A 56,351-nucleotide genomic window follows, 5' to 3' on the forward strand; every position below is an offset into this window, starting at 1 on the left:
GCCTCACAGCCGGGCACCACACACGTCGAATCGCGGTGCTCCAGCGCCCGGCGCAGCCGGCGGCTGATCTGGCGCGTCGTGCGCCCAGCGCCGATCAGCTGCCCGCGGCGTTCCAACCACACCTCACAACTGGCATCACACAACAAATATTGCCGATCGGCCTCAGAGAGCAGCGAACCTAAGTACAGCCAGCCGGCGCGCTTGTCGACATCGCAATGCACGATCACGCTGGTGTGCTGCCCGTGCGGGCGCCGCGCCACCTCAGCGTCCCAGGCCGATTCCACCATCCGCAGGAACGCATCGGTGAGCGTCGGAAACGCAGGCTGCTGATCACCGGCCGGCTCGCCGGTGTCGTGCTCGCGTTTCCACTCGGTGATCAACGCCTCCAGATGCAACTGCAACGCCGCGTCGAACGTCGCCGCCTCCACGTGCGGCAGTTTGATCCGGTAGTAGGTGTAGTGCTCATCGGTGTGCTTGCGGATCGACCGCTGCGGCTCAGGCTTGGGGTCAGGCGTAGGGCGCGGTTCGAGTTTGGTCGCGGTGCGCAGCTGGTTGACCGTGGCCACCGACGCCAGCTTCGCGTAATGCTCATCAGAACCATGGCCCGCGCGCTGGGCGATCACTCCGACCTGATCCAACGACAATCGGCCCTGCGACATTTCGGCGGTGCAGCGCGGGAACTCCTCGAACCGATCAGCGATCGCAGCCACCGTCTTGGCCGTCGCCTCGGCCATACCCAACTTCCAGGCCACCAACGCCTTGACCGACCGCGCCCCAGTGATCCCCCACAAGTTGTCGTGATCAAGCTCGGCGACGATCTCCACGATGCGCCCATCAATGGCATTGCGCTGACCCGAAAGCTCCTCCAACTGCCCAAACAACTCCTCCAAACGCTCAAGGCGACTCAAATCCACCTCAACACCAGACGGAGCGAACGAAACCATAACCGCATCATGACAGCACCCACCGACAAATCCGGCCGCCCGGACGGGGAAGCCTTAACTGTTCACGAATACCTATATATCGAAAACCGGCGAGTGGCAGGCTGATTCGTCGCGACTACCCGATCGAGGAAGGCACCGACCGAGTCGTCCGTCGCACGTCGAACTCTAAAGTCAACTGGTTCAACGTCATCGGCAGCGGCTGGTCCGGGCCCGGCTTCGGATCCGACGTCAACTCCAATCGCAAAGCACTCATCATGTGCGCCAATAGGGTGCTCGTCACGAGCAGCACCAGATTGCGGCCCGGGCACTCCGCCGGCCCGGCCGAGAACGGCACCAATTGTGGATAGCTCTGGGCGGTCCCGTCGAGCCAGATCTGGGGCACGAAGGAATGCGCGAACGGCAACAGGTCGTCGTCACGGTGAAATGCGGGCGTGACGATCATCAGCCCTGCGCCCTTGGCGATGGTCGACCCGTCCGCCCACTGAGTGTCCTCGGTGGTGTCTCGCAGGATTGTCGGCGTGGTCGGCCACAACCGCACCGACTCGAGCACGCATGCCCGCAGATACGGCCGCAGCGACACACGTTCGGGCTCTGCCGCATCGTCCGACGCCAGCGCCCGCTCGGGCGGATGGGTGGCCAGCAATGCCAGCGCACGCAGTGACGCCATGCCGGCCGCGTCGAATGCGAAGAGCCACTGCGGCATCTGTCCCACCGGATCCACCGCGCCGCTCGACGGCGTCTGCGCGACGACGCCCGCTAGACTTCCCGGCTCCGGATCCTCGACGTAACGGTGCAGACCCTCGAGGAACTTCGCGCGTGCACGGTAATGCGGCAGCGACAGAAACGACCAGTTGCCTGCCTTGCGCAGCCGCATCAGCGCATCGGTGATCAATTCGTCGTCTCGCGCACGGTCACCGAGCACCAGGCGACGCACCAGGCGCCACCACGCCGTCATGAACCGCGCCGAATCCAGACGGCCCCGCCTGGCCGCGTCGTCCACCAGTTCCCGGGCTTCCTCGGTGATCGTCCGCGCGAACGAGTCGGCCAGCCGATGGATGTCTGCGCCGCTGTCCAGCACGGCGTCGTTGTATTCGCGCCGCTGCTGACGGATGGGCCCGCGGGAGATCAACACGCCGTGCGGCTGAAACCACTGCAACGCCTTGCGTTTTTCCGTGTTGGCCGGATGAAACGGTGTCGGTGCCTGCGCCAGCACCCGGCCGACGTCCTCGGGATCCAGGATCACCACCATGCGCCTGCCGGGCACCGCCAATTCCACCGGGCCGCGGCCGAACTCGCGCCGCAGGCTCTGCATCCGCTGCACCGCGCGGGAGTCCGCTTGGACCGCTTCAAGTATTCGGACGACGGGCCGCCGTCGCGCGAGCACTCCCGCCGCGATCGACGCGGCGCCGAGGTCGACCAGAGTGGCCGCGGCACGGGCGCCGGTGAGTCGTTTCGTCACCGATCCCGGTTACCCGTCGCTTCCTCTGCCAAACTTGCAGTCATGACGCCGCCCGAGTCCGAGTCGCAGTTCGAAACCCTGCTCTACACCGCCGATCCGCCCATCGCCACCATCACCCTGAATCGCCCGGACCACCTCAACACCATCGTTCCGCCGATGCCCGACGAGATCGAGAAGGCGGTCGGGCTTGCCGAACGCGACCCGGCGGTCAAGGTGATCGTGTTGCGTGGCGCCGGGCGTGCGTTCTCCGGCGGCTACGACTTCGGCGGCGGCTTCACCCACTGGGGCGCCGCAATGACCACCGACGGCCGCTGGGACCCGGGCAAGGATTTCGCGATGGTCAGCGCCCGTGAGACCGGCCCCACGCAGAAGTTCATGGCCATCTGGCGGGCGTCCAAACCCGTCATCGCCCAGGTACACGGCTGGTGCGTCGGCGGGGCCAGTGACTACGCGCTGTGCGCCGACATCGTGATCGCCAGCGACGACGCGGTCATCGGCACGCCGTACGCCCGCATGTGGGGCGCCTACCTCACCGGAATGTGGCTCTACCGGTTGAGCCTGGCGAAGGTGAAGTGGCACTCGTTGACCGGTGAGCCGTTGACCGGAAAGGAAGCCGCCGCAGTCGAACTCATCAACGAATCCGTCCCGTTCGAGAATCTCGAGGCCCGCGTCCAGGAGATCGCTCACAAGCTCGCGCGAATCCCGCTGTCGCAGTTGCAGGCGCAGAAACTCATCGTCAACCAGGCATACGAGAACATGGGCCTGGCCTCGACCCAGACGCTCGGCGGGATACTCGACGGGCTCATGCGCAACACCCCCGACGCGTTGTCCTTCATTGAAACCGCTGCGACTCAAGGCGTTCGGAGCGCAATCGAACAACGAGATGGGCCGTGGGGCGACTACAGCCAGGCACCCCCCGAGAAGCGGCCCGACCCGTCACACGTCATCGAGCCGTGACGGCGTGGCATGACCGTATAGCCACAGACCGGTTATGCGTCACGCCGCCGCAGCCCGCCCAGCATCGAAACGAGCACGCCGAGCACCACCAACACGCCACCGGCCGCGAGGCTCAGATTCAGCCAGTGATGGAAGCTGTCTTCGGCGTGTCTGACCATCACGTCGGCCACCTCGCGAATGTCCCCGGAGAGCCGGTTGAGTGCATCGTTGATGTGACGGCGCACCACCTCCAACGCGGCCCAGCCCGCAGCGCCGACGATCAGCGCTGAAACGCCGAGCGCCGCAATGGCTTTGCCGCGGCGGCGGGCAGCCGCGACCGTCAGCAGCGCGAACACCCCGGTCAGGATCGTCGCGCCGATGCTGACCCACGGCCCCCACGTCGACACCTGCTTGAGCTGACCCGGCCGCCACGTGTCCGAGATCGACACCGGAACGGGCAGCGATTCTGGGGTCTCGACGCCGAAGTTGCCCAACGTCCGGCGGAACGACTCGTCGGCGAGCATCGGAGCCAGGTCGACGATCCACTCGTCGGTGCCCTCCACGTGTTGCGCCGAGTCGGTGAACATCCACCGGTGTCCGATGGCGTTGGCCAACCCGAATTGGCCCGGGAATGTCGGGTTGGCCGTGTAGGCCGAGGCCACCCCGCTGATGAAGGAGTTGTCGACGTCGTAGCCCTTCTCCGACAGCATCGAGGTGACCTCGGTCGTGAGGACGCCGGCCATCGCCTTCTGCAGTTGCGGGTCTTCGGCCGCCGAGGCGGCGAGCGCCGCGTAGCCGTTGGCGTCGACCACGTTTCGTTGCGCCCACATCGTCGGGACGGCCACCGCCAGCAGGACGGTGGTGACGAGCCAGAACAACACGGTCGCGAGCAGCCGCACGCGCGTCCTCCTTCACCGAAAGTACGGTTTCTGACACCAAACGCGAGTAACCGCGTCAGAAACCGTACTCCCGCCGTCGATTGAGCCGGACGTTCGTTACTTGGCGGCCCGCTTCGGGGTGATCAGCGCCAGCTTCGTCATCAGCTTGTTCATCCGCTTCAGCGCCCGGGGCGAGTTGTTGTAGTAGTTGCCGCCCGCGCCGACATTTGTGCGCGGCGCCACCACGGCCTCCTGGCGGCAGTACTTGCGGAGTCCCTCGGCCGCGCCGAACCGGGCTCCCAGGCCCGACGTCTTCCAGCCGCCCATCGGCGCCGTCGTGCACATCAGGTTCGAGATCACGTCGTTGACGTTCACCGCACCGCAGTCCAGGTGTACCGCAACGTCTTTCGCCCGATCGATGTCTTTGGAGAAGACGGCGGCACTCAACCCGTACGGGCTGTCGTTGGCCAGCCGGACCGCCTCGTCGACGCTGGCGACCTTCATGATCGGCAACGTCGGACCGAAGGTCTCCTCGGTCATGCACAGCATCGAGTGGTCCACGTCGACCAGCACGGTGGGCGGATAGAAGTTACCCGGTCCACCCTCGGGACGCTTGCCGCCGGTCAACGCCCGCGCGCCCTTCGCCAGCGCGTCTTCGACGTGCCGGGCCGTGACGGCAACCTGCGACTCGTCGATCAGCGAGCCGAAGTCGTATCCGTCGCCCGCGCCCATTTTCAGCTTCTCGACGTCGCGCACCACCGCGGCGACGAACCGGTCGTAGACCGACTCCAAGACGTAGACCCGCTCCACCGACACGCACGTCTGCCCGGCGTTGAAGAACGCGCCCCACACCGCGGCATGCGCGGCGAGATCGATGTCGGCGTCCTCGAGCACGATCATCGGATCCTTGCCGCCGAGCTCGAGGCTGACCGGGGTGAGGCGGCGGGCGGCGCGCTCCATCACCTTCGCGCCCGTGGCACTGGAGCCGGTGAACTGAATGAAGTCGCAGTTGTCGATGACGGCCTCGGAGACCTCCCGCGCGCCCTGCGCCAACGCCAGCACCTCCGGTGCTCCCGAGTCCAGCCAGCCGCGCAGGAGCAGTTCGGCCGTCAACGGCGTGCGCTCCGACGGCTTGAGCAGTACGGCGCAGCCCGCCGCCAGCGCACCGAGCGCGTCCATCAACGCGTTGGCCACCGGGTAGTTCCACGGCGCGATGATGCCGACGACCGGGCGGGGCCGGTAGTGCACCTCGATCTTCTTGATCGACAGGAACGGCAGCGACGCCGGCCTGCGCTCGGGAGCGAGCGCCTTCTCCATCGTCTTGATGTAGTAGGACGCGATCATGATCAACAGCGGCACTTCCTGCGCCGCGTCGACGGCCGACTTGCCGGTCTCCTTGATCAGCAGCGACTCGATCTCGTCGCGGTGCTCACCGAGCCACACCGCGTAGCGCGCCAACACCTTGGCGCGCCCCTTGGCGCCGCGCGCCTCCCACTGCCGTTGCGCCTCCCGCAGGCCGGCCGCGATGCGCGGCACGTCGGCGGGGTCGGTCCAGCGCACGGTGCCTGCGACGGCTCCGGTCGCGGGATTGTGGATGGTGCTGGTGTCGGGTAGGTCAACATCGGACGTCGCAGTCATGACCCCATGCTAACCATCTCGTGTGATCCAGATCGCAGGGGCGTTGACATGTGTCAAGTCGGCGGCCAGCGGGTCAGGCGATCCCCCGGATATACGCCGCCTGCCCGAGATGCTGCGCTCCGTCATCGACGATGCTCACCAGGCGCACGCTTGCGGTCACCGGGGGGTTCCACCGGTCGTCGACGATTCGGCTCAGTTCCTCGACCGTGACCGACGCGATGTATTCGAGCGTCGCCTTGTGTACGGCGTGGGAGTACCCGGCGAGCAGATCCGCCGATACGCGCACCCGGCCCACTTCCTCGGGGCTGTGCCCGTAGCCCATGTCGTCCCGGGGCAGGTCGAGGCCGAACCGGTCGACCCACCCGTCGCGCAACCACACCTGCTCGGTGCCGGCGATGTCGCTGATCTGGACGTCCTGTTGGCGGGCGCTGTGCCAGATCAACCACGCGATGCTGTTGGCCGTCGCCGTCGGGCGGAAGAACGCGGTCTCGTCGGTCAGCCCGTCGGTGAGGTTCTCGACATGTTCGATGAGCCGGGTGAACGAGTCGCGCAGAAGTTCACGGACCGCCGCCACGTCTGAGTCAGCCATGACCTCGACGTTATACGTCAGCCCTGCGGTCGCGCGCCGTGAAAGACGGCCTCGATGTTGTTGCCGTCCGGATCACGCACGAAGGCGCCGTAATAGCCGGGGTGGTATTCCGGCCACAACCTCGGAGCGTGCAGCGACTCGGCGCCGGCCTCCAATGCGGCGTCGTAGAAGGCCTGCACCGCGTCGGTGTCGGCGGCCTGGAACGCGAAGTGCACCTCGCGGTTGGGACCCGCCGCGTCACCGGCGCTCATGTCGGCGATCCAGAAGTCGGGTTTCCCCTCCGTGCCGTAACCGATGGCGACCTGATAATCCATCTGGCGGGTGAAGCCGAGCACGCCCAGGACCTTGTCGTAGAACGCCTTCGATCTGTCCCAGTCCGCGCAGTTGATTCCGAAGTGATCGATCATCGCCACATCGTAGATTCGACGTATGACATACGAACTCGTCATTCGCGGCGGCACCATCGTCGACGGCCTCGGCGGCGAACCGTACGTCGGCGACGTCGCGGTCTCCGACGGCGTGATAGCGGCGGTCGGCACCGACGGCGTTCCGGTGGGCAGCGGCGCGCGTGAGATCGACGCGACGGGGCTGCTCGTCACCCCGGGATTCGTCGACCTGCACACCCACTACGACGGCCAGGCGATCTGGTCGGACCGGCTGAACCCGTCGTCGGCGCACGGTGTCACGACCGCGGTGATGGGCAACTGCGGGGTCGGCTTCGCCCCATGCCGCGCCGAGGATCACGAGGTGCTCGTCGACGTGATGGCGGGCGTCGAGGACATCCCCGGGGTGGTGATGGTCGACGGGTTGCCGTGGGACTGGGAGACATTCCCCGAATACCTCGACGCGCTGGACTCGCGCCGCAGGGATATCGATGTGGCCGCATATCTTCCGCACTCGCCGCTGCGGGTGTATGTGATGGGTCGTCGCGGTGCCGACCGCGAACCCGCCACGCCCGAGGATCTCGCGCGGATGAAGGCGCTGGCCAAGGAGGCGGTCGAGGTCGGCGCGCTGGGCTTCGCGTCGTCGCGGTTCTCGTTCCACAAGACCGCCAGCGGTGAGCTCATCCCGACCTACGACGCCGCGCAGGCCGAGATCGACGCGATCGCGGCAGGTGTCGCCGAGGGCGGCGGCGGGCTGATCCAATTCGTCCCCGACATCGCCGCCGGCGGTTACGCAGGAGTGCTGCAGTCGGTTTTCGAGGCCGCGCAGGACCACGGGTTGCCGGTGACGTTCACGCTGGCGACGGGCAACTCCGGCGATCCGATCTGGCCGGACGCGATCACGATGGTCGAGAAGTTCAACTCCGCCGCCACCCCGGACTCGGCAATCACCGCCCAGATGTTCCCGCGCCCAATCGGTTTGGTGATCGGACTGGAGCTGACCGGGAATCCGTTCGTGTTCTACCCCAGCTATCAGGAGATCGCGGACCTGCCGCTGGCCGAACGCGTTGCCGAAATGCGCAAGCCGGACGTGCGCGCCCGCATCCTCGCCGACAAGCCCGCCGAGGGCGGACATCCGCTGCTGTACCTGGCCCAGGCATGGAACTGGATCTTCCCGCTGACGGAGAACCCGAACTACGAGCCCGATCCGTCGACGTCGATCGCGGCGCGGGCCGCCGCTCGCGGCGTCACCCCGATGGAAGAGGCCTACGACCGCCTACTAGACGACGACGGCCACGCAATGCTGCTGGTGGCGATGGCCAACTTCGAGAACAACTCGCTCGACACCGTCGGTGAACTGATGCGCCGCGACGACGTCGTGCTGGGTCTCGGCGACGGCGGTGCCCACTACGGAATGATCTGCGACGCAAGCTATCCGACGTTTTTGCTGGCGCACTGGGCGCGGGACCGCGCGAAGAGCAGGCTCGGTGTCGCCGAGGCGGTCCGCGAGTTGACCTCGGTGCCGGCCCGGGTGGCCGGCCTGGCCGACCGCGGCCGAATAGCGGTGGGCTACAAGGCCGATCTGAACGTGATCGACCATGACGCGCTGCGGTTGCACAAGCCCGTCATCACCAACGATCTGCCCGCCGGCGGCCGCCGCCTGGACCAGAGCGCCGACGGCTATGTCGCGACCGTCGTGTCGGGCGAGATCATCGCCGAGAACGGGGTGCCCACCGCCGCCCGACCCGGCAGGTTGATCCGCGGCCGGCAACCGGCGCCCGCTGCATGACGCGGGTCGCACCGCTGCCACCGCCGTGGAGCACGCAGGACGCCGCAGGCATCAACGGGTGGGGGCACCCCGATCGCACCTACGAGCCCTTACTGCTGGTCCGTTGTCTTCAACGTCATCCGAATCTGGCAGCGCGGCTGCGGAAGCTGGGCGAGTCGCTCTACGTCGACGCGCGCCTTCCGCCGCGGCTGCGCACCATTGCGATCCTGCGGATCTGCGCTCTCCTGCGTTGCGAGTACGAGTGGGGTGGTCAGGCTGCGTTCTGGGGTCCGATCGCCGGTGTCAGCGACGACGAGTGTGATGCGCTGGTCACCGGCGCCGATCCGGGCTGGGGTGCGTTCGAGGAGGTGCTGATCGCCGCGGTCGACGAACTGGAGGACACCGGCTCGTGGTCGGACGACACGTGGAAAGCGTTGGGCGACAGCCTCAATGACGAGCAGCGGATGGAGTTGCTGGTCGCAGTCGGGTGGTACCGCACCATCTGCACGCTGTGCAACGGGATGGCGCTGCCGGTCGAGGGTTGGATGCGGCGCTGGCCGTCAGACGGCTGACCGGTCGCGCCGCAGCGCCGGGTGTTGGCCGGCGAGCGTTTTGAGCAGCACCGGCCGCGGAAGCAGTTGCAGCAGACGGGTACTGAGTCGGCTGGGCAGCCCCGCGATCACCGTGCCCTTGTCGCGCTCGAGCGCCTCGACACCGACGCGCGCGACGTCGCGCGAGGGCATCCACATGAACTTGGGGAACGCCGCGGCGAACTTGCGCTCGTCCATCCCGGCGGACTGCAGGAACTCGGTGCGCACCGGTCCAGGCGCCAGCATCGCGACGGTCACGCCGGTGCCCGCGAGTTCGGCTCGCACCCCTTCGGTGTAGGCCTTCACAAACGCCTTGGTGCCCGCGTAGCCGGACTGCCCGGGGAACGGGTGGAAGCCCGCGGTGGATCCGACGTTGAGGATCGCGCCGCGACCACGCGGCACCATCTGCTGCACGGCGCGGGTGGTCAGGTCGATGACGGCCTCGACGTTGACACGTACCTGGGCAATCTCATCGGCCACCTCGGATTTCACCACCCACCCGAGCGTGCCGACGCCGGCGTTGTTGACGAGGATGTCGACCGTCAACCCGCGGGCCTCGATCTCGTCGAACAGGCGGGCGCGGGCGGCGGGGTCGGCGACGTCGCACGCGACGACCTCGGTGCGCACGGCCTTTCCGAGTTCGCCGGCCAGGTCGCGCAGCCGGTCCTCACGGCGGGCGACGAGCGTGACGCCGTGGCCGCGGGCGGCAAGTTCGCGGGCGATGTCGGCGCCGATGCCCGAGGAGGCGCCGGTGACGACGGCGGTGGTGGTCGGCGAGGGAGGCGGCAATGGCATACATGAACCTAACGCTTGGCCGAGCGGACGTATTCTCGGCCTATGAGCGTCAAGGTGGATCTCGACCGATTGGCCGACGTGCTGGGCGACTTCGCGTTCGCCTACCTGATCTCGGTCGGCGACGACTACCGCGCGCACACCGTCTTCGTCGAGCCCGTCTTCCGCGACGGCCGCCTCGACGTCGGCACGGTCGGCAGGCACACGCGCGAGAACACCGAGCGGCACGGCGACGTCACGGTCGTGTGGCCGCCGCGCGAGGCCGGCGGGTACTCGCTGATCGTCGATGGCCGCGCACAACCGTCGAACGAGACGCTGACAATCGAACCGACCCGTGCGGTGCTGCACCGCAAGGCCACCGCGGAGTCGACGTCGACCAGCCCGGACTGTCGGCACGACTGCGTGCCGCTCGACGACAAGTCACCCGCTGCCATGCGCACCACGCGCGTGATAGCTGATCTTCGGGTTGCCGACATCGAGGCCGCCAACAGCTTCTACGTCGACTTCCTGGGTTTGCGCACCGAAGAATTCAACTTGGGTTGGGTGGCCCGCTACACCTCCCCGGACACCGGAGCCAACGTCCAATTGGTCACCCGTGATGCGACCGCCCCGGAGGATCCCGTGGTGTCGGTATGCGTCGACGACGTCGGCGCCGCGTACGCAGACGCGCAGCAGCGCGGCTATGAGATCGTGCATCCGCTGACGACGGAGGCGTGGGGGGTGCAACGCTTCTTCGTCCGGGCACCGGACGGCAACGTCCTCAACATCGTCGACCACCCGGCCTGACGCCGGCGCCTCAAACGCCCGTAGCGCCGTCGATCCGCTCGCGGATGAGGTCGGCTTGCCCGCAGTGGCGGGCGTACTCGCCGATCATGTGCAGGTAGATCCACCGCAGGCTGACTTCACCGCCGTTGAAAGGGCAGGTGTCGGTCAGGTCGCGGGTGGCGCAGTTTGCGCGGGCCTGCATGATCTCGGTGCGCCAAACCGCTTGCGCCGCAGCGAAAGTCGACTGCTCTGACAGGTCGAACCCACCGTCGTGGCCGGACGCGCGAACTGTCGAGCCGTAAATCGGCGGGGCGTCTTCACCGGCCAGCACGCGGCGGAACCAGTTGCGTTCCACCTCGGCCATGTGCTGGACCAGTCCGAGCAGGGTCAGCGGCGACGGTTCGACGCTGGCGGTGCTCAGTTCGACGTCGTCCATCCCTTCGCACTTCATGGCCAGCGTCGCGCGGTAGAAGTCGAGCCATGCTTCCAGCGTCGTGCGTTCGTCGGCGTTCAGCGGCGGGGCGAGCCGTTCGATTTCCGTCACGGGGACAATACAACCGCAGTTATCCACAGGTTGGCGACAAGCGCCCTTTCGACCGCCGCGGTTGTGGGCTGCTATTGAGCGGTGGCGGATTTCGAACGCATCCTCGCTGCAAACGGCGGAGTCGTGTCCGTGGCACAGTTGCGCACAGCAGGATGGTCGTATTCGCAGATCAAGAAGCTGCCGCAGGGTTGGCGGCCGGTCCGGCGGGGTTGGTACGTCAGTCCGGCTGCCAACCCTCACGTCGTTCGAGCCGTTTCGGCCGGGGGTGTGCTTGGTTGCGTGTCGGCGCTACGCCACCGGCACATTTGGGTTTCCCGATTCCGAATTGCACATCCGCTATTCCGCCCGAGCACGCCGGTCCCGTCCCGGAGTTCGCTCCTGCCAGCCCCACCGTCTGAATCCACCCACCATCGGTGCGATCGACCCGATAGAGATCGCGGTGGCGTCGGCGGCGAACTGTCTCGATGCGGAAGGGTTGGTCATCGTGCTCGACTCGATGCTGAACAAGCGGATGATCGACATGGCAGATGCGAGATCAATTGTCGCAGCATCGCGTTTCGCACGCCTCAACCTCGCCGAGCGGTGCGACCCCAAGAGCGAATCGGGAACAGAGACGATGATCAGGTTGCGGCTGCGGGCCGCCGGAATCCACTTGCGGACTCAAGTGGTGATTGCGGGAGTGGGGCGCGTCGACTTTCTCGTGGGCAATCGTCTCATCATCGAAGCCGACAGCCGCGAGCACCACCTGCCCAAGTACCAGGTGGACCGGACACGGGACAGAGTTGCGACCGGGTTGGGGTATCTGGTGATTCGGCTGACGTATGAGGATGTCGTGCATCGCTGGGACGTGGTGTTCGCCGACATTCAATCTGTTATTCGGCGGCGATGGCATCGCCGTGCAATCACAACGTCAGTCTGAGAGCGTCGCCGTGGATATATAGCCGCGACGACGCTCTCAGCGCGACGTTGCGTCAGGCACGAAAAAGCCCGGCCTGCCGAAGCAGACCGGGCTCTTTCCAGTGGGACAGACTCAGAAGTCCATGCCGCCCATGCCACCGGTCGGGTCGGCCGGACCAGCGGCCGCCTTCTCCGGCTTGTCGGCGACGACCGCCTCGGTGGTCAGGAACAGCGCCGCGATGGACGCCGCGTTCTGCAGCGCCGAACGCGTCACCTTCACCGGGTCGGCAACGCCGGCCTTGAGCAGGTCCTCGTAATCACCGGTCGCGGCGTTGAGGCCGACGCCCTTGTCCGAGTTGCGGACCTTCTCGGCCACCACGCCCGGCTCCAGGCCACCGTTGAGGGCGATCTGCTTCAGCGGAGCCTCGAGCGCCACCCGAACGATGTTCGCGCCGGTGGCCTCGTCACCTTCGAGCTTCAGATCGTCCAGCGCCGGCGAGGACTGCAGCAGGGCCACGCCGCCACCGGCGACGATGCCCTCCTCGACGGCCGCCTTGGCGTTGCGGACCGCGTCCTCGATGCGGTGCTTGCGCTCCTTGAGCTCGACCTCGGTGGCAGCGCCGGCCTTGATCACCGCAACACCGCCGGCCAGCTTGGCCAGGCGCTCCTGCAGCTTCTCGCGGTCGTAGTCGCTGTCACTGTTCTCGATCTCGGCGCGGATCTGGGCCACGCGGCCGGCGATGGCGTCGGAATCACCGGCACCCTCGACGATCGTGGTCTCGTCCTTGGTGACGACGACCTTGCGCGCCTTGCCCAGCAGCGAGACGTCGGCGGTCTCGAGCGAGAGCCCGACCTCTTCGCTGATGACCTGACCACCGGTGAGGATGGCCATGTCCTGCAGCATCGCCTTGCGGCGGTCACCGAAGCCCGGGGCCTTGACGGCGACGGACTTGAAGGTGCCGCGGATCTTGTTCACGACGAGCGTGGACAGCGCCTCGCCCTCGACATCCTCGGCGATGATCAGCAGCGGCTTGCCGGACTGGATGACCTTCTCCAGCAGCGGCAGCAGATCCTTGACCGTCGACACCTTCGACGACACGAGCAGGATGTACGGATCCTCGAGGACCGCTTCCTGCCGCTCGGCGTCGGTGACGAAGTAACCCGAGATGTAGCCCTTGTCGAAGCGCATGCCCTCGGTGAGCTCGAGCTGCAGGCCGAAGGTGTTGGACTCCTCGACGGTGATGACACCCTCGTTGCCGACCTTGTCCATGGCCTCGGCGATCAGCTCGCCGATCTGGGTATCACCGGCGGAGATCGCGGCGGTGGCGGCGATCTGCTCCTTGGTCTCGACCTCCTTGGCCGACTTCAGCAGCGTCTCGGTGATCTTCTCGACGGCCTTCTCGATGCCGCGCTTGAGGCCGAGCGGGTTGGCGCCGGCGGCCACGTTGCGCAGACCCTCGCGCACCAGCGCCTGGGCGAGGACCGTTGCCGTCGTGGTGCCGTCGCCGGCGACGTCGTCGGTCTTCTTGGCGACTTCCTTGACCAGCTCAGCGCCGATCTTCTCGTACGGGTCCTCCAGTTCGATCTCCTTGGCGATGGAAACACCATCGTTGGTGATCGTGGGGGCGCCCCACTTCTTCTCCAGGACGACGTTGCGACCCTTGGGCCCCAACGTCACCTTTACCGCGTCGGCGAGGCTGTTCAGGCCCCGCTCGAGGCCCCGGCGGGCCTCTTCGTCGTACGCAATTGTCTTGGCCATTGCGAAGTGTTCCTCCGAAAGTGGGTAGTGCACATCAAGAGCGACCGCGTGCGGGTCGCTCCATCAAAGCTGCGGTCGGGTGCAGTGCCCGCGACGGACGGCTCGGGTGTGCTCCGCAGATGCGGCCCGTTGCCTCACCGTCCCGACCTAGCACTCACCGGTCGCGAGTGCCAATTGCATTTCTAGCACTCGGCCATGGCGAGTGCAAGGTCGTTCGGCGCCGCGTTCCCGCCGCTCGCGGCCCGTCAACGCGCGTCGGCCCGGTGTGGCAGGCTGACGCTGATGTCGCTGTGGGATCCCCGGAACGTGCCACCCTATCCGCCGGCCCGCTACACCGCGGAGGAGCCGGAGGCCAGTGCCTGGTTGCGGCGCGCCACCGAGCCCGCGGACTACGACGCATTCGGTCTGGTGAAGTACCACTATCTGGCGAACCAAAAGGCGACCGACGGCGACTACGGGCTCTACCGCGTGGAGATCGCGCCCAACGGCGGCGGACCCGGACCGCACTTCCACCGCGCCATCTCCGAGGCGTTCTTCGTGTTGTCCGGCACGGTCAGGCTCTACGACGGTAGGGACTGGATCGACGGGCACCCGCACGACTTCCTCTATGTGCCACCGGGCGGCGTCCACGGCTTCCGCAACGAGGCAGACGAGCCGACGTCGCTGCTGATGTTGTTTGCTCCGGGCGCGCCGCGCGAGGCGTACTTCGAAGGGTTGGCCCAACTCGGCGAGCTCACCGACGAGGAGCGCAGCCAGTGGTTCACCAAGCATGACAATCACTTCGTGGAGTGACACGCCGCACGACACGCTTTGAAAGGTGCGCGGCCGTAATCCGTTGCGCTAGGCTGCTGTCCGATCAGTGAGGAGTCTCTGGGTGCGGGCAGAAGCAGCGCCCGACACCCAGGCTTTGCGAGGCTGGCAGCGTCGGGCATTGGTGCGGTATCTTGGCGCCAAACCGCGCGATTTCCTTGCCGTGGCAACTCCCGGCGCGGGTAAGACGACGTTTGCCCTGCGCGTGGCCGGTGAGCTGTTGGCCGACGGCACCGTCGAGCGGATCACCGTCGTCGTGCCGACCGAACACCTCAAAATCCAGTGGGCGCTGGCCGCCGCGAGGCTCGGCCTCTCGCTGGACCCGAAGTTCTCCAACAGCGCCTCGCACACTTCCTCGGAGTACCACGGCGTCGTCGTCACCTACGCCCAGGTGGCCAGCCACCCGACCCGGCATCGGGTGCGCACCGAGAACTACCGCACGCTCGTCGTCTTCGACGAGATCCACCACGGCGGCGACGCGAAGAGCTGGGGCGAGGCGATGCGCGAGGCGTTCGGCGACGCCACCCGCCGACTGTCGCTGACCGGCACCCCGTTCCGCAGCGACGACAGCCCGATCCCGTTCGTCACCTACGAACCCGACGGTGAAGGGGTCCTGCGCTCACGCGCCGACCACATCTACGGCTACTCCGACGCGCTGGCCGACGGCGTGGTGCGGCCGGTGGTGTTCCTGGCCTACTCCGGCGAGGCACGCTGGCGCACCAGCGCCGGCGAGGAGTATGCGGCGCGGCTCGGCGAACCACTCAACGCCGAGCAGACCGCACGCGCGTGGCGCACCGTGCTCAACCCCGAGGGCGAGTGGATTCCCGCGGTTCTGCAGGCCGCCGACACCCGGCTCACGCAGTTGCGCAACGGCGGCGTGCCCGACGCGGGGGCGATGGTGATCGCGTCGGACCAGAAGGCGGCACGCGCCTACGCCAAGGTGCTCACCACGCTGACCGGGGAACCGCCGACGCTCGTGCTCTCCGACGATCCCGGGTCCTCGGAGCGCATCGCCGAGTACGCGGGGGGCAGCAGCCGCTGGCTGGTCGCCGTGCGCATGGTTTCCGAGGGTGTCGACGTGCCGCGGCTGGCCGTCGGCGTATACGCGACCAGCGCGTCGACCCCGCTGTTCTTCGCCCAGGCGATCGGCCGCTTCGTCCGATCCCGTCGTCCCGGCGAGACCGCGAGCATCTTCCTGCCGTCGGTGCCTGCGCTGCTCGACCTGGCCAGCGAGATGGAGGCGCAGCGCGACCACGTGCTCGGCAGGCCGCACCGCGAGTCGCAGGGCGAGTGGGACGACGCGGCCCTCGAGGAGGCCAACAAACAGAAAGACGAGGCGGGCGAGCTCGACAACGGTTTCGAGATGCTGGGCGCCGACGCCGAGCTCGACCAGGTCATCTTCGACGGCTCCTCGTTCGGCACCGCAACGCCTGCGGGCAGCGAGGAGGAGGCCGACTACCTCGGCATCCCCGGGCTGCTCGACGCGGATCAGATGCGAGACCTGTTGCGCCGCAGGCAGGAAGAACAGTTGACTCGCCAGACCGCCTCGGGCGAGGTGCCCCGGGTGTCCACCCACGGCCAGCTCCGCGAACTACGCAAGGAGCTCAACACGCTGGTGTCCATCGCGCACCACCGCACCGGCAAGCCACACGGCTGGATCCACAAGGAGCTGCGCCGGATCTGCGGCGGGCCGGCCGTCGCGGCGGCCACGACGGATCAGCTGCGGGCCCGCATCGAGGCGGTCCGCAGCCTCCAGCCTTAGCGGCGCGCCTCGGCCACGGATGCCAGGTTCTTGAGCGAATTGTCCAGGTGCGACGGGTCGAACGGTGGAAACGGGATGTCGCGACGGTACGACGCGGGAACATTCGACCAGTCATAGGTCAACGTGACCGCCGTGCTGCCCGGCCCCGAGGCCTCGAGGTCGTACCGCCACACCCAACCGCCGAATTCGACTTCCGCGCCGGGCATCATGTTGCCTCGGTCGTCGGGGCCCTGGCCTGGTTGCCACGCGATCGCGTTCGGGCGGTCGAGGATCTCGACGCGGTTGGACATCTCGTAGGCCTTCGCGGGATGGTTGTCGTGGTACATCGCCATCCGGAAGATCTGGCCTGGCTCGGCGAGTGTCTTTCCGTCCAGCGATTCGCGCACCCAGCCCGTGCCGTCGATGTCCTGATGTGTCGAGGGGTCGGCCAGCACGTCGAACACGGTCTCGATTCCAGCGTTGACGGTTGTTCTCGCCTGTATGCGTTCTTCAGTCATGTCGGTACTGACTGGCCCGGCCGCGAGAAGTCATCGCTAAAACACCCCGCAGCCGGCCACCCCGCATACCAGCGAGCTGACCAACAGCAGCGGCCAGAGCGCCACCGCGACCACCAGCGCCGCGATGTTGGCGAAGATCGTGAAGTCGCCGGACAACGCCGCCTCCAACTGCCCGAGCAGCTCGATGTGGAACATCGCATACCCGACGCCGATGACCGTGTAGAGCAACGCGAGCCACAACGCGAGCTCGAGGTAGGTATTGATGCCCCGCTGCAGCAGCATCTGCTGCATCCGTTGCCACATCGTCATCCCCCGAGCTCGAGCAGTTCGGGCAGATCGGCGACGGAGTCGAGTACGTGGTTCGGCTGCATCGCGAATTCGTCTGCGGCCCAACGGTCGAGCGTGTCCTGGCGGAATTTTCCGGTGCGCACGAGAACCCCGGTCATGCCGACCACCTGCGCGGCCAGCACGTCGTTGTTGAGGTCGTCACCGATCATGTACATCTCATCGGGCTCGACGCCGAGACGGCTTGCCGCAGCGAGGAACCCCTCGGGTGCGGGCTTACCGACCGCGGTGGCTTTGCGGCCGGACGTCTCCTCCATCCCGATGAGGTACATGCCGGTGTCGATGCGCAACCCGTCGGTCGTCGTCCATGCGGTGCTGCGGTGCATCGCGACCACCGGGACACCCTGAGCCATCCAGTCGTAGACCCACGACAGCGTCAGGTGGGTGTACTGCGGGCCCGCGCCGCCCAGCAGCACCACGTCCGGGGCGTCGGGGGCTTGGGGCCCGTCGAACTCGTCCGAATACACGATGTCGATACCAGGCATGTCCTCGGCGATCTGCCCGCTGTTGACCAGGAAACACCGGGCGTCGGGATAGGTGTCGCGGACGTACTGCGCGGTCAGCACCGCTGCGGTGATCACCTCGTCGGGGCGGACATGCATCCCCGCCTCGGTGAGCAACTCGGCGATCTGCCCGCGGGTCTTCGTCGTCGTGTTGGTCAGGTACGCGCAGGCAATCTGGTTGTCGGTCAACGCCCGCACGGTGTCTGCCGCACCGGCGATCGGCTGCCACGACGTCACCAGCACGCCGTCGATGTCGAACAGCACCCCACCGATCGCCATGGCCCGACAGTAAACGGCGCGCCGGTCAGCGCAACTCGGACCCCGCGCCCGCCCACCTCGTGTCGGCGACCCATGGCGACGCCTCGGCGGCGATCGACCACGCCAGATCCGCGGGTACGTCGATCACCTGATAGCGCTTGACCCCCGCGGCGGTCGCGGCCACCAACGTCGCGACCCCGGCCCGGCGCTGCATCCAGGTCTGACGCACGGTCCAGCCGATGATGCCCGACGCCTCGATGCAGTCCCGTCGGCGCTGCAGGCTGCCGGTACGTGCGACCAGCCAGCCGTCGCCCACCCGGTGTCCCAACGACCGGGCACGGTCGACGGCCAACAGCGCGCAACCCGCGGCCAGCACGGTCCACGGCGCCCACACCCAGGCCGGCGTCGGCGCGACGAGCAGCGCTACCGCCACGAGCGCGGGCAGTACCAGCGCGCGTGTCCACCGCCGGCGCGTCGCGACGGGGCCGTGCGTGCGAAGGGGACCGGTCACCGCGTCGCGGCGTTCGATCAGGTCGGTCAACATCGCCTCGGCCGTGCGTTTCGGACACGGCGGCAATAGCAGAGACGCCTCGCCCTCTCCCCCGACACCGGTCATCACCGCGTCGAGGCGGGCGCCGCCGAGCAACCGCACCAGCAACGGTTCCCGCAGCGTGCCCCCGCGCAGCCGGCGCATGTCGAAGGTGTGCTCGCGGACCCGGACCAGACCGTGCTTGAGATGCAGCACCTCGAAGTCGCGCCGCAGCTCGAGGTTTCCGTAGCTCAACAACGACTGCAGAACCGAGAGCACCACCGAGGCCGCCAGGATGGCCACCGCCGCAACGGCGATGCTGGCCGCCACCCCGAACCGTTCCGCGGCCGCCAGCCCCGACCGCGCGACCTCCGAGTCGCGGACCGCGCCCTGAGCACCCACCTGGTACACCAGACCGACCGCCGCGGCGATCATCGCGAGCCCGGTGAAGCTGAGCGGGCTGTAGCGCAGCCACGACGGCGTCCACCGGGCGAGCACCCGGCCCGGCGCGCTCGGCTGCTCCGCATCTGCCGCCAGCGAGTCGGCCAGCAGCACCGCGCGCAGCCGGCCCACCTGCTCGGAGCGCACGGCGTCGAGCGCGAACACTGCGTCGCCCCTGGCCTCCTGACCCGTGCCGACCCGCACCACCGTCAACCCCAGCAGCCGGTGCAGTAGCCGCGCCTCGGTGGACACCGATCGAATCCTGTTGCGCGGCACCGAGAGCAGCTTGCGCTGCAATACGCCGGTCCGTAGCTGGACGTCCTCGGCGCCGATGCGGTAGGTGGTGGTGAACCAGCGTGCCAAGCCGATCGCCACGGTCACCCCCAGTGCGGCGTACGCCAGCAGCGGGTTGCCCGTCGCGGTGCCGAGCACCAGCGTCCCGACGATCACCGGGATCTGGCGTATCACCTCGTGCACGGGGTGCACCAACAGCATCCGCGGGCTGAGCCGCTGCCAGTCGCCCTCGACGGGGACGGCGCTCGTCATGTGGCGTCCTCGCCGCCGAGCGCGGCGATGTCGGTGAGGCGCGCGACAACCCCGTCGGCGACGTCGGCGTCCAACGCCACGATGCGCACCGCGCCCGCCGACGACGCGGTCGTCACGGTCACGTTCGCGAGCCCGAACAGCCGATCCAGCGGTCCGCGTTCGGTGTCGACGGTCTGCACGCGCGAGATGGGCGCGATCCGGCGCTCCTGGGTCAGCCAACCGGTGCGGGTGTACACGGCCCGCGGGTCGACGTCCCACCGATGCACCCGGTACCGCCAGAGGGGCACCACCACGACGAACACGGCGATGCCCAGCAGCGTGCCCACCGCCGCGAGTGCGTGCACCCACCACACGTGCGGGTCCACCAACAACCACACGAACTGCCCGACCGCGAGCACCGACCATGGAATCGCCGCGCCGATCGCCCACACCAAGGGCGCCTTGCGGCTCGGCTTGTTCGCGGGGTCGGAGAGATTCACGAGATCGGTCATCAAGCGTCCAGCGTAGGTAACCGCGACGGCATCGGTCGCTGGGTATGTTGAGCGTCATGGGCAGCAAGTGGACCGCGGCCGACATTCCGGATCAGTCCGGGCGGACCGCCATCGTCACCGGCGCGAACAGCGGCCTGGGCTACGACACCGCGGCCGCGCTGGCCGCCAAGGGCGCCCAGGTCGTGCTGGCGGTGCGCAACCTCGACAAGGGGACCGAGGCCAGGGACCGCATCAAGGCGGCCAGCCCCAACGCCGTCATCACACTGCAGGAGCTCGACCTGTCCTCACTCGACAGCGTCCGCAGGGCCGCCGAGGAGCTGCGCGCGGCGCATCCGCGCATCGACCTGCTGATCAACAACGCCGGCGTGATGTACGTGCCGAACCGCGAGCCCACCCGAGACGGCTTCGAAATGCAGTTCGGCACAAACCACCTCGGCCACTTCGCGTTGACCGGCCTGCTGCTCGACCATCTGCTGACCGTCGACGGGTCGCGCATCGTGACGGTCAGCAGCGTCGGGCACCGGATCATGGCCCGAATCCGCTTCGAGGACCCCCACTTCGAAACCGGGTACAACCGGGTGCAGGCCTACGGGCAGTCGAAGCTGGCCAACCTCCTGTTCACCTACGAACTGCAGCGACGGCTCAAACTCAAAGGCGCGCCGACGATCGCCGCGGCCGCGCATCCCGGCTTCTCCGACACCGAGTTGATGCGCTACATCCCCGGCTTCGTTCCCGACTTCGTCTGGAAGATCGCCACCCAGCCGGCGTCGATGGGCGCGCTGTCGACGCTTCGGGCGGCCACCGACCCGGCCGTCCAGGGCGGGCAGTACTACGGTCCCGACGGCATCGGCGAGGTCAAAGGGCACCCGAAAGTCGTTGCCTCGAGCGAACAATCGCACAACGAAGACATCCAGCGCCGGTTGTGGACCATGTCCGAGGAGCTGACCGGCGTCACGTACCCCATCTGATGCGCACCGTCGAAGAGCATCAGCGCGTCGTCGCCGCGTTGATCGCCCGCCGCGCACCGGTCAGCATGCCGATCGCCGACGCGCTGGGCCTGGTGCTGGCCGACGATGTCGTCGCACCGTTGTCGCTGCCCGGCTTCGACAACTCCGCGATGGACGGATACGCCGTGGTCGCCGAGGACGTGGCGGCGGCGACGCCCGAGCATCCGGTCCGACTGCCCGTCGCCGAGGACATCCCGGCGGGCCGCACCGATGTGCTGACGCTGAAACCCGGTACGGCACACCGCATCATGACCGGCGCGATGTTGCCCGCAGGTGCGACCGCGGTGGTGCCGGTCGAGGCGACCGACGCGGCCACCGACACCGTGGAGATCCGCGCCGGCGCGAGACCGGGCAAGCACATCCGGCGGGCCGGCGAGGATGTCACCGCCGGTACGGCGGTGCTGCGCGCCGGGCAGGCGGTCACACCTGCCGCGTTGGGGCTCGCGGCCGCGCTGGGCCTCGGCGAGCTCACCGTGATCCCGCGGCAGCGGGTGCTCGTGATGTCCACCGGCACCGAACTGGTCGCACCCGGCACCCCGCTGGCGCCCGGTCAGATCTACGAGTCGAATGCGGTGATGCTGGCCGCTGCACTGCGCGACGCGGGCGCCGACGTGGTGGCTTCGCCGATGACCGGGGACGACGTCGAGTCGTTCCGCGACGCCCTGGCGCGGCATACCGGCGACGCCGACCTCATCATCACGACCGGGGGCGTGAGCGCGGGCGCCTACGAGGTCGTCAAGGACGCACTCGGCGGATCGGTGGAGTTCGTCAAGGTGGCCATGCAGCCGGGGATGCCGCAAGGCTGCGGGAGAGTGGACAACACACCGATCATCACGCTGCCCGGAAATCCGGTGAGCGCGCTGGTGTCGTTCGAGGTCTTCATCCGGCCGCCGCTGCGCGCCGCGATGGGCCTGCCCAACCCCGACCGGCCGCGACGCACCGCGCTTCTGACCGACGACATCACGTCGCCGCGCGGCAAGCGGCAGTTCCGCCGCGGCGTGCTGGACGCCGACGCCGGAACGGTGACCAGCTACGGCCCACCCGCCTCGCACCACCTGCGCTGGCTGGCGTCGGCGAACTGCCTCCTGGAGATCGCTGAGGACGTCGACGCGTTGCCGGCAGGGTCGCAGGTTCAGGTGTGGGACCTGGCCTGACCGGCTTGGCCCGTAGAATCGCTGCACGATGGCCAGACGCCCCGACCTGAAATCCGGCCCCGCGCGGCTCTTGGCGCTGGCCCGTACCACCATCCCCCCGATGCACCCTGCCGGGCTGCCGTTCGTCGGCGCCAGCCTCGCGGCCGCGGCCCTGGGACGGCGAAACCGGTGGCTGCGCGGTGCCGCGCTGACGTCGGCCGCCGCGAACGCGGCGTTCTTCCGGCACCCCCCGCGGGTGCCCCCGACGCGTCCCGGTTTGGTCGTCGCACCGGCGGACGGCTTGATCTGCCTCATCGAGGAGGCAGCGCCCCCGGCCGAACTCGGTTTACCCGCAACGCCGTTGCCGCGGATCAGCATCTTCCTGTCGATCTTCGACGCGCACGTGCAGCGGGCCCCGGTCGGCGGTGAGGTCGTCGCCGTCGAGCACCGGCCCGGATTGTTCGGCTCGGCCGAACTCGAGGCGGCCAGCGAGGACAACGAACGCAACAGCGTTCTCATCCGCACGGCCGACGGCGTCGAGGTGATCGCCGTGCAGATCGCGGGCCTGGTGGCGCGGCGCATCGTGTGCGACGCCAAAGTGGGCGACAAGTTGGCGATCGGCCAGACCTACGGTTTGATCCGCTACGGCTCACGGCTGGACACGTACCTGCCTGCGGGCTCCAACATCCTGGTGACGACGGGACAGCGCGCGCTGGCGGGCGAGACGGTATTGGCCGAACTGCCGTGATCCGGCCCCGCATCAAACGCTCCGTCGTCAGCCTGCGGATTCTGCCCAGCGCGATGACGGTCGCCGCGATCTGCCTCGGACTGAGCGCGGTCAAGATGGCGCTGGACGACCGGCCGACCGAGGCGATGGCGTTTCTGGCGGTCGCCGCGATCCTCGACGCGCTCGACGGGCGCATCGCCCGCGCCCTCGGCGCGACATCGCGCATGGGCGAGGAGATCGACTCGCTGGCCGACGCCGTGAACTTCGGTGTCGCACCGGCTTTCATCGTTTACGGCACACTGCTGTCGCAGTCGCGGATCGGCTGGATCGTGGTGCTCGTGTATGCGGTGTGCATCGTGCTGCGACTGGCGCGCTTCAACGCGATGCTCGAGGTCGACAAACCGGCTTACGAGAAGAAGTACTTCGTCGGCATGCCCGCACCCGCGGGCGCGATCGGCGCGATCGGTCCGCTGGCCGCCAAGATGCAGTTCGGCGAGGGCTGGTGGACTTCGGAACCCGCGGTCGTCATCTGGATGGTGGGCGTCTCGCTGCTCGTGGTCAGCACGATCCCGATGCGCAAGATCCACACCTTCTCGGTGCCGCCCAACATGGTCGCGCCGCTGCTGGCGCTCGTGGCGATCGGTGTCGCGGCGGCGATTCTCTACGGCTACGTCGTGATCCTGATCATCATCGGCGCCTACGTGGTCCACATCCCGTTCGCGATCCGCACCCGCCGCTTCCTGGCCGCGCATCCGGAGGTATGGGACGACAAACCGCGCCAACAGCGGGCGGCCCGACGGGCGATCCGCCGCGCCCAGCCGCACCGCCGGTCGGTGATGCGACTTGGACTGCGCAAGCCCGGTTCTCGTCATGAGTGAACTGCAGTCCGACCGCCCGGCTCCCCGGCACCAGCTCTCCTTGACCGCGCGGCTGAACACCTCGGCGCTGGACTCGCGCCGAGGGGTGGTCCGTCTACACCCGGAAGCCATTGCCGCGCTTGGTGTTCGCGAATGGGACGCCGTATCGCTCACCGGTTCCCGCACCACGTCCGCCGTGGTGGGCGAGGCACCCGCCGGGGTGCCGGCGGGCACCGCGCTGCTCGACGACGTCACGCTGTCCAACGCCGGACTGCGCGAGGACACCACCGTGCTCGTCGCACCGGTCACCGTCTACGGCGCGCGGTCGGTGACTTTGTCGGGCTCTCGGCTCGCCAGCCAGTCCATCTCCCCCGCGACGCTGCGGCAGGCATTGCTCGGCAAGGTGATGACGGTCGGTGACACCGTGTCGCTGTTGCCGCGCGAACTGGGACCCGACATCCCGAGCTCGCGCGCGACCGCGGCGCTGGCGTCGTCGGTCGGCATCACCTGGACGTCCGAGCTGTTGACGGTGACGGGCACCGATCCGGCGGGACCCGTGAGCGTACAACCGAATTCGGCGGTCGGCTGGGGCGACGCCGCGGCGAGCGGGGCTGCCGCGCCGCCTGCGAACACCACCACCGGCCGGGCCGTGGTCACCGCGCCGGAGAAGACACCGCCGGCGCTCGGCATCGACGACCTCAAAGGCGCACAAGCGCAGGCGCAGCGGCTCACCGAATGGCTCAAGCTGGCGCTCGACCAGCCGGAGCTACTCGAAACACTGGGCGCGACAGCAAATCTCGGCGTACTGGTGTCCGGACCCGCCGGTGTCGGCAAGGCCGCGATGGTGCGTGCGGTCTGCGCCGACCGTCGGCTGGTGGAACTCGACGGCCCCGAGGTGGGCTCGCTGCGCGCCGAGGACCGGCTGACGAGCGTGGCGTCGGCGGTCGCGACCGTCCGCGATGGCGGTGGCGTGCTGCTGATCACCGACATCGACGCGCTGCTGCCGTCCACCGCCGAACCGGTGGCCACGCTGATCCTCACTGAACTTCGCAACGCGGTCGCCACCCCCGGGGTGGCATTCGTCGCGACCTCACAGCAACCCGACAACGTCGACCCGCGGCTACGCGCCCCCGACCTGTGCGACCGCGAGCTCGGATTGAGCCTGCCCGACGGCGCGATCCGCAAGCAGCTGCTGGAAGTGCTGCTGCGCGATGTTCCGGCCAAAGACCTCGACCTCGAGCAGATCGCCGGGCGCACACCGGGATTCGTCGTCGCCGATCTGTCCGCACTGGTGCGTGAGGCGGCGCTGCGGGCCGCCGCGCGAGCCAGCGCCGACGGCGAGCCACCGGCCCTGACCCAGGAGGACCTGCTGGGCGCTACGACCGTCATCCGCCCGCTGTCGCGGTCGGCCACCGAAGAGGTGTCGGTCGGCTCGGTGACGCTCGACGACGTCGGCGACATGGCGGCCACCAAACAGGCGCTGACGGAAGCGGTGCTGTGGCCGCTGCAGCATCCCGACACGTTTCAACGCCTCGGCGTCGCTCCGCCGCGCGGCGTGCTGCTCTACGGGCCACCCGGCTGCGGCAAGACGTTCGTGGTGCGGGCGCTGGCCAGCTCGGGCCGGCTGTCGGTGCACGCGGTCAAGGGCGCCGAGCTGATGGACAAGTGGGTCGGCTCGTCGGAGAAGGCGGTGCGCGAGCTGTTCCGGCGGGCCCGCGACTCGGCGCCGTCGCTGGTGTTCCTCGACGAGATCGACGCGCTGGCGCCGCGGCGCGGCCAGAGCTTCGACTCCGGGGTCACCGATCGCGTGGTGGCCGCACTGCTCACCGAACTCGACGGCATCGAACCGCTGCGCGATGTGGTGGTGCTCGGTGCGACGAACCGGCCCGACCTGATCGACCCCGCGCTGCTGCGCCCGGGCCGGCTGGAGAAGCTGGTGTTCGTCGAACCCCCCGACGCCGAAGCCCGTCGCGAGATCCTGCGCACCGCCGGCAAGTCGATACCGCTGGCTTCCGAGGGTGAGCAGGCCGTCGACCTCGATGCGCTGGCCGGCGAACTCGACGGCTACAGCGCCGCCGATTGCGTGGCACTGCTGCGCGAAGCCGCGCTGACCGCGATGCGACGCTCGATCGACGCCGCCGACGTCACCGCGGCGGACGTCGCCCAGGCCCGCAAGAACGTGCGGCCGTCGCTGGATGCGGCGCAAGTCGAGTCGCTGCGCGCCTTTTCCGCCGCCCGCTGAGTCACCGTCGCGAACAAACGCAAAAGGCCTCAGAAAGGCGGGTTTTGCGAGCAGTTTACGGCTGCTCGGCAAGCGGTATCTTGACAATGGCTAGTTCGCGCGGCATAGTCGACACCCAAGAACTTGTCATTGTCAAGATCGAGGAGGTCGCCATGCCCGCCACCGCACCCGCCGTCCGCGCCGGAGACCCCGATCGGGAGAAGACCGCGGACCTGCTCGGCCAGGCGCTCGCCCAGGGCTACCTCGAAATGCCGGAGTACGAAACGCGACTGCAGGCCGCGTTCGCCGCGACGACCCGCCCCCAACTGCGCGAACTCACCGCCGATTTGCCCGTCGAGCGGCTCAAGCGCAATGACCCGCGGCGGCACGAGGCCCGCAGGCGGTTGGCCCGGCGCGGCGTCCAGATCCATCTGGCCGGCTACCTGACGATGGTCGCGATCGTGCTGACCGTGTGGTTGGCGGTCGGACTGACCGCGGGCGCCTGGTACTTCTGGCCGATCTGGCCGATCCTCGGCGCAGGCATCGGCCTGCTCGGTCACGCGCTGCCCGTCCGGTACGCGCTACCGGCGACGCCCTGCCAGCGCCGTCACGGCTCGATCAATCCGGCGCGAATCGCGTAGCGGGTCAACGCCACTCGATCCTGCAAGCCGAGTTTGGCGAGCAGGTTCGTCCGATGCCGGTCGACGGTCTTGACGCTGATTCCCAACGTGTTCGCGATGTCTCGCGACGAGTACCCCTCGGCGATCAGCTTGAGCACCTCCTCTTCGCGCGGCGTGAGGATGGTCTCGGGCAGCCCGTCGCCCTGCCGCGCGCGGTGCAGATAGTCGCGGATCAACGCCGTCACCGCACCCGCGTACAGAAACGGCTCGCCACGCAGCGTGGCCCGACACGCTTCGAGCAGGTCGCGGTCGGCGACGGACTTCAGCACATAGCCCGACGCACCGGCCTTCAGCGCCTCGAAGAAGTACTGCTCGTTGTCGTACATCGACAGGATTAGGATCCGGACGTGCGGATGGACCCGGTTCATCTCCCTGGCCGCCTGCAGGCCCGTCATTCTGGGCATCGCGATGTCGAGGATCGCCAGATCGACCGGGGTGTTCTCGAGCACCGCGAGTGCCTCATGCCCGTCGGCCGCCTCGGCGACCACCCGCAGATCGGGCTCGGCGTCGAGGATCATCCGCAACCCGCTGCGCACCAGCGCATGATCGTCGGCGAGCAGGATGCGCGCCGGCTGGGCGAACATCACCAACACCGCCGCGACGGAATCGACAGCCGCACCTCGGTGCCGTCACCGGCCGGGGAGGCGATCGTGAGGTCGGCGTCCACCAGCAACGCGCGCTCGCGCATCCCGTTGATCCCGGCGCCCTCGCTGACCACACCGCCGACGCCATCGTCGGCGATGCGCATCGTCAACCGATCGTCGGTGGTGTGCAGATCGAGCCACGCCTTGGTGGCCCCGGCATGTCTGGCGATGTTGGTCAGGCTCTCCTGCGCGACGCGGTAGCACACCAGCTCGACGTCCGGCTTCAGCCGTTCCGATTGCAGGACAATGTGTTTGACGACGGGCAAGCCGGTTGCGTTGGTGAACTCGGTGCACAGCGCGTTGAGCGCACTGTGCAGCCCCAGGTCCTCCAACGCCTCGGGACGCAACCGCCGCGCGATGCTGCGAACCTCGTCGAGGCTCGCGCGGACCGCTTCCTGGGTGTCGGCGAGCTCACCGCGGATCTCGGCGGGTGCACGGTCCACGGCCCGCTTGAGGATGAGCAGCGCCACGGTCAACGTCTGCCCGATCTCGTCGTGCAACTCGCGCGCGATGCGCCGGCGCTCGTTCTCCTGCGCGGCCAGGGCCGACGCGCTGGCCGTGGTGCGTTCGGTCTCGAGGCGGTCCAGCATCGTGTTGAACGACGCGATGAGGTGGCGCAGGTCGCCGTTGCCACGGTCATCGACGCGGTCACTGCGGCGGGGCGGATCGACGCGCCGCATCGATGCGGCGAGCCGGTCGAGCGGCGCCAGGCTCGATCGCAGCAACAGCGCGTTCGCGGACAGGATCACGGCGAGCCCGACGACGAGCACCGGAATCTCGGTGAGCTTGATACGGGAGGACACCGAGGCGGGCGAAACCGCCAGGATCAGCGTGCCCAGCGTGAAGATCAGGCCGTTGATCAGGAAAACCCGCCGAAACAGCGCGGTCGCCGGCGTGCGCGCCCGTTTCATGACCTCAGCGTGGACCGTTGCCTCGGCGTTTGTCCATACACTGCGCCGCCCCGGCCGAATGGGTGTCAGCCCCGATGGCGGCCCCGGTTGAAGGCATCGAAACTGTCCTCACCATGCATATCTCGCCTGGATGGGAGGTCGAGATGCTGACAGGTCGACCCGTTCCGAACGGTTCGTGCAGGGTCGACGAACCGATCGGAGAGCGAGGACGATGACACTTACCGCCGACACCCCCGGGACCGGATGGAACGAGGTCATGCAAGCACACGAGATCGCCGTGACCCCTCCGACGGTCCGGATGGACGATCCGGTGTCCAAGGCCGTGCAACTGATGGTGGTCAACCGGCTGCCGGGGCTCGTCGTGGTCGACGACTCGGACCATCCCGTCGCGGTGCTGCCGGGCACCCAGGTGCTGAGGCTGACCATTCCGGAGTCCTATCGCGAGGACCCGGCACTGGTGCGCACCGTCGACGAGATTCACGCCGACCTGTTCTGGCACGGGCCCGGCCGGCTCACCGTCGGGGACTGCCTACCCACTCCGGTGGCCAAACCGGTCACGGTCGCGCCGGACGCCACGCTGCTGGAGATCGCCACCGTGATGGCCACCAAGCGGAGCCCGCTGATCGCCGTCGTCGACCCGGGCGGCAAGCTCGTCGGCGCGGTGACGTTGGAAAGGCTTTTGACGAGCCTTGCCGTGGCCGGCCCCAACGACTGAGCCACCGGTTCCGTGCTGGCTCCGCTTCTGGCGCTGGCGATTTTCGTTGTCGCCTTTTGGTTTCTGGCGACTGAGCGCGCTAACAAGGTCACGACGGTTCTGGTCGCCGCGGGGCTGATGACCCTGTTGGGTCTGGCGCCCGGGGAGAAGGTGTTCTACTCCGAGCACGAGGGCATCGACTGGAACGTCATCTTCCTCCTGCTCGGCATGATGGTGATCGTCGGCGTCGTCAAACAGACCGGCGTCTTCGACTTCCTGGCGATCTGGGCCGCAAAACGCGCCAAGGGCAGGCCTTTTCGCCTCATGGTCATGCTGATGCTGATCACCGCGGTGGCCTCGCCGGTGCTGGACAACGTCACGATCATCATGCTCGTCGCGCCGGTGACGCTGGTCATCTGCGATCGGCTGGAGATCGCAGCCCAGCCGTTCCTCATCGCGGAGGTGCTCGCGTCGAACATCGGCGGCGCGGCCACCCTCATCGGCGATCCACCCAACATCATCATCGGCAGCCGCGCCGGCCTGACCTTCAACGACTTCCTGGTCAACATGGCGCCCGTGGTGGTGGTGATCTTCGCGCTGTTCGTGGTGTTCACCAAGTGGCTGTTCCGTCACGACCTGCGCGCCCATGAGATGCGCGTCGACAAGGTGATGGTGCTGCAGGAGCGGCGGGCGATCAGAGACACCCGCCTGCTGGTGCGGTCGATGTCCGTGCTCGCACTGGTCATCGTCGGGTTCGGCCTTCACTCGGTGCTGCACGTCGCGCCCTCGATCGTCGCGCTTCTCGGTGCGGGAACGATGCTGCTGGTCACCAACGTCGACGTCGCCGAGGTCCTCCCCGAGGTGGAGTGGCCGACGCTGGTGTTCTTCATGGGTCTGTTCGTCATGGTCGCCGGACTGGTGCACACCGGGGTGATCGGCTGGCTCGGCGATGCGGCGGTCAACCTCTTCGGCGACAACTTCTTCATGGCGGCGACGGGACTGCTGTTCGGGTCCGCGGTGCTCGGCGCGTTCATCGACAACATTCCGTATACGGCGACGATGGCCCCGGTGGTCGAGGACATGGCGGCCCAGGCTCCGGATGCGGAGACCGGCCGGGCGCTGTGGTGGGCGTTCGCGCTGGGCGCCTGCTTCTCCGGCAACGGCACCGCGATCGCCGCGAGCGCGAACGTGGTCGCGATCGGCATCGCCCAGCGCGCCGGTCACCGCATCAGCTTCTGGCGCTTCACCCGCTACGGCATCGTGGTGACGCTGCTCAGCACCTTGCTGGCGTGGGTGTACGTCTGGCTGCGGTACTTCTGATGGATCTGTCGCTCGCGACGCCGGGAGGTACCCCTGATCGGCCCACGTAGAATATCCATCAACCGAAGGCCATTACTCGGCTGACACCCCGACCATCAGTTCTCCGGTTGGCGGCCGCGTGCCGTCCAACCCAACCGATCGGAGTGCCCTGCTCGCCGTTCTGCTCGCCCACGCGGTCGCCACCGCGCTGGCGCCGCTGCTTGTCTACAGGTGGGGGCGGACGGCGTTCTACCCGCTGGCGCTGGTGCCGCTCGTCTCGCTGATCTGGGTGGCGCTGAACTGGCCGGCGGCTGGTCGGTCGAGAACCGTCGACGTGCCGTGGGTGCCCGAGCTGTCGATGGACATCACGCTGCGCTTCGACGCGCTCGCGGCGATCATGAGCGTGCTGGTGCTCGGGATCGGTGCGTTGGTGCTGTTCTACTGCGCCGACTACTTCCAGCACCACGACGGCCGCGTCGAGAACCGGTTGCCCAGTTTCGCCGCCGAACTGGTCGCGTTCTCCGGCGCGATGTTCGGCCTGGTGATCAGCGACAACATGTTGATGCTCTACGTGTTCTGGGAGATCACCACGGTGCTGTCGTTCCTGCTGGTCGGCCATTACGCCGAGCGCGTCACCAGCAGGCGGGCGGCGACCCAGGCGCTGCTCGTGACGACGTTCGGCGGGCTGGCGATGCTGGTCGGCATCATCGTGCTCGGCAACATCGCCGGCACCTACCTGCTGTCTGAACTGCTCGCATCGCCCCCCGCGGGAGCGGCGGTGTCGGTCGCCGTCGTGCTCATCCTCGTCGGTGCGCTGTCGAAGTCGGCGATCGTGCCGCTGCACTTCTGGCTGCCGGGCGCGATGGCCGCCCCGACACCGGTCAGCGCCTATCTGCACGCGGCGGCCATGGTCAAGGCCGGTGTCTACCTCGTCGCACGCATGACACCCGGGTTCGCCGACGTGGCCCCGTGGCGACCGATGGTCATCTCGCTGGGGCTGCTGACCATGCTGTTGGCGGGTTGGCGCGCGGTCCGCGAGTACGACCTCAAGCTGATTCTGGCGTTCGGCACGGTCAGCCAGTTGGGGCTGATCACCGTGATGGTCGGCACGGGCGGCAGCGACATGATGCTCGGCGGGCTGGCCATGCTGGTTGCGCACGCCATGTTCAAGGCGGCGCTGTTCATGGTCGTCGGCATCATCGACCACGCCACCGGCACGCGTGACATCCGCAGGCTGGCCTGGCTCGGCGACCGCGCGCGCCCGCTGCTGATCATCGCGATCGGCGCGACCGCGAGCATGGCCGCGTTGCCGCCGTTCTTCGGTTTCGTCGCCAAGGAGGCCGACTTCGAGACCGTGCTGTACAGCCCGTATCTCGGTACCGCTTCGCCTTTCGTGCTGGCCGGCATCGTGCTCGGCTCGGTGTTCACCACCATCTACAGCTTGCGCTTCCTGTTCGGTGCGTTCGGCCGCAAAGGACAGCGACAACCGAGCAGGCGCGTCGCCGAGATGCACCGCACGAAGCTCGCGTTCATGGCCGCGCCGGCCATCCTCTCGGCGGCGGGACTGGCGTTCGGGATCTGGCCCGTCGGCATCGGCGACGTGCTGGAGGACTACGCCGACACGGTGCCCGGCGGCGAGGACTACCACCTCGCGCTGTGGCACGGGGTGAACCTGCCGCTGCTGTTGTCGGTGCTCGTGGTCGCGACGGGCATCGCCGCCTTCGTCGGGCGCGAGCGGTTGCGCAAGATCCGCACCGTGCGCGAACCGCTGGGCAACGCCGATCACATCTACGACGGCGTCGTGCGCAAGCTGGACCTGTGGTCGGTGGAGCTCACCGCGGTGACCCAGCGCGGTTCGATCCCCGCGACCCAGACGGCGATCCTGTCGACGCTCGTGTTGGTGCCGACGATGGTGCTGGCGCTCGGCGCCCGTGACCGCCCGAACTTCGCGCTGTGGGGTTCGCCGCTGCAGGTGGTGATCGGCCTGATCATCCTGGCCGCCGCACTGGGTGCGCTGGTGATGCGAAACCGGTTGGCGGCGGTGCTGCTGGTCGGCGTGACCGGCTACGGCTGCGGCGCGATCTTCGCGTTGCACGGCGCACCCGACCTCGCCCTGACCCAGTTCCTCGTCGAGACGCTGACGCTCGTGGTGTTCGTGCTGGTGCTTCGGACGTTGCCCGCCGAGGCGGACCGCGTCCACATCAAACGGAATCGCTGGCCGCGGGCCATGCTGGCGCTCGCGGTCGGTGCGACCGTGACCACGCTGACCGTGTACGCGATGGCCGCGCGCACCGGCGTCCCGATCGCGTCGTTGATCCCCGATGCGGCGTACTACCGCGGCCACGGCGCCAATGCCGTCAACGTGCTGCTGGTCGACATTCGCGCCTGGGACACCATGGGCGAGATCATGGTGCTCCTGGTCGCGGCGACCGGGGTGGCCTCAATGGTGTTCCGGCACAGGAGGTTCGGGGCACCACCGCGGGTGGCCGATGCCGGCCAGCCGGACATCGGGCGGCTTCCTGCGATCCTGAACACCAGCCCGGCGGCCGGGGAGATCACCTGGCTGCGGGGCAGCGAACTGCGCGACCCGCGGCACCGGTCGCTGATCCTGGAGGTCGCCACCCGGCTCGTCTTCCCGCTGATCATGGTGTTGTCGGCGTACTTCTTCTTCGCCGGGCACAACACCCCCGGCGGCGGATTCGCCGGCGGGTTGACCGCGGGCCTGGCGCTGGTGCTGCGCTATCTCGCGGGCGGACGTTACGAGCTCGGCGAGACGCTGCCGTTGGATGCGGGCAAGATCCTCGGCGTGGGCCTGTGCCTCTCGGCGGGCACCGCGTTCGCATCGCTGCTCGTGGGCGCGCCCGCGTTGTCGTCGGCGCTCATCGAGATCGAGGTACCGGTGCTCGGCACCGTCAAGTTCGTCACCGCGTTGTTCTTCGACCTCGGGGTGTACCTGATCGTCGTGGGCCTGGTGCTCGACGTGTTGCGCAGCCTCGGCGCCCGGATCGACGTGGAGTTGAGCCAGGAACAGAAGACGGCGGTGGCGGCCCGATGACCACCGCTTTCGTGCCACTCGTCCTGCTCGGCGGGCTCACCAGCGCCGGTGTCTACCTGCTGCTCGAGCGCAACCTGACCCGAATGTTGTTGGGACTGCTGCTGATCGGCAATGCGATCAATCTGTTGATCCTGGTGGTCGGCGGCCCGTCCGGTAATCCACCGGTGCGGGGCCGCACCAGTGAGGGCCACACCACCACCGCAGATCCGTTGGCGCAGGCGATGATCCTGACGGCCATCGTGATCACGATGGGCATCGCGGCGTTCGTACTGGCGATGGCGTACCGCAGCTACCGGTTGACCACCGAGGAGGAAGTGGGCGTCGACCCGGAGGATGCCAAGGTCTCCGAGCTGGCCGCGCTGGACACCGCCGCCGTCGAGGAGGACCGTCCCCGCCCCGATCGTTCGCGCGACACCGATGCGCCCGACGAATTGGACGCGCTGCCCGGATTCGAGGGCTCCAAATGACGGGCGGGCGCGCATGACGTTGGCGGGTACGTTGACACCGCTGCCGGTGCTGATCCCGACGCTCGGCGCGGCGGCCACGCTGATCGCCGGTCGACGGCCCCGACTGCAGCGACTCGTCACGCTTGTCGCGCTGTCGGTCGTCGTCGCGGTGTGCGGCGCGCTGCTCTACCTCGCCGACCGGGACGGCACCCTCGTGCTCTACGTCGGCGGCTGGGGCCAGTCGGTGCCCGGGATGGGACCGCTGGGCATCACGCTGGTGGTGGACCGTCTGTCGGCGATGATGCTCGTGGTGTCGTCGATCGTGTTGTTGGCCGTGGTGTTCTACGCGATCGGCCAGGGCATCCGCGACGGCGACGAACGCCAGCCCGTGTCGATCTTCATGCCGACCTATCTGGTGCTGTCGGCCGGCGTCTACATGGCGTTCCTGGCCGGCGACCTGTTCAACCTCTTCGTCGGATTCGAGGTGCTACTGGCGGCGAGCTTCGTGCTGCTGACCATCGGGGCGAGCAAAGACCGTGTCCGCGCCGGCATCTCGTACGTGATGGTGTCGATGGTCTCGTCGCTGATATTCCTGTTCGGTATCGCACTCGTCTACGCGGCCACCGGGACGCTGAACCTGGCGGAGCTCGCGGTGCGCCTCGACGACGTGTCGACCGGCACCCGCTCGGCGATGTTCGCCGTGCTGCTGGTGGCCTTCGGCATCAAGGCCGCCGTGTTCCCGCTGTCGGCGTGGCTGCCCGACTCCTACCCGACGGCGCCCGCACCCGTGACCGCCGTGTTCGCCGGGCTGCTGACCAAAGTCGGTGTGTACGCGATCATCCGGGCGCACTCGCTGCTGTTCCCCAGCGGCGGCCTCGACCCAGTGCTCTTGGTGGCCGCCCTGCTGACCATGATCATCGGCATCCTCGGCGCGATCGCGCAGAGCGACATCAAGCGACTTCTGTCGTTCACGCTGGTGAGCCACATCGGTTACATGGTGTTCGGCATCGCGCTGTCCAACCAGCTCGGCATGTCGGGCGCGATCTACTATGTGGCACACCACATTCTGGTGCAGACGACGCTGTTCCTGGTGGTCGGGCTGATCGAACGCCAGGCCGGTGCGTCGACGATGGACCGCCTCGGCGGCTTGGCGGCCGCCAGCCCGCTGCTGGCGTTCGTGTTCGTCGTGCCCGCGCTCAATCTCGGTGGCATACCGCCGTTCTCCGGCTTCATCGGCAAGATCGCGCTGCTGGAGGCGGGCGCGCAGGACGGCTCGGTGCTGGCTTGGACGCTGGTCGGCGGCGGCGTGGTGACCAGTTTGTTGACGCTCTACGTGGTGGCGCGGGTGTGGACCAAGGCGTTCTGGCGATCTCGCGAGGATGCGCCCGAGGGTCATCTGTCTGCAGCGTCACCCTCGGCGTTGCTCGATGAACCCGAGGACATCGAGTTCGTCGACCGCGACCACGTCGGTCGCATGCCGGCCGGGATGGTCGCGCCCACCGGCGCGCTGATCGCCGTCGGGCTGGCGCTGACCGTGCTCGCCGGGCCCATCTTCGGCTACAGCGAGCGGGCCGCCGGCGAGGTGTTGGACCGCGGCCAGTACATCACCGCCGTGGTGGGTCCGCGATGAGCGCGCCCGTGCGAAGTATCGCGTTGCGCCTCTGGGTGATCTGCTGGCTGGTGCTCGTCTGGGTCCTCCTGTGGGGCAACCTCTCTGCGGCCAACCTGCTTTCGGGCCTCGCTGTCGCGTTGTTGATCACGCTGCTGTTGCCGCTGCCGGCCGTGCCCGTCGAAGGCAAAGTGCACCTGCTGTCCCTGATCCGGCTGCTGCTGACCGTCGCCTACCGGTTGGTGCTGTCCTCGATGCAGGTCGCGTTGCTCGCGGTGAAGCCCCGTCCCCCGCTGTCGGCTGTGCTACGCGCGCAGCTTTCGGTGAAATCGGATCTGGTGCTGGCGCTGGCGGTCAACATCTTCAACCTGATTCCCGGCTCGATCGTGCTCGAGATCGACCAAACTCGGCGGCTGCTCTACATGCACGTCATCGACGTCGGCTCGGACCGCGCGCTGAGCGCGTTCTACCACCAGGTGGCCGTGGTGGAGCGGCTGCTGGTCGCGACGTTCGAACGTCAGGAAGACTGGCGGCCCGCGGCTGCCGAGGAGGACGACGCATGAACACCGTCTGGGTCATCGCCGCCGTGATGATCACCGCTGCGGCGGCGATCACGATGTTCCGTCTTCTGGCCGGGCCGAGCACACTGGACCGTCTGGTGGCGGTCGACACCCTCATCGCGGTGGCGATGTGCGGGATCGGTATCTGGGCCGCCTACAGCCTGGACAGCACCGTGACGTACGGCTTGACCGCGTTGGCGTTGATCAGCTTCGTCGGCACGGTGAGCGTCGCGCGTTTCCGTGTGCCCGACGTCGAGACTCCACCGGCAGCTCGGAGGAGGCGGCGATGAACGTCCTCGACATCGTCACGAGCGTGCTTGTGCTGGGCGGCTCGACACTCGCGCTGACCGCGGCGATCGGCGTGGTGCGCTTCCCCGACACGTTGACCCGGATGCACGCGGCTTCCAAACCGCAGGTGCTCGGCCTCCTGTTGGTGCTCGCCGGCGCCGCGATCCGGCTGCGCGGCCAGGCCGACGTCGGCATGCTCGTGCTGACCGGATTGTTCACGGTGATCACCGCGCCGGTGGTGGCGAACCGGGTTGGTCAGCTCGCGTACCGGGAACAGAACGTCCGAGACGATCTTTTGACCACGGACGAGATCGACGAGTTCGCCGATCACATGGAAAGCGGTGGCAATGGCCAGGACTGAGGACGACAGCTGGGACATCACCGAAAGTGTCGGCGCGACTGCGCTGGGTGTGGCTTGGTCCCGCGCGCTCGAGCAGGACAGCGATTGCCCGCTGTTCACCGACCCCTACGCGAAGATGTTCGTCGACGCTGCGGTGGAGCGAGGTTGGCAACTGCCGCCGACTTACATGGTCGAGCGGATCAAGGCCATCGGAGGGTATGCGGCCTCGCGCACCAAGTGGTTCGACGAGTTCTTCGTCGCCGCGGGCGCCAACGGGATCGACCAGGCGGTGATCCTCGCCGCCGGACTCGACGCGCGGGCCTGGCGGCTGCCGTGGATCGACGACACCGTGGTCTACGAGATCGACCAGCCGATGGTGTTGGCGTTCAAGGCCGAGACGCTGCGCAAGCACGAGGCGACACCCGCCGCCACGTATGCCCCGGTGCCGATCGACCTTCGTGACGATTGGCCGAGAGCGTTGCGCGACGCGGGGTTTGACGCCAGCGAGCCGACCGCGTGGGCTGCCGAAGGACTGCTGCCATACCTACCTGCCAGCGGTCAGGATCTGCTGTTCGAACGCATTCACGAACTCAGTGCGCTCGGCAGCCGGATCGGCGTCGAGTCGTTCGGCGCGGGCTTCTTCGACCCGGAGTATCTCGCGAGTCGACGCGAGAAGCTGCAGCAGTACCGGCAGGAGGCCGGCGTAGAGGACGACGAGAACGTGTTCGACGTCGAGCATCTGTGGTTCGTCGAAGAGCGCACCGAGGTGACCGACTGGCTGACCGACCACGGTTGGGAAGTGACCGCTATCGCTGCCGCGGATTTGATGGACCGCTACGGCCGATGCGCGGCCGGCGAAGCCGACGAGTCCACGCCCCGAACGGTTTTCATCGAGGGCCACAAGATCTGCTGATGCTCGCGTGCTGAGCCGATGGTGTCGGCCAATTGACGTCAGGTCAGGGGGGCCGGTGTCGGGTAACTTCTAGGCCATGGAGGTTGATCCTGAGATCCTGAAGGCGTTCGCCGGTCAAGTCGATACGGCGTCATCGCTGATCCGTGAAGCTGACGTCGGCAACAAGGTGTCCGATGCCGCTGACGGCTTACCCGGTTCCACTACTCAGTGGGCTGCACGACTGGTCGGTGGGCATGTGACAGAGCGGGCCGACGCGATAGCCGCGAATGTCAGCAGGATCGGCGCGGCGGTCCGCGGTGCGGGCAACACCTACGAGGTGACCGACTCCGACCTTGCGGGAAATTTCAAGGGGATCTTCTAACCGGTGCTCCCATCTCGTTCGCGCCTCGAGGGCTGGAACCCTGACTCGCTAACTTTCACGGGCTCGACGGTCATGACGAGCGGTGAATCCGTGGAACAGGCTGTCGACCGCATCAGCAACAACCTCAAGATCATGCCCGAGACCAAGGCGTGGTCCGGTGAGGCGCACGACGCGGCCTCGGGCATGTTCGACCGCGCGCACCAGACAGCCGCAGAGTTCAGCGACTACACCACCGCGATCGCTGGTGCCCTCAGAGAAGGCGCCACCACTATCGGTGCTGCCCGAAAAGCGCTGCTGGACAAAGCTGACGATATCGACCGCGGCCCACTTAGCGTGTCGGAGGGATGGGTGGTGTTGATCGATCCGGGCTCTCAAACTGCCGACCAGATCGCCCAGCTGATGAATCAAGTCGCGACCGAACAGGCCGCCGTCAACGAGTTGTTGGTGGCCGTCGGCGACGCCGACACGACCACAGCCGACAAGGTGGTGGCCGTGGCAAAGCCGTTCGGTTTCGCGCCTCCTGACACCGGCGGACTGCCTGGCATGATGGCTCCCGGCGCGCAGCGACCGGCAGACGACGTCCCGGATCCTCGCGACCCGCTTGGGCTCATGCAACAAGCGACCGTGCGCGGTGAGGAGATGGCCATGACTGTCCGCGAGACAACATCGCGGTACAACGACGAAGGCCATTTCGAAAAGACTTTGCTCATGCAGGACGGAAGCAGGCATGTCATCACCGAGTACAAGCCCGATTACAAGAACGGCGTCCCCGACATGACAACCGATGACCACTACGACGCCGACGGCAATCTGATCTCGTGGACTAGCTCGACACGCACGCCGCGGGGTTACAAGAAGACCATCATGAACTGGGCGGACGGGACACAGTACGTCATCGACGAAACGCCGGAAGGCGTGCGCAATGGAGCTTTCACCTTGCCTGACGGCCGACCTGGCGTTCTCCCGCCCGATAGCCCCCTGCTCGTGCAGACCGTCCCCGACCGCATTGGAGATGTCCTGACTGGCTTGGAAACGCACATCGATCGCGGCGGCAAGATCCCGATGCTCTCGATGGACGCAGTGGAGAAGGTCGGGGCCGGCGCCAAGTACGGCGGACCAGCCCTGGGTGTGATGTCAGCGATGTACGACTTCCTCGCGGCGCCGACTCCCGCCGACAAATGTGTTTCGGTCTTCGCAGGCACCTTCGCGCTCGCCGGCAATGCCGGTGGTGCGGCGGGCGGGGCAATTGCCGGCGGCGCAATACCCGTCATCGGTCCTGTGGCCGCTCCGGCACTTGCCGTCGGCGGGTCAGTGGCTGCCGGCGCGTGGATGAAGTCCGTCGGCACCAAGGTTGGCGAGGTGTTGTGCGGAGCATGAAGGCACTGCCCCCACCGCCAAACTGGGACAAAGGTCTGTCCGTCTTGGGGAAGCTCGGGCTTCTGATCGTCGGGGGCGGCGTTGTTTACGGCTTGGCTCAAACGGTGGTCGCGCTGCAGCGTGGCTCCGCCCTCGCTGCGCTGACTGCTGGCGGAATGACTGTGTTTTTCGCTGGATTCGCCGCCACGCTCGCGACGACCTTTTTCAGCTCACCCGCACGGTTTGCTTCCTCTGATGGTCGCGGAACGACGGTGCGTATCAATCCCTTGATCGTCTGGTGCTACGGGGTCGCCTCTGTCGGCGGTGCGGTCGGATCGGCTTGCTACGTCGCGTTTGTTTCACGAGGAGTTGCAGAGCTACCTTTCACCACGCCAGGGCCGGATACCGTCACCCGATACTTGATGATCAGCCTGCTGGTGCTCTCACTGACTGGACTGGCGGCGATACTCAGGCGCCCCGGGGCGGCCTACTTACGCATCGGACCCGACGGAGTCGAAAACGCTGACATCTTGCGAACCCGCAATGCGCGATGGGCTGACATCGTAGATATCACCGATATGGCCGACAAGCGGACCCGAAACCCAATTGTTCTCGTGCTCAACGACGCCCAGTCAATCGTCGTACCAAACGCCGACCGCTACGAGCCCGACTTCGGGCCGCTGTACTGGATGGTCCGCCACTACTGGAAGCATCCGGAAGACCGCGACGAACTCACGGACGGACGCGCGCTCGAGCGGCTGCGCAACGCGCAGTTCGTCCCCGAGTAGCCGCCGAATCTGAACATACGCGCGATAATCTGCCGAAATCGCATGTCATAACTTCAGTTTCGGCCGAGCGCCTACTCCCCCGACGAGAGCTGGAACTCGACCATCGCGGTCACGGTCTCCACGGCGTCGCTGAGCGCCGCGAGCCGCTCGGCAGCAGAAGGCGCCGCCAGCACCGCATAGCGGTCTGCCTGGCCCATCGGCAGCCGAGACGCCAACGCGTACAACCACTTACCAGCGTCATCGGAGGCATCGGCTCCTCTCACGATGTCGCGGGCGTCGACCTCGGCGCCGCGGGCGGCGGCGATGCGTTCGAACAATGCGACGATGCGGTCCTCGACATCACGGATCGCATCCACCTCGACGGGGTCGCCCGGTGCGTCCGGCCACGGCTCGACCGCGGCGCGCGGGTACGGATCGTCGGGTTGCCACTCGATCACCCGGATACGTTCGCCCATCATGCATTTCAACCGATATCGGCCATCGCCGAAGTCTGCGACCTCCGCGATGTGCGCGAGTGCACCGATGTCGCTGCGGGTGTCCCCGCCGCCGACCTCCCGGCCCGCCGCAATCAGCACCACGCCGAACGCCGGGTCCGACTCCGCCAGACAGTCCGAAACCAGCGCACTGTAACGGGGTTCGAAGATGCGCAGCGGGAGTTCCTCGCCGGGCAGCATGGCCACCTGCAGCGGGAACATCGGGATTGCCGGCACGTCAGATGTCCAGTTCGGCGACCAGGGCGTCGACCACCGCACGCAAGTCACCGTCGTGCTCCTCGGCGACGCGGCGTTGCCGTTGATACGACGCGCCGGAGGTGTAGATGTCGGCGACGCGCCTCAGTTCGTCGGCACAGTGCAGCGACGCGGCCACCGGTTCGAGCCGGTTCAGCAACTCGTCCAGATCCTCGGTCACCAGCCGCTCGTTGCTGTCGGCATCCTGGATGATGATCGCGTCCAACCCGTATCGCGCCGCGCGCCACTTGTTTTCCTGCACATGCCACGGCGGCATGGTGGGCAGCGACTCACCCGCGTCCAGGCGCCGGTCGAGGTCGACGACCAGACAATGCGTCAGCGCCACCAGCGCACTCAGCTCGCGCAGATTGGACACACCGTCGAAGACTCGCACCTCCACCGTGCCGATGTGCGGGGAAGGCCGGATATCCCAACGGATTTCGTTCATGTGGTCGATGATGCCGGTCTTCTTCTGGTCGTATACGAAGCGTTCCCACTCCGCCCATGTCTGGAAGTGGAACGGCAGCCCGGCCGTCGGCAACTGCTGGAACATCATCGCCCGGTTGGAGGCGTAACCGGTGTCCTCACCGTCCCAGAACGGCGACGACGCCGACAACGCCAGCAGGTGCGGGTAGTGGTTGAGCAGCGAGGTGTTGATCGCCATTACCTTGTGCGCCGACCGAACTCCCACGTGCACATGCACGCCCCAGATCAGCATCTGCCTGCCCCACCACTGGGTCCGTTTGATCAGTTCGGCGTAGCGCGGGGCGTCGGTGAGGCTGCCCGGCGACCATTTCGCGAACGGATGCGTGCCGGCGCAGAACAGGTCCATGCCGCGGTTGCGGACGATCTGGCGGGCGGTCCCCAGCGTCGAGCGCAGGTCGTCCATCGCCTCGGGCACCGAATCGCAGATCCCCGTGACGAACTCGACCGTGTTGCGCAGCAGCTCTTTGTGCACGCGCGGGTTGTCGCCGAGTTCTTCGATGACCGCGGCCGCCCCGTTGCTCAAATCACGCGTCGTGGCGTCGACGAGGGCGAACTCCCACTCCACCCCGACGGTCGGCCGAGGCGAGCCGGCGAAGTCGATGCGGCTGTTAGCCGGTACCGATAACACCGCATGCCACCCGCGAGCCGGCGTCACCGGTCGCCAGAGTGGCCGCGTCCGGTGGCGGATCACCGTTGACCTGCTGGTAGCGCTCCGGCGGGATGTTGGCGAAATTGTCCGCCTTCTCGTGGATGATGATCGCCGTTCCCGCGCCCCCGGTGAGTTCCTCGGCGGTGAACGCGTCGGTCGTCGTCACCAACTTCGCCGAACCGTCCTCGCGGACCTGCAGTGACGACAGGTCACCACTGGCCGGGTGCCCGCTGTGCCCGGGCACCTGGAAGTGTCCGCCCGCGGAGTTGAAGTTCCCGGGTGCGCCGCCGGTGGGCGCGACCGAGTTGGCCTCGCACTTGCCGACCTGGTGAATGTGCATGCCGTGGAAGCCGGGCGTGAGCTCACCGGGTGTCGTCGTCTCCACGGTGACCGTGGCATAGCCGCCGCTGAACTGGATGTCGGCCTTGGCGACCGGGGTGCCGTCAGCCATTTTCAGTTCGGCCGTGAGTTTCTCGCCGCCGGGCTGACCTTCGCCCTGGCCTTCGCCGTGACCGCCGCTTCCCTCACCCGGCGGCGCCGCGGGCGCTGGAGAACCGGTCCAGACGGACGGTGTCGTGCCGGGCGCGCTGCTGGGTTGTTCGGGTGCGGCGCAGGCGCTCAACGCGAGAGCGGGGACGGAGAACAAGGCAGCAGCGGCGACGGTCTTGAACATGCGCAAGAGCCTAACCGGTGACCACCACGACGACACCCGGCGGTTGCTCGGCGAGCCCGGGCACCCGCGGTTCGACGGGCGCCTCGAGCAGTCGGCCCACCTCTTCGGCGGCCTCGCGCTCGCCGGGGGCGTCACTGAAGTACACGGTGGTGGCGGTCACCTCCGGCAGTTCCAGGTTGCCGGTCTCGGTGACGTTCCAGCCGGCCTCGCGCAACCGGTTGGCCGCCTCCTCGGCCGCGCCCTGCACCGTCGAGATGTTGAAGACGCGGACTTCGGCCTTTTCCGGGGCCGCCGGTGTGCTCGTCGGCGTGCTGGTCGTCGTCGTTGTGGCCAGCGGCGCCTGAGCGTCGTCGTCGTCGCTGTCGGAACCCATCGCCTGAAACGCCACCAACAGGAACACCACGCCGAGAAAGAGCAGCACCATCACCATGGCGCGCAGTGGCAACCCGGACGAGTCTCGCTGGTTCATTGCGCCCACCTTATCGAGCGGGCCACGGGGCCCGGGAAACTCAGGTGACGTCGAAGCCGAGACGGCGCGCCGCCCGGGCCTTCTGCCGGCTGGCCCGCAGCCGTCGCAACCGTTTGACCAGCATCGGGTCCGCCGCGAGCGCCTCAGGCCGGTCGACCAACGCGTTCAGCACCTGGTAGTAGCGGGTCGCCGACATGGAGAACAGTTCCCTGATGGCGTCTTCCTTGGAGCCCGCGTACTTCCACCACTGCCGTTCGAACGCGAGAATGTCGTGCTCGCGCCGGGTCAGCCCGTCGGAGAGTTCGGAGTTGTCCCCGGATTGCTCAGTCCGCGCGATCGCGCCGTCCATCTGGCTTTTGGACCCTTCCGACAACTTGAATGACATCGCTGTGGTTCGGCGCTCATTCAACCACGGGTTTGGTTGATGAGCCGTCCGACATGCCCGCGAGTCGGCTCATTAAGCTTTCCGAGCATGGCAGTCGTTCCGATCCGCATCGTAGGAGATCCCGTCCTGCACACCGCCACCGAGCCGGTGCCTGTCGGGGACGACGGTTCGCTGCCCGCCGATGTCGCGGACTTGATCGCCGACCTCTACGACACGATGGACGCCGCGAACGGGGTCGGTCTGGCCGCGAATCAGATCGGGGTCGCCAAGCGGGTGTTCGTCTACGACTGCGCGGAGGTGCGGGGCCGCATCACCCGTCGCCGCGGCGTGGTCGTCAACCCGGTGCTGGAAACCTCCGAGGTGCCCGAGACCATGCCCGATCCGGACGACGACGACGAGGGTTGCCTTTCGGTGCCGGGCGAGTCGTTCCCGACGGGGCGGGCCACCTGGGCGCGGGTGACCGGCCTTGACGCCGACGGCACGCCGATCACCATCGAGGGAACCGACCTGTTCGCCCGGATGTTGCAGCACGAGACCGGCCACCTCGACGGCTTTCTGTATCTGGACCGGTTGGTCGGCAGGCACGCGCGCAGCGCCAAACGCACGGTGAAGTCGCACGGCTGGGGTGTGCCGGGCTTGTCGTGGCTGCCCGGTAAGGATCCGGATCCGTTCGGGCACTGATGCAATTACCTCCGGCCGGAGTTCGGGTGATGATCCGCTACCGGCTGCCCGCGGGTTCGGAACCGCCGCTCAACGACGTGGTCGGCCACCTTTTGGAGACCGGTCCGACGCTGAGGGTGCGCACCAAACACGGCGACACCGTGTCCGTCGACGCCGACGACGTGGTCGTCATCAAGGAACTGCCGCCGGCGACCGTGCGCACCGCCGACATCCGCAACCTCGAACACGCGGCGGCGCTGGCATGGCCGGGGATCGAACGACGATGGGTCCGCGGGTGGCTCCTGCGCGCCGCCGGCGGCCACACCCATCGCGCCAATTCCGCTGTGCCGCTAGGTTTCGAAGCGGACGCCTCGGCACTATCCGAAATCGCCGACTGGTACGGCGAGCGCGGACTGACGCCGTGGTTGTCGGTTCCGGACCGGCTATACCGGCTCGCCGATGCCCCGCCGCACCTCGAGACCGTTGTCATGGCGCGCGACATCAGCGCCGAAAACTGCTCTCCGACAGTGCTTCTCGGTGCCATACCGAATCCCGAGTGGCTAGCGCTGTATTCACGCGACGTGCCGGTCGACGTGTTGACTGCGGTCGTGGACGGCGAGGTCACGTTCGCGACGATCCCCGGTGCGGCGGTCGGCCGGGCCGCGGTGACAACTGCACCCGACGGCCGGCGCTGGGTGGGATTGTCGGCGGTGCGGGTGGCCGAGACAGCGCGCGGACGGGGCATGGCGCGGCAACTGTGTTCGGCGCTGCTGGGCTGGGGCGCCGAGCATGGCGCGGCTCGCGGCTACGTGCAGGTGCTGGCCGACAATGCGGCGGCCATTCGACTTTACGAGTCGATCGGGTTCGCGGTGCAGCACCGAAGCCGCTATATCGACGCTCGTAGCCTGTAGGCCATGCGGATCGCCACCTGGAACGTCAACTCGATCCGGGCCCGGGTCGAGCGGGTCACCGACTGGCTCGAGCGGGCCGACGTCGACGTGCTGGCGATGCAAGAGATCAAGTGCAGCGACGAGCAGTTTCCGACGATGCCGTTTCTCGCCGCCGGTTACGAGGTGACGCACTGCGGCTTCAACCAGTGGAACGGGGTGGCGATCGCGTCCCGGGTGGGAATCGACGACGTGCAGGTCGGTTTCGAGGGGCAACCGACCTGGAGCGACAAACCCGAAGTGGAAGCGGCGGCCGAAGCTCGAGCGCTCGGCGCCACGTGCAACGGCGTCCGGGTGTGGAGCCTGTATGTGCCCAACGGCCGGTACGTCGGCTCGCCGCACTACTTGTACAAGCTGCAATGGCTTGCGGCGCTGCGTGATACGGCACACAAGTGGTTGTCAGACGATCCCGCCGCGCAGATCGCGCTCGTCGGGGACTGGAACATCGCGCCGACCGACGAGGACGTGTGGAGCGTCGACTTCTACCGCGGCAGTACCCATGTCACCGAGCCGGAACGCGAGGCGTTCGACGCGGTGGTCGAGGCCGGGTTCACCGATGTGGTGCGGCCGTTCGCGCCGGGCCCAGCGGTCTACACGTACTGGGACTACACCCAGTTACGGTTCCCGAAGAACCGCGGGATGCGCATCGACTTCGTCCTCGGCTCGCCCGCGCTCGCGGCGCGCGTCACGCATGCCGAGATCGTCCGGGACGAACGCAAGAGCGGAAAGGACCGCATCGGCGCGCCCAGTGATCACGCCCCGGTGCTGATCGAGTTCTCCTGACGGAGATTTGTCAGACCGGTTCACCGCACTAACTCGCCCGCTGGTAGCGCGCCGCGGTGGCCTTGGTGATTGCTCTGCGCTCGGTCAACGTCGACCCCACCCACTGGGCGTATGCGCGCAATTTCAATGACGCAACGAATACCCATTCGCGCACATTTCAGATGAGTCAACGCGCTCGCCGAGCATGCCCCACCGGCGCCCGACGTCGAATACGTCGGCAACGGCCGACGCCGCGGCCCACGCCCCGAAAAAAGCAAACCGTCACCGATGTCCTGACACAGAACTGTCACCGATGTCCTGAGACATCACAGAAATTTGTCAGACCGGCCTGACATAATCGAACACATGTTCGATACAATCGGTCCGGACGCAGCAATCGCCGCGATAGAGGCGAGCCTGCGCCAGGAGTCGACGCTGATGGCGCACCGGATGGCCGCCATCGCCGCCCTGCTGGCTTCCCGCACGGCCGAGGCCGAAGGCATCGACCCTGATCCCGGCTGGTCGATGGTGACCGGATTCGCTCGGACGTCGGCTGAGATAGCAGCCGCGATGAACATGGCTCCGTCGGTCGCGAGTCGACTGGTGTCGCACGCGGAGTCTCTCGTCACCCGCCTACCGAAACTCGCGAGGCTGCTCGAACAGGGCGCCGTCGACTGGACAACCACACAGCTGATCATCACGCGTACCGAGTTGGTCTGCGACTCACTGATCGGCCGGATCGACGAGGCAATGGCGGAACGGCTCGCGCGGTGGCAGACGTGGTCGCGCCGGCGCGTTAAGGACGTGGTGGACAGGTTGGTGTGCGAGATCGACCCAGAGGCCGCCAAGGAACGGCGCGCATCGTCTGAGCGCGACCGTTACATCAGCGTTTCGCCTCAAATCGACGGGACGGCTCAGCTGCGCGGACGCATCAGCGCGAGGGCCGGGGCGGCCTTCGACCGACGGCTCTCACAGCTCGCTATGTCGGTGTGCGCGAACGACTCCCGCACCGTCGCTCAGCGGCGCGCCGATGCGCTGGACGCACTCACCGAGGGGCGCGGTCTGCCATGCGACTGCGGCCGGTCGGATTGCCCCGCCCGCCCGGAGGAAGGGGCGCAGTCCTCGCGAGTCGCCACGGTGCTCAACATCATCGCAAGGGAGGAAACGGTCGTCGGCGAATCAGACCAGCCCGGATACCTGGAGGGCTTCGGCGTCATCGACGCCGATTTGGTGCGCGAGATCGCCGAGACAGCGACGATGCGCCCGCTCGAGCCGCCCATCGTCACTCCCGAGCAGTCGGTGCGGTACCAACCCTCGGCCGAGGTCAACCGCTGGGTCCGCTTCCGCGACCTGACGTGCCGGTTCCCCGGATGCGACCGACAGGCCGCCATCTGCGACCTCGACCACACGACACCGTTCAATCACGCCGACCCGGCCGCCGGCGGGTTGACCGTTCCGTGGGGCTTGGCCGACTACTGCCGAGAACATCACCGCATGAAGACATTCCACGGCGGTCCCGACGGGTGGCGTGACGAACAACTGTCCGACGGGACGATCGTCTGGACGTCACCGACGGGCAGGACCTATCGGACCTCCCCTGCCGGGTTCGACCTCTTCCCGCAGATGCGACCCGCGTGCGCAGAGCCGACGCCTCGCAAGCGAAACCACAAGCGGGAGAGGGCCACCCGAATCAAGCGGCTGCGGGCCCAGTTGGCAACTCAGCGGCCGATCAACGCCGAACAGCGCCGCAGGCTCCGGGAGCGACGACGTGAGATCGAGGGACGTCAATGGCGCAATCGATCACGCTTCCTGAAAATCGTCTTCAAAGGCACGGCCCCGAGCACCAGCCCGTGGTGCCGCTGGATCGACGATCCGTTCGAGCCCGAAGACCTGCCACCCGACTGGGAACCGCCACCTCCACCGCCGCCCGGTCCGGACGAACCGCCGTTCTGACGCTTCCTACTCCCGACCGGCTGCGCTAACGTGGCTGGCGTCCACACACGGGAGCGCACACCAGTGCGCTGAGAGGACGGGTGGGCCCGTCGACCGTACGAACCTGACCGGGTAATGCCGGCGTAGGGAGAAATTCAAGATGACGCATGTCACCGTCAATCCGTCCGTGACCACCGGCCCCATCGAGGGCAGCACCAAGATCTATCGCGACGTCGACGGTGTGCCGGGCGCGAAGGTGCCGTTCCGCCGGGTGAACCTGTCCAACGGTGAGCACCTGGACCTGTACGACACCTCCGGCCCGTACACCGACCCCGCGGCGAGCCTCGACCTGCATGCGGGCCTACCGCCGAGACCCGGCGTGACGCGCGACCGCGGCACGCAATTGCAGCGGGCCCGTGCCGGCGAGATCACCGCCGAAATGGCGTTCATCGCCGAACGCGAGGGCGTGGCCGCCGAGTTGGTGCGTGACGAGGTGGCTCGCGGTCGTGCCGTGATCCCCGCCAACCATCACCATCCCGAGAGCGAGCCGATGATCATCGGCAAGGCCTTCGGGGTGAAAGTCAATGCCAATATCGGTAATTCGGCAGTGACAAGTTCAATCGCCGAAGAGGTCGACAAGATGGTGTGGGCGACGCGATGGGGTGCCGACACGATCATGGACCTGTCCACCGGCCGCGACATCCACACCACGCGCGAGTGGATCCTGCGCAACTCTCCGGTGCCGGTCGGAACCGTGCCGATCTACCAGGCGCTGGAAAAAGTCAACGGCGATCCCGCCGAATTGACCTGGGAACTGTACCGCGACACCGTGATCGAGCAGTGCGAACAGGGTGTCGACTACATGACCGTGCACGCCGGTGTGCTGCTGCGCTATGTGCCCCTGACGGCCAAGCGCGTCACCGGCATCGTCAGTCGCGGCGGTTCCATCATGGCTGCCTGGTGCCTGGCGCATCACCGGGAATCGTTCCTCTACACCCATTTCGATGAGCTGTGCGAGATACTGCAGCGTTACGACGTGACGTTCTCGCTCGGCGACGGCCTGCGGCCCGGCTCGATCGCCGACGCCAACGACGCGGCCCAGTTCGCCGAGCTGCGTACCCTCGGCGAACTCACCAAGGTCGCGAAATCGCATGGCGTGCAGGTGATGATCGAGGGACCCGGTCACGTGCCGATGCACAAGATCGTCGAGAACGTGCGCCTGGAAGAGGAGTGGTGCGAGGAGGCGCCGTTCTACACGCTGGGGCCGTTGGCCACCGACATCGCTCCCGCCTACGACCACATCACCAGCGCCATCGGCGCGGCGATCATCGCCCAGGCGGGCACCGCGATGCTGTGTTACGTCACGCCGAAGGAACACCTCGGTCTGCCCGACCGCAAGGACGTCAAGGACGGCGTGATCGCCTACAAGATCGCCGCGCATGCCGCCGATCTCGCCAAGGGCCACCCACGCGCGCAGGAACGTGACGACGCCCTGTCGCGCGCACGCTTCGAGTTCCGGTGGAACGACCAGTTCGCACTGTCGCTGGATCCCGACACCGCGCGCGCGTTCCACGACGAGACGCTGCCGGCCGAGCCGGCGAAGACCGCCCACTTCTGCTCGATGTGCGGGCCGAAGTTCTGCTCCATGCGGATCACGCAGGACGTCCGCGATTACGCCGCCAAGCACGGACTCGAGACCGAAGAAGACATCGAGGCCGCACTTTCGAAGGGCATGGCCGAGAAGTCGCGCGAGTTCGCCGAACACGGCAACCGCGTGTACCTCCCGCTGGCATGACCTACCTGCCGCTGCCCGAACCGGGTACCACACCGGTGCGAGTGATGACGATCGCCGGATCCGATTCGGGCGGCGGCGCGGGCATCCAGGCCGACATGCGCACGTTCGCCCTGTTGGGCGTGCACAGTCTCGTCGCGGTCACCGCGGTGACGGTGCAGAACTCGATGGGCGTCAAGGGTTTTCACGAGGTCCCGCTCGACGTCATCGCCGGACAGATCGAGGCGGTGGCGTCCGACATCGGTGTGCAAGCCGCCAAGACGGGGATGCTGGCGTCTTCGGACATCATCGACACCATCGCCGACGTGTGGCGCCGGCAGGGCCTCGCGGGCGCGGTACCCCTGGTGGTGGACCCGGTGTGCGCCTCGATGCACGGCGATCCGCTGTTGCATCCCAGTGCCCTGGATTCCCTGAGGACACAACTGTTTCCGCTCGCGACGCTGGTCACCCCGAACCTCGACGAGGTGCGCCTGCTGGTCGGGATCGATGTCGTCGACGACGCCACGCAGCGTGAGGCCGCCCGCGCGCTGCACGCCCTCGGACCGCAGTGGGCGCTGGTCAAGGGCGGGCACCTGCGCACGTCGACGCGGAGCCCGGACCTGCTGTTCGACGGCGCCGACTTCCACGAGTTCGAGGCCACACGTATCGACACCGGACATGACCACGGCGCCGGCGACACGTTGGCCGCCGCCGTCGCCAGCGCACTGGCCCACGGATATCCGATGCCCGATGCCGTAGCGTTCGGCAAGCGCTGGGTCACCGAATGTCTGCGCGCCGCTTACCCGTTGGGCCACGGCCACGGCCCGGTGTCCGCACTCTTCAGGCTGACCGAGTGAACCTCGAGCAGATCGCGGGCATCGCCCACACACCCGATGGTGCTCCCGCGGGCGTCGTCGTCCTCACCCATGGTGCAGGCGGCAGCCGAGAGGCGCCGCTACTCAAGAAGATCTGCGATGAGTGGGCCCGCCGCGGGTGGCTTGCAGTGCGGTACAACCTGCCGTACCGACGGCGCCGACCGAAGGGGCCGCCGTCCGGATCCGCCAAGGCCGACCAGGCCGGGGTGGTCGAGGCCATCGGTGTCGCTCGTGAACTGGCCGACGGTCCGGTCATCGCCGGCGGGCACTCGTACGGCGGCAGGATGACGTCGATGGCGATCGCCGAAGCGCTCGCCGACATCGACGTGCTGACGCTGTTCTCCTATCCGCTGCATCCGCCCGGCAAGCCGGAACGTGCCCGCACCGAACACCTCCCGCGCATCGCGACACCGACGGTGTTCACCCACGGCACCGCCGACCCGTTCGGTTCGATCGACGAGCTGCGGCCGGCCGCCGCGTTGATCGACGCACGCACCGAGGTCGTGGAGATCACCGGCGCCCGGCACGACCTGGGCTCCAAGACCCTCGATGTGCCCGCGCTCGCGGTCGACGCCGCGATACGGTTGCTCGCGTGACCACGCCGCCGGGCCCGCCCCCGCCGTACGGACCGCCGCCGTCGCCCTACGGCGAGCAGCCCAACCCGTACCCGCCGCCCGAATCCCCGTACCCGCCGCCACCGGCGGCTCCGTACCCGCCGCCGCCACCGCCTCCGTATTCGGACCAGGGACCGGGCTACTACCCACCGCCCCAGCAGCGGCCGACGAACTGGTGGGCCATCGTCGCGCTGATCTTCGGGCTGCTCGGCGGCGTGGTGATCAGCGTGGTCTGCGGCATCGTCGGCTTGAAGAAGGCCAAGGAGGGCCAGGGCGGCCGGGGTCTGGCGATCGCGGGGCTGGTGCTGTCGGCGCTGTGGGTGCTGGTGATCGTCGCAGGCCTGCTGTTCTATTTCATGATCAGCGAGGACACCGTGACCGCGACCGAAGTGAGGCAGGGCGACTGCCTCGCCGAGATCCCGGGCGACACGCGGGTGCGCACCGTGCAGACCGTCGGGTGCGACGAGAGCCACGCCGGTGAGGTGTTCGCGGTGCTGCAGATGCCCGACGGCGATTTCCCGGGCCAAGCCGCGATCGACGCCTACGCCGAGAAGTGCGCCCCCGAACTGGCGGCCTACTCACCCGCGGCGATGACCGACGATTCGGTCCAGTTGTATGTGCTTTATCCCACAGCCGAGACGTGGGCCGAGGGTGATCGCGCCGTCACCTGCGTTGCGACGCTGGATCCGCCGCGTACCGGTTCGATAAAGGGGTAAGCCCGAACCCGTAAGTGTGTGGTACCTGAGGTACCGTTTTTACATGACTTCGGAACAATTCGACGCCGTCATCATCGGCGCCGGTTTCGGTGGCATCGGCGCGGCTATCCAGCTCAAGCGGATGGGCTACGAGAATTTCGTGATCGTCGACCGCGAGTCCGATCTCGGCGGCACCTGGTACGTCAACCACTATCCCGGTCTCGCCGTGGACGTTCCCACCACAAGTTACTCGTACAACTTCGAACCCAACCCGAAGTGGTCGCGGATCTACTCGACCGGCGCGGAGATCAGGCAGTACGCCAACGAGGTCGCCGACAAGTACGACGTCCGCCGCCACATGCGCTTCGAGACCACCGTCGAGGGCGCCCGTTGGGATGAGGACGCCCGGGTCTGGAGCATTGCACTGAGGGGCGGCGAAACGCTCGTCGCCCGCTTTCTCATCACCGCGACCGGCTTCCTGTCGCAACCACGCCTGCCGGACATCCCCGGCATCGCCGACTTCGAGGGCAAAGTCATCCACACTGCCGCCTGGGACGACGACTACGACCCTGCCGGGCGCCGCGTCGCGATCATCGGCACCGGCTCCACCGCCGTTCAGCTGATCCCCGAGCTGGCCAAGACAGCCGGCGTCCTGACGGTTTATCAACGCACCGCGACCTACGTGTACCCCCGAATCGACTTCGGCTTGTCCGACCGTGCCAAGCGACTGTTCGCCAGGATCCCGCTGACCCAGCGGCTTGTCCGCGCCGTCACCGACGCCATCTACGAGTTCTTCGCTTACACGTCGCTGCACCATCGCCGGCTTCTCTTCCGCCGTCTCCTCGTCGGCGCGGGAGACGTCGACAAGATGTTCCGGTTCGCCTCGATCCGCGACAAGAAGCTTCGCGCCAAGCTCACGCCCGGCTATGACTTCGGCTGCAAGCGGCCGACATTCTCCAACAGCTACTACCGGACCTTCACCAAGCCGAACGTGAACCTGCAGGCCGACGGTATCGACCACATCGAAGCCGACGGCATCGTCAACGTCGACGGCACCAAGACGATCATCGACACTCTCGTCCTCGCCACCGGATACGACCTGTGGGAAGCAAACTTCCCCGCGATCGAGATCATCGGGCGTGAGGGCCGAGACCTCGGAAAGTGGTGGCGGGAAACCCGATTCCAGGCCTATCAAGGGATGTCGATGCCGTACTTCCCGAACTACCTCAGCCTGGCCAGCCCGTTCGCCTTCATCGGGTTCAACTTCTTCAACTCGGTGGAATATCAGATGCGGCACATGGAACGGCTGTTTGGTGAGATGAAGCGCCGCGGAGCAACGACATTCGAAATCACCGAGGATGCCAATGCCCGCGACCTGGCGCGGATGACCGAACTCAACGGCGACTCGGTGTTCACGAGAGGGAACTGCGTGGCATCCCGGTCCTACTATTTCAACCCGAGCGGCGAGGCGACGCTGCTGCGCCCGATGCGGACCCGTACCGCGTTCCAGGAGGCCGCCACGTTCCCGCTGAGCGACTACCGAATCGCGTGAGCAGATAGGAAGAGCAGCTGTGTCACTTCAGGAGTCGCGCAGCGGTTCGCGCGCGGCCACGTTGGCAGGTCTGGGCGTCGCCGCCACGGGTCTCGCGCACTTCGCCAAGCCAGAGCTGTTCGAGTCGGTGACCGTACAGGCGTTTCCCGACAACACCCGCGAGTACATCTACCTCAACGGCGCCATCGAGACCGCACTCGGACTCGGGCTGGCCATCCGCAAGACCCGCAAACTGGCGCTCGTCGGGGCTGTCGGTTACCTGGCCTACTTGGCGGGCAACGTGGCGCGTAACCGGTAGCGGCCGACCAGCGTCACGTCCAGCAGCCGCTGCAGGACCGCCCGGTTCTGCGGCGTGTTCGCGTATCGCATCAACCGGCCCATGTCGATCACCAGGGACATGGCCGCGTGCACGGCGAACCGGGCCTGACCCGGCGTCCACTCCGGCCGCACCGCAACCACCAACTCCATCCAGGACTCGACGGTGGCGCGCTGCATGTTGCGCAGGATCTTCTGGTCGGTCGGCGACATGTTGAGCCGCTCGGTGTAGTAAACGTAGTCGAGTTCGGGCTGCGCGAACGACCTGGCCACGTAGGCGTCGATGACCGCGCTCAGCGCGTCTTCGGGGTCCGCGATCGAACCGGTGATGGCCGTCATCTCCTCCGAGAGCCGATCGGCCGCGCGGCGGAACGCCGCCGCCAGAATGTCGCTCTTGCCGGCGAAGTAGCGGTAGATGCCCGACGCGGGCATGCCGACCGCCGCGGCGATGTCCTCCATGCTCGTGTCGCGGTACCCCTTGATGTTGAACAACCGCATCGACTCGTTGAGCAGCGCTTCGTATTTCGACGGCTCGGTACCCGTGGGAAGCGGCGCGGGCGGCTGCTCGGTGACAGGGTCGATGTCGGGCAGTTCCATCGCCACGACCGCTTGCGCTAGGTCGGCCAACAGCGCCCGCACCTGGACGGCGGGCAGCTTCGCTCGATGGTCGACGATGCTGCCGATGACCGACAACACGGCGATGGACAGCGTCCAGCGTTGCCGTGACGTCAGCTCCGGCCGCAGGACACCGAGCGGGTGTTGGATGCGGTGGTGGACGGTGCGCATCTGTGCGATGAGCGACGCCTGGTCGTCGCCGCGTAGATAACGGCCTTCCCAGCGATAGAGGCCACCCGATTCCCGATTCGCCATCGCGGTGTCGGTGAGCGCGGCGACCAACCGGCGCAGTTGCACTTGCGGATCCTCGGTCGCGGACCCGTCGGCGAACGCCGTGGCGTCTACCAGCTGTTGTCCCAGGCTCAGCACGGCATCGCGGAACAGGTCGTACTTGCTCGCGTAGTGCCGATACAGCGCGGCCGCCGAGATCCCTACCCGGGATGCGATCGCTTCCATGCTCACGCCGTAGAAGCCCAGCGCGCTGAACGCCTCGGCGGATGCGCGGGCGATCTGCGCCTTGCGGTCCTTCGGCCGGCGCCGGACCGCGTCACCGCTCGCCGGCCGAGTGCGCGACATGGCAACACGATAACGGACCAAGCGCCTACATATCGGCCCACTTCGGTTGCCAATAATGAGCGAACTTGCCCGATCAAGCAGAATGGCCATTAACATAAGGGCGTGTTCGGGGCGCTGCGCAAGATTCTGGGCTTTCAGGTCTCCATCGGCGAGCTGATCACGGTGGCGCTGGTCATCGGCACGCCGTATCTGCTCGTCGGCGTTTTCTGGTCCACCATGCACACCGAACATCTGCGGCAGATGGCGGGAGCCGACCTGGTCGTCTCGTATCTCGGGGCGATCGTATCCTGGCCGGTGCTGCTGTTCGCAGACGTCTGTATGACATGAACGGGGGAACAGGTTGTCTCAGCGACATCATCGACTCGCCTATACCGGCATCGTCGCCGGCGTCGTGCTGATCATCGGCTTGCTGGCGATGAACTTCCCGGTGTTTCTGGACAGCTACGACCAGTACGGCTGGCAGATCAAGTGCGGGACGGGTTACGTCACCAATCTCACCCAGGCGGCCGCGACCGTCGGTGAGGACAACTACGTCGAGCAGTGCGAGAACGCGCTGCTCGGCCGCCGGATGTGGACGATCTCGATGGTGGTGCTCGCCGGCGCGGTACTTCTCACCACCCTGGTCGCGGCCGCGACGACCTCCGCGCGCGAGTCGTTGCAGCCGCACCACAACGCCGCACCTCATTAAGGCCTGAACTAGCATTCCGGCGGTGAGCACGCCGGACGGCCCAGCGCTGCACCGGCGCCTCGGCACCTTCGACGCGGTGACCATCGGGCTGGGCTCGATGATCGGTGCAGGCATCTTCGTCGCCCTCGGACCCGCCGCCGGCGCGGCGGGGTCGGCGCTGCTCATCGGTCTCGCGATCGCCGCCGTGGTGGCCTACTGCAACGCGACATCGTCGGCGCGGCTGGCGGCGCGCTATCCGCAGTCGGGCGGCACCTACGTCTACGGACGCGAACGCCTCGGCGAATTCTGGGGCTTCACCGCGGGCTGGAGCTTCATCGTCGGCAAGACCGCGTCGTGCGCGGCGATGGCACTCACGGTCGGCTACTACGTGTGGCCCGCCTCGGCGCGCGGGGTCGCGGTCGGCGCGGTCGTCGCGTTGACCGCCGTGAACTACGCCGGGATTCAGAAGTCGGCAGTGCTGACCCGCGTCGTCGTCGCCCTGGTGCTCGCGGTGCTCAGCGCCGTGGTGGTGACGGTCCTCGGCTTCGGCGAAGTTGATACCGCCCAATTGTCACTCCACGCCGATGCCTCGCTCACAGGCGTGTTGCAGTCCGCCGGCTTGCTGTTCTTCGCGTTCGCGGGCTACGCGCGGATCGCGACCCTCGGTGAGGAGGTCCGCGATCCCGCCCGGACCATCCCTCGCGCGATACCGCTGGCGCTGGCCATCACGCTCGCCGTCTACACCCTCGTCGCAATCGCGGTGCTGGGCGAATTGGGCAGCGACGCACTTGCTTCCGCGACGGCGCCACTGGCCGATGCGGTGACCCAGGCCGGCTTCCCCGGCCTCGACGCCGTGGTGCGCGCCGGCGCCGCTGTGGCAGCGCTCGGCGCGCTGCTGACGCTGATCCTCGGGGTGTCACGCACCACGCTGGCGATGGCGCGTGACCGCCGCCTGCCGCACGCATTG

60 protein-coding genes and 1 riboswitch (1 of these 61 running past the window's edge) are annotated in these 56,351 nt (G+C 67.5%); of the genes, 38 read left to right on the forward strand and 22 right to left on the reverse strand.

What is annotated here, in order from left to right; all coding sequences use genetic code 11:
* Positions 1-944 (reverse strand): 13E12 repeat family protein (locus AU185_RS09710; RefSeq protein ID WP_156425466.1); only part of this gene is annotated, 944 nt, incomplete at its 3' end.
* A gap of 115 nt (positions 945-1,059) precedes the next feature.
* The gene (locus AU185_RS09715; RefSeq protein ID WP_059099232.1) at positions 1,060-2,403 is read right to left on the reverse strand and encodes a cytochrome P450; all 1,344 of its coding nucleotides are present in this window, start codon (positions 2,401-2,403) and stop codon (positions 1,060-1,062) included.
* 42 nt (positions 2,404-2,445) lie between these two features.
* Here AU185_RS09715 and AU185_RS09720 point away from each other — a divergent pair, with 42 nt between their 5' ends.
* Positions 2,446-3,360: a crotonase/enoyl-CoA hydratase family protein gene (locus tag AU185_RS09720; protein WP_059099233.1), complete on the forward strand. Its 915-nt coding sequence runs from the start codon at positions 2,446-2,448 to the stop codon at positions 3,358-3,360.
* A gap of 32 nt (positions 3,361-3,392) precedes the next feature.
* On the opposite strand, the gene AU185_RS09725 is transcribed toward AU185_RS09720, so the two are convergent.
* From AU185_RS09725 to AU185_RS09740, 4 genes are all read right to left on the reverse strand, one after another.
* Positions 3,393-4,238: a hypothetical protein gene (locus tag AU185_RS09725; RefSeq protein ID WP_059099234.1), complete on the reverse strand. Its 846-nt coding sequence runs from the start codon at positions 4,236-4,238 to the stop codon at positions 3,393-3,395.
* A 96-nt stretch (positions 4,239-4,334) separates the two neighbouring features.
* Positions 4,335-5,855 carry an aldehyde dehydrogenase family protein gene (locus tag AU185_RS09730; protein ID WP_059099235.1) on the reverse strand — a complete coding sequence of 507 codons (1,521 nt, stop codon included), beginning with the start codon at positions 5,853-5,855 and terminating at the stop codon, positions 4,335-4,337.
* A 73-nt stretch (positions 5,856-5,928) separates the two neighbouring features.
* Complete coding sequence (locus tag AU185_RS09735) at positions 5,929-6,444, reverse strand: mycothiol transferase (protein WP_059099236.1); 516 nt, start codon at positions 6,442-6,444, stop codon at positions 5,929-5,931.
* 17 nt (positions 6,445-6,461) lie between these two features.
* Positions 6,462-6,851 carry a VOC family protein gene (locus AU185_RS09740; protein WP_059099317.1) on the reverse strand — a complete coding sequence of 130 codons (390 nt, stop codon included), beginning with the start codon at positions 6,849-6,851 and terminating at the stop codon, positions 6,462-6,464.
* A gap of 22 nt (positions 6,852-6,873) precedes the next feature.
* Between AU185_RS09740 and AU185_RS09745 the strand changes: the two genes are divergently transcribed.
* Both AU185_RS09745 and AU185_RS09750 read left to right on the forward strand, forming a co-directional pair.
* A complete protein-coding gene (locus AU185_RS09745) occupies positions 6,874-8,616 on the forward strand; it encodes an N-acyl-D-amino-acid deacylase family protein (RefSeq protein WP_059099237.1) in 1,743 nt (580 codons plus the stop codon).
* Positions 8,613-9,167, forward strand: coding sequence for a carboxymuconolactone decarboxylase family protein (locus AU185_RS09750; RefSeq protein WP_059099238.1), 555 nt, complete (start codon positions 8,613-8,615; stop codon positions 9,165-9,167). The genes AU185_RS09745 and AU185_RS09750 overlap by 4 nt, the downstream gene beginning before the upstream one ends.
* Here AU185_RS09750 and AU185_RS09755 read toward each other — a convergent pair.
* Positions 9,156-9,980 (reverse strand): SDR family NAD(P)-dependent oxidoreductase, encoded by an 825-nt coding sequence (locus tag AU185_RS09755; RefSeq protein WP_059099239.1) that lies wholly within the window; start codon positions 9,978-9,980, stop codon positions 9,156-9,158. The two genes, AU185_RS09750 and AU185_RS09755, sit on opposite strands and share 12 nt — an antisense overlap.
* A 429-nt stretch (positions 9,981-10,409) precedes the next feature.
* On the opposite strand from AU185_RS09755, the gene AU185_RS09765 reads away from it, so the two are divergent.
* Positions 10,410-10,763, forward strand: a complete 354-nt coding sequence (locus AU185_RS09765) for a VOC family protein (protein ID WP_059099318.1) — start codon at positions 10,410-10,412, stop codon at positions 10,761-10,763.
* Positions 10,764-10,773: 10 nt separating this feature from the next.
* On the opposite strand, the gene AU185_RS09770 is transcribed toward AU185_RS09765, so the two are convergent.
* The gene (locus tag AU185_RS09770; protein WP_059099240.1) at positions 10,774-11,286 is read right to left on the reverse strand and encodes a DinB family protein; all 513 of its coding nucleotides are present in this window, start codon (positions 11,284-11,286) and stop codon (positions 10,774-10,776) included.
* Between the two features lie 439 nt (positions 11,287-11,725).
* Here AU185_RS09770 and AU185_RS25575 point away from each other — a divergent pair, with 439 nt between their 5' ends.
* The gene (locus tag AU185_RS25575; RefSeq protein WP_231740301.1) at positions 11,726-12,205 is read left to right on the forward strand and encodes an endonuclease domain-containing protein; all 480 of its coding nucleotides are present in this window, start codon (positions 11,726-11,728) and stop codon (positions 12,203-12,205) included.
* A 111-nt stretch (positions 12,206-12,316) separates the two neighbouring features.
* On the opposite strand, the gene groL is transcribed toward AU185_RS25575, so the two are convergent.
* Entirely contained in the window at positions 12,317-13,942 is a 1,626-nt protein-coding gene (gene groL / locus AU185_RS09780) for a chaperonin GroEL (RefSeq protein WP_059099241.1), read from the reverse strand.
* A gap of 282 nt (positions 13,943-14,224) precedes the next feature.
* Here groL and AU185_RS09785 point away from each other — a divergent pair, with 282 nt between their 5' ends.
* Positions 14,225-14,734: a cupin domain-containing protein gene (locus AU185_RS09785; RefSeq protein ID WP_059099319.1), complete on the forward strand. Its 510-nt coding sequence runs from the start codon at positions 14,225-14,227 to the stop codon at positions 14,732-14,734.
* 82 nt (positions 14,735-14,816) lie between these two features.
* Positions 14,817-16,514 (forward strand): DEAD/DEAH box helicase, encoded by a 1,698-nt coding sequence (locus tag AU185_RS09790; protein ID WP_059099242.1) that lies wholly within the window; start codon positions 14,817-14,819, stop codon positions 16,512-16,514.
* Here the strand turns inward: AU185_RS09790 and AU185_RS09795 are convergent.
* Genes AU185_RS09795 through AU185_RS09815 form a run of 5 tightly spaced genes read right to left on the reverse strand, consistent with a single transcriptional unit; the run spans position 16,511 to position 20,124 of the window.
* The gene (locus AU185_RS09795; RefSeq protein ID WP_059099243.1) at positions 16,511-17,011 is read right to left on the reverse strand and encodes an SRPBCC family protein; all 501 of its coding nucleotides are present in this window, start codon (positions 17,009-17,011) and stop codon (positions 16,511-16,513) included. The genes AU185_RS09790 and AU185_RS09795 overlap by 4 nt on opposite strands.
* Positions 17,012-17,047: 36 nt before the next feature.
* Positions 17,048-17,320, reverse strand: coding sequence for an addiction module protein (locus AU185_RS09800; RefSeq protein WP_231740302.1), 273 nt, complete (start codon positions 17,318-17,320; stop codon positions 17,048-17,050).
* Positions 17,317-18,138, reverse strand: a complete 822-nt coding sequence (locus tag AU185_RS09805; protein ID WP_059099245.1) for an HAD-IIA family hydrolase — start codon at positions 18,136-18,138, stop codon at positions 17,317-17,319. The genes AU185_RS09800 and AU185_RS09805 overlap by 4 nt, the downstream gene beginning before the upstream one ends.
* Positions 18,139-18,163: 25 nt before the next feature.
* The gene (locus AU185_RS09810; RefSeq protein WP_059099246.1) at positions 18,164-19,633 is read right to left on the reverse strand and encodes a PH domain-containing protein; all 1,470 of its coding nucleotides are present in this window, start codon (positions 19,631-19,633) and stop codon (positions 18,164-18,166) included.
* Positions 19,630-20,124, reverse strand: a complete 495-nt coding sequence (locus AU185_RS09815; protein WP_156425467.1) for a PH domain-containing protein — start codon at positions 20,122-20,124, stop codon at positions 19,630-19,632. Before AU185_RS09815 ends, AU185_RS09810 begins: the two co-directional genes overlap by 4 nt.
* A 56-nt stretch (positions 20,125-20,180) precedes the next feature.
* Between AU185_RS09815 and AU185_RS09820 the strand changes: the two genes are divergently transcribed.
* The 6 genes from AU185_RS09820 (at position 20,181) to AU185_RS09845 (ending at position 26,710) form a co-directional block, all read left to right on the forward strand.
* Positions 20,181-21,092 (forward strand): SDR family NAD(P)-dependent oxidoreductase, encoded by a 912-nt coding sequence (locus tag AU185_RS09820; protein WP_059099321.1) that lies wholly within the window; start codon positions 20,181-20,183, stop codon positions 21,090-21,092.
* Positions 21,092-22,285 (forward strand): molybdopterin molybdotransferase MoeA, encoded by a 1,194-nt coding sequence (gene moeA, locus AU185_RS09825; RefSeq protein ID WP_059099247.1) that lies wholly within the window; start codon positions 21,092-21,094, stop codon positions 22,283-22,285. Before AU185_RS09820 ends, moeA begins: the two co-directional genes overlap by 1 nt.
* Before the next feature lie 28 nt (positions 22,286-22,313).
* Positions 22,314-23,012 (forward strand): phosphatidylserine decarboxylase, encoded by a 699-nt coding sequence (locus AU185_RS09830; protein WP_059099248.1) that lies wholly within the window; start codon positions 22,314-22,316, stop codon positions 23,010-23,012.
* Positions 23,009-23,869: a CDP-diacylglycerol--serine O-phosphatidyltransferase gene (gene pssA, locus AU185_RS09835; protein WP_172800337.1), complete on the forward strand. Its 861-nt coding sequence runs from the start codon at positions 23,009-23,011 to the stop codon at positions 23,867-23,869. Before AU185_RS09830 ends, pssA begins: the two co-directional genes overlap by 4 nt.
* A complete protein-coding gene (locus AU185_RS09840) occupies positions 23,862-26,090 on the forward strand; it encodes an AAA family ATPase (RefSeq protein ID WP_059099249.1) in 2,229 nt (742 codons plus the stop codon). The genes pssA and AU185_RS09840 overlap by 8 nt, the downstream gene beginning before the upstream one ends.
* A gap of 152 nt (positions 26,091-26,242) precedes the next feature.
* Complete coding sequence (locus AU185_RS09845; protein WP_059099323.1) at positions 26,243-26,710, forward strand: DUF1707 domain-containing protein; 468 nt, start codon at positions 26,243-26,245, stop codon at positions 26,708-26,710.
* Here AU185_RS09845 and AU185_RS09850 read toward each other — a convergent pair.
* Positions 26,677-27,333, reverse strand: coding sequence for a response regulator (locus AU185_RS09850; protein ID WP_059099324.1), 657 nt, complete (start codon positions 27,331-27,333; stop codon positions 26,677-26,679). The genes AU185_RS09845 and AU185_RS09850 overlap by 34 nt on opposite strands.
* On the reverse strand, positions 27,333-28,304 hold the full coding sequence (locus AU185_RS09855) for a sensor histidine kinase (protein WP_059099250.1): 972 nt from the start codon (positions 28,302-28,304) through the stop codon (positions 27,333-27,335). The genes AU185_RS09850 and AU185_RS09855 overlap by 1 nt, the downstream gene beginning before the upstream one ends.
* A gap of 211 nt (positions 28,305-28,515) precedes the next feature.
* On the opposite strand from AU185_RS09855, the gene AU185_RS09860 reads away from it, so the two are divergent.
* The 12 genes from AU185_RS09860 to AU185_RS25090 all read left to right on the forward strand — a co-directional run bounded on the left by AU185_RS09860 (position 28,516) and on the right by AU185_RS25090 (position 40,013).
* A complete protein-coding gene (locus AU185_RS09860) occupies positions 28,516-29,019 on the forward strand; it encodes a CBS domain-containing protein (RefSeq protein ID WP_231740303.1) in 504 nt (167 codons plus the stop codon).
* A gap of 12 nt (positions 29,020-29,031) precedes the next feature.
* Positions 29,032-30,318 (forward strand): ArsB/NhaD family transporter, encoded by a 1,287-nt coding sequence (locus tag AU185_RS09865; protein ID WP_059099251.1) that lies wholly within the window; start codon positions 29,032-29,034, stop codon positions 30,316-30,318.
* 148 nt (positions 30,319-30,466) lie between these two features.
* The gene (locus AU185_RS09870; RefSeq protein ID WP_059099326.1) at positions 30,467-33,352 is read left to right on the forward strand and encodes a Na+/H+ antiporter subunit A; all 2,886 of its coding nucleotides are present in this window, start codon (positions 30,467-30,469) and stop codon (positions 33,350-33,352) included.
* Positions 33,349-33,819, forward strand: a complete 471-nt coding sequence (locus AU185_RS09875) for a Na(+)/H(+) antiporter subunit C (RefSeq protein ID WP_059099252.1) — start codon at positions 33,349-33,351, stop codon at positions 33,817-33,819. The genes AU185_RS09870 and AU185_RS09875 overlap by 4 nt, the downstream gene beginning before the upstream one ends.
* A 13-nt stretch (positions 33,820-33,832) precedes the next feature.
* Entirely contained in the window at positions 33,833-35,428 is a 1,596-nt protein-coding gene (locus AU185_RS09880) for a Na+/H+ antiporter subunit D (protein WP_059099253.1), read from the forward strand.
* Positions 35,425-35,970: a Na+/H+ antiporter subunit E gene (locus AU185_RS09885; RefSeq protein WP_059099254.1), complete on the forward strand. Its 546-nt coding sequence runs from the start codon at positions 35,425-35,427 to the stop codon at positions 35,968-35,970. Before AU185_RS09880 ends, AU185_RS09885 begins: the two co-directional genes overlap by 4 nt.
* Positions 35,967-36,257, forward strand: coding sequence for a monovalent cation/H+ antiporter complex subunit F (locus AU185_RS09890; RefSeq protein WP_059099255.1), 291 nt, complete (start codon positions 35,967-35,969; stop codon positions 36,255-36,257). Before AU185_RS09885 ends, AU185_RS09890 begins: the two co-directional genes overlap by 4 nt.
* The gene (gene mnhG / locus AU185_RS09895) at positions 36,254-36,616 is read left to right on the forward strand and encodes a monovalent cation/H(+) antiporter subunit G (protein ID WP_059099256.1); all 363 of its coding nucleotides are present in this window, start codon (positions 36,254-36,256) and stop codon (positions 36,614-36,616) included. The genes AU185_RS09890 and mnhG overlap by 4 nt, the downstream gene beginning before the upstream one ends.
* A complete protein-coding gene (locus AU185_RS09900) occupies positions 36,603-37,508 on the forward strand; it encodes an SAM-dependent methyltransferase (RefSeq protein WP_059099257.1) in 906 nt (301 codons plus the stop codon). The genes mnhG and AU185_RS09900 overlap by 14 nt, the downstream gene beginning before the upstream one ends.
* Positions 37,509-37,584: 76 nt before the next feature.
* Positions 37,585-37,869, forward strand: a complete 285-nt coding sequence (locus AU185_RS09905; protein WP_059099258.1) for a type VII secretion target — start codon at positions 37,585-37,587, stop codon at positions 37,867-37,869.
* A 90-nt stretch (positions 37,870-37,959) separates the two neighbouring features.
* Entirely contained in the window at positions 37,960-39,246 is a 1,287-nt protein-coding gene (locus AU185_RS09910) for a WXG100 family type VII secretion target (protein ID WP_156425468.1), read from the forward strand.
* Entirely contained in the window at positions 39,243-40,013 is a 771-nt protein-coding gene (locus AU185_RS25090; RefSeq protein ID WP_156425469.1) for a hypothetical protein, read from the forward strand. Before AU185_RS09910 ends, AU185_RS25090 begins: the two co-directional genes overlap by 4 nt.
* Before the next feature lie 71 nt (positions 40,014-40,084).
* On the opposite strand, the gene AU185_RS09920 is transcribed toward AU185_RS25090, so the two are convergent.
* From AU185_RS09920 to napA, 5 genes are read right to left on the reverse strand one after another with little or no spacing between them, the layout of a single operon-like run.
* Positions 40,085-40,723 carry an LON peptidase substrate-binding domain-containing protein gene (locus AU185_RS09920; protein WP_059099261.1) on the reverse strand — a complete coding sequence of 213 codons (639 nt, stop codon included), beginning with the start codon at positions 40,721-40,723 and terminating at the stop codon, positions 40,085-40,087.
* 1 nt (position 40,724) lies between these two features.
* The gene (locus AU185_RS09925) at positions 40,725-41,855 is read right to left on the reverse strand and encodes a glutamate--cysteine ligase (RefSeq protein ID WP_059099262.1); all 1,131 of its coding nucleotides are present in this window, start codon (positions 41,853-41,855) and stop codon (positions 40,725-40,727) included.
* A complete protein-coding gene (gene sodC / locus AU185_RS09930) occupies positions 41,836-42,549 on the reverse strand; it encodes a superoxide dismutase[Cu-Zn] (RefSeq protein WP_059099263.1) in 714 nt (237 codons plus the stop codon). The genes AU185_RS09925 and sodC overlap by 20 nt, the downstream gene beginning before the upstream one ends.
* Positions 42,550-42,559: 10 nt before the next feature.
* Complete coding sequence (locus AU185_RS09935; RefSeq protein WP_156425470.1) at positions 42,560-43,018, reverse strand: LytR C-terminal domain-containing protein; 459 nt, start codon at positions 43,016-43,018, stop codon at positions 42,560-42,562.
* Positions 43,019-43,058: 40 nt separating this feature from the next.
* A complete protein-coding gene (napA, locus tag AU185_RS09940; RefSeq protein WP_059099327.1) occupies positions 43,059-43,367 on the reverse strand; it encodes a nucleoid-associated protein NapA in 309 nt (102 codons plus the stop codon).
* Positions 43,368-43,490: 123 nt separating this feature from the next.
* Between napA and AU185_RS09945 the strand changes: the two genes are divergently transcribed.
* The 10 genes from AU185_RS09945 to AU185_RS09990 all read left to right on the forward strand — a co-directional run bounded on the left by AU185_RS09945 (position 43,491) and on the right by AU185_RS09990 (position 53,509).
* Positions 43,491-44,084, forward strand: coding sequence for a peptide deformylase (locus AU185_RS09945; protein ID WP_059099265.1), 594 nt, complete (start codon positions 43,491-43,493; stop codon positions 44,082-44,084).
* Positions 44,084-44,974, forward strand: coding sequence for an N-acetylglutamate synthase, CG3035 family (locus tag AU185_RS09950; protein ID WP_059099266.1), 891 nt, complete (start codon positions 44,084-44,086; stop codon positions 44,972-44,974). The genes AU185_RS09945 and AU185_RS09950 overlap by 1 nt, the downstream gene beginning before the upstream one ends.
* 3 nt (positions 44,975-44,977) lie before the next feature.
* On the forward strand, positions 44,978-45,793 hold the full coding sequence (locus tag AU185_RS09955; protein ID WP_059099267.1) for an exodeoxyribonuclease III: 816 nt from the start codon (positions 44,978-44,980) through the stop codon (positions 45,791-45,793).
* Between the two features lie 345 nt (positions 45,794-46,138).
* Positions 46,139-47,725: an HNH endonuclease signature motif containing protein gene (locus AU185_RS09960; RefSeq protein WP_059099268.1), complete on the forward strand. Its 1,587-nt coding sequence runs from the start codon at positions 46,139-46,141 to the stop codon at positions 47,723-47,725.
* Positions 47,726-47,762: 37 nt separating this feature from the next.
* Positions 47,763-47,871: riboswitch (TPP riboswitch) on the forward strand.
* A complete protein-coding gene (gene thiC, locus AU185_RS09965) occupies positions 47,865-49,499 on the forward strand; it encodes a phosphomethylpyrimidine synthase ThiC (protein WP_059099269.1) in 1,635 nt (544 codons plus the stop codon). It overlaps the preceding riboswitch by 7 nt.
* Positions 49,496-50,332: a bifunctional hydroxymethylpyrimidine kinase/phosphomethylpyrimidine kinase gene (gene thiD / locus AU185_RS09970; RefSeq protein ID WP_059099270.1), complete on the forward strand. Its 837-nt coding sequence runs from the start codon at positions 49,496-49,498 to the stop codon at positions 50,330-50,332. The genes thiC and thiD overlap by 4 nt, the downstream gene beginning before the upstream one ends.
* The gene (locus AU185_RS09975) at positions 50,329-50,946 is read left to right on the forward strand and encodes an alpha/beta hydrolase family protein (RefSeq protein ID WP_059099271.1); all 618 of its coding nucleotides are present in this window, start codon (positions 50,329-50,331) and stop codon (positions 50,944-50,946) included. The genes thiD and AU185_RS09975 overlap by 4 nt, the downstream gene beginning before the upstream one ends.
* Positions 50,943-51,680 carry a DUF4190 domain-containing protein gene (locus AU185_RS25320; protein ID WP_059099272.1) on the forward strand — a complete coding sequence of 246 codons (738 nt, stop codon included), beginning with the start codon at positions 50,943-50,945 and terminating at the stop codon, positions 51,678-51,680. Before AU185_RS09975 ends, AU185_RS25320 begins: the two co-directional genes overlap by 4 nt.
* 43 nt (positions 51,681-51,723) lie before the next feature.
* The gene (locus AU185_RS09985) at positions 51,724-53,211 is read left to right on the forward strand and encodes a flavin-containing monooxygenase (protein WP_059099328.1); all 1,488 of its coding nucleotides are present in this window, start codon (positions 51,724-51,726) and stop codon (positions 53,209-53,211) included.
* 19 nt (positions 53,212-53,230) lie between these two features.
* On the forward strand, positions 53,231-53,509 hold the full coding sequence (locus AU185_RS09990; protein ID WP_059099273.1) for a DoxX-related protein: 279 nt from the start codon (positions 53,231-53,233) through the stop codon (positions 53,507-53,509).
* On the opposite strand, the gene AU185_RS09995 is transcribed toward AU185_RS09990, so the two are convergent.
* Positions 53,476-54,717: a TetR/AcrR family transcriptional regulator gene (locus AU185_RS09995; protein WP_059099274.1), complete on the reverse strand. Its 1,242-nt coding sequence runs from the start codon at positions 54,715-54,717 to the stop codon at positions 53,476-53,478. The genes AU185_RS09990 and AU185_RS09995 overlap by 34 nt on opposite strands.
* A 102-nt stretch (positions 54,718-54,819) precedes the next feature.
* Between AU185_RS09995 and AU185_RS10000 the strand changes: the two genes are divergently transcribed.
* The 3 genes in view from AU185_RS10000 to AU185_RS10010 are tightly spaced (at most 22 nt apart) and all read left to right on the forward strand, a layout consistent with a single transcriptional unit that may run on beyond the window.
* The gene (locus AU185_RS10000; RefSeq protein WP_059099275.1) at positions 54,820-55,044 is read left to right on the forward strand and encodes a hypothetical protein; all 225 of its coding nucleotides are present in this window, start codon (positions 54,820-54,822) and stop codon (positions 55,042-55,044) included.
* Between the two features lie 13 nt (positions 55,045-55,057).
* Positions 55,058-55,405, forward strand: coding sequence for a hypothetical protein (locus AU185_RS10005; RefSeq protein ID WP_059099276.1), 348 nt, complete (start codon positions 55,058-55,060; stop codon positions 55,403-55,405).
* A 22-nt stretch (positions 55,406-55,427) separates the two neighbouring features.
* Positions 55,428-56,351, forward strand: partial view of an APC family permease gene (locus AU185_RS10010; RefSeq protein WP_059156968.1) — the 5' portion only. 297 nt of this gene lie beyond the right edge of the window; 924 of the gene's 1,221 nt are visible here — the first part of the coding sequence; its start codon is at positions 55,428-55,430; the stop codon falls past the right edge of the window.

Source organism: Mycobacterium sp. GA-0227b, from assembly GCF_001499855.1.
GTDB lineage: Bacteria > Actinomycetota > Actinomycetes > Mycobacteriales > Mycobacteriaceae > Mycobacterium.

Coding starts and splice junctions, on each gene's coding strand:
- AU185_RS09720 (WP_059099233.1), top strand. CDS start 2,446: ATGACGCCGCCCGAGTCCGAGTCGCAGTTCGAAACCCTGCTCTACACC.
- AU185_RS09730 (WP_059099235.1), bottom strand. CDS start 5,855: ATGACTGCGACGTCCGATGTTGACCTACCCGACACCAGCACCATCCAC.
- AU185_RS09735 (WP_059099236.1), bottom strand. CDS start 6,444: ATGGCTGACTCAGACGTGGCGGCGGTCCGTGAACTTCTGCGCGACTCG.
- AU185_RS09740 (WP_059099317.1), bottom strand. CDS start 6,851: ATGATCGATCACTTCGGAATCAACTGCGCGGACTGGGACAGATCGAAG.
- AU185_RS09745 (WP_059099237.1), top strand. CDS start 6,874: ATGACATACGAACTCGTCATTCGCGGCGGCACCATCGTCGACGGCCTC.
- AU185_RS09750 (WP_059099238.1), top strand. CDS start 8,613: ATGACGCGGGTCGCACCGCTGCCACCGCCGTGGAGCACGCAGGACGCC.
- AU185_RS09755 (WP_059099239.1), bottom strand. CDS start 9,980: ATGCCATTGCCGCCTCCCTCGCCGACCACCACCGCCGTCGTCACCGGC.
- AU185_RS09765 (WP_059099318.1), top strand. CDS start 10,410: ATGCGCACCACGCGCGTGATAGCTGATCTTCGGGTTGCCGACATCGAG.
- groL (WP_059099241.1), bottom strand. CDS start 13,942: ATGGCCAAGACAATTGCGTACGACGAAGAGGCCCGCCGGGGCCTCGAG.
- AU185_RS09785 (WP_059099319.1), top strand. CDS start 14,225: ATGTCGCTGTGGGATCCCCGGAACGTGCCACCCTATCCGCCGGCCCGC.
- AU185_RS09795 (WP_059099243.1), bottom strand. CDS start 17,011: ATGACTGAAGAACGCATACAGGCGAGAACAACCGTCAACGCTGGAATC.
- AU185_RS09800 (WP_231740302.1), bottom strand. CDS start 17,320: ATGACGATGTGGCAACGGATGCAGCAGATGCTGCTGCAGCGGGGCATC.
- AU185_RS09805 (WP_059099245.1), bottom strand. CDS start 18,138: ATGGCGATCGGTGGGGTGCTGTTCGACATCGACGGCGTGCTGGTGACG.
- AU185_RS09810 (WP_059099246.1), bottom strand. CDS start 19,633: ATGACGAGCGCCGTCCCCGTCGAGGGCGACTGGCAGCGGCTCAGCCCG.
- AU185_RS09815 (WP_156425467.1), bottom strand. CDS start 20,124: ATGACCGATCTCGTGAATCTCTCCGACCCCGCGAACAAGCCGAGCCGC.
- AU185_RS09820 (WP_059099321.1), top strand. CDS start 20,181: ATGGGCAGCAAGTGGACCGCGGCCGACATTCCGGATCAGTCCGGGCGG.
- moeA (WP_059099247.1), top strand. CDS start 21,092: ATGCGCACCGTCGAAGAGCATCAGCGCGTCGTCGCCGCGTTGATCGCC.
- AU185_RS09830 (WP_059099248.1), top strand. CDS start 22,314: ATGGCCAGACGCCCCGACCTGAAATCCGGCCCCGCGCGGCTCTTGGCG.
- AU185_RS09840 (WP_059099249.1), top strand. CDS start 23,862: ATGAGTGAACTGCAGTCCGACCGCCCGGCTCCCCGGCACCAGCTCTCC.
- AU185_RS09845 (WP_059099323.1), top strand. CDS start 26,243: ATGCCCGCCACCGCACCCGCCGTCCGCGCCGGAGACCCCGATCGGGAG.
- AU185_RS09850 (WP_059099324.1), bottom strand. CDS start 27,333: ATGTTCGCCCAGCCGGCGCGCATCCTGCTCGCCGACGATCATGCGCTG.
- AU185_RS09855 (WP_059099250.1), bottom strand. CDS start 28,304: ATGAAACGGGCGCGCACGCCGGCGACCGCGCTGTTTCGGCGGGTTTTC.
- AU185_RS09860 (WP_231740303.1), top strand. CDS start 28,516: ATGACACTTACCGCCGACACCCCCGGGACCGGATGGAACGAGGTCATG.
- AU185_RS09875 (WP_059099252.1), top strand. CDS start 33,349: ATGACCACCGCTTTCGTGCCACTCGTCCTGCTCGGCGGGCTCACCAGC.
- AU185_RS09880 (WP_059099253.1), top strand. CDS start 33,833: ATGACGTTGGCGGGTACGTTGACACCGCTGCCGGTGCTGATCCCGACG.
- AU185_RS09885 (WP_059099254.1), top strand. CDS start 35,425: ATGAGCGCGCCCGTGCGAAGTATCGCGTTGCGCCTCTGGGTGATCTGC.
- AU185_RS09890 (WP_059099255.1), top strand. CDS start 35,967: ATGAACACCGTCTGGGTCATCGCCGCCGTGATGATCACCGCTGCGGCG.
- mnhG (WP_059099256.1), top strand. CDS start 36,254: ATGAACGTCCTCGACATCGTCACGAGCGTGCTTGTGCTGGGCGGCTCG.
- AU185_RS09900 (WP_059099257.1), top strand. CDS start 36,603: ATGGCCAGGACTGAGGACGACAGCTGGGACATCACCGAAAGTGTCGGC.
- AU185_RS09905 (WP_059099258.1), top strand. CDS start 37,585: ATGGAGGTTGATCCTGAGATCCTGAAGGCGTTCGCCGGTCAAGTCGAT.
- AU185_RS25090 (WP_156425469.1), top strand. CDS start 39,243: ATGAAGGCACTGCCCCCACCGCCAAACTGGGACAAAGGTCTGTCCGTC.
- sodC (WP_059099263.1), bottom strand. CDS start 42,549: ATGTTCAAGACCGTCGCCGCTGCTGCCTTGTTCTCCGTCCCCGCTCTC.
- AU185_RS09935 (WP_156425470.1), bottom strand. CDS start 43,018: ATGAACCAGCGAGACTCGTCCGGGTTGCCACTGCGCGCCATGGTGATG.
- napA (WP_059099327.1), bottom strand. CDS start 43,367: ATGGACGGCGCGATCGCGCGGACTGAGCAATCCGGGGACAACTCCGAA.
- AU185_RS09945 (WP_059099265.1), top strand. CDS start 43,491: ATGGCAGTCGTTCCGATCCGCATCGTAGGAGATCCCGTCCTGCACACC.
- AU185_RS09950 (WP_059099266.1), top strand. CDS start 44,084: ATGCAATTACCTCCGGCCGGAGTTCGGGTGATGATCCGCTACCGGCTG.
- AU185_RS09955 (WP_059099267.1), top strand. CDS start 44,978: ATGCGGATCGCCACCTGGAACGTCAACTCGATCCGGGCCCGGGTCGAG.
- AU185_RS09960 (WP_059099268.1), top strand. CDS start 46,139: ATGTTCGATACAATCGGTCCGGACGCAGCAATCGCCGCGATAGAGGCG.
- thiC (WP_059099269.1), top strand. CDS start 47,865: ATGACGCATGTCACCGTCAATCCGTCCGTGACCACCGGCCCCATCGAG.
- thiD (WP_059099270.1), top strand. CDS start 49,496: ATGACCTACCTGCCGCTGCCCGAACCGGGTACCACACCGGTGCGAGTG.
- AU185_RS09985 (WP_059099328.1), top strand. CDS start 51,724: ATGACTTCGGAACAATTCGACGCCGTCATCATCGGCGCCGGTTTCGGT.
- AU185_RS09995 (WP_059099274.1), bottom strand. CDS start 54,717: ATGTCGCGCACTCGGCCGGCGAGCGGTGACGCGGTCCGGCGCCGGCCG.